The organism is Poseidonocella sp. HB161398, assembly GCF_005870025.1.
Lineage (GTDB): Bacteria > Pseudomonadota > Alphaproteobacteria > Rhodobacterales > Rhodobacteraceae > Mangrovicoccus.
Map to the genome: position 1 here is coordinate 1 of NZ_VATA01000008.1, position 57,106 is coordinate 57,106.

The window sequence follows — 57,106 nt, forward strand, 5'->3', positions numbered from 1 at the left end:
AGCCGGACACCGCCGGAGCCCGGGCACGCAACGAGATCCTGCGGGCGTCAAAGCACTTGGGCCGGGCGCTCTGGCGGAACTGGAGCGGGTACCACCGGCGCAGCAGGGTGGAACCGAAAATGAACTGCGTGAAGCTGCTCGGGCAGCGGCTGATGTCGCGGGACTTCGACCGCCAGGTGGCGGAGGTCCAGATCCGGGTCATTCGCGGCTGCGCTCGGACCAGTGGCGTTTGCCGCTCATTCGTGAACCACTGCTCGGCTCTCGGAAGAGCTGAAATCGAAGTCGTTGCCTGAAGCCGGAGAGGAAAGGGGATCCTCATCCTGTCGTTCGATTAGCGCAACAAGGCCGACCCAGACCGAACTGACGTCATGCCGGAAAGCGCTTGACCGAATTCGACCCGCTGCCGAAGTCCAGGGCCTACGTCGCGATAACGGAGAAGGCGGGGTCGAGGCCCAGTGACTGAACTTGGGACTTTATCTCGTCCAAGTAAAGCCCATTTGAAATCATCACGAGGGAGGGAGAGAGCGACTTCAGATCGTCTGGGGAAAGAACGGGCAAACCCACGCCCGGCGCGAAAAGACCGTGCTTTCGAGGGTTCAGATCCACAAGCGCCTTGATGTTCTGCGCATCATCTCTGACGGCATTGCAGAAAGTGATGCCCTTCGAACCGGCCCCCCAGACGACGACATTTCCCGTCATATGGGAAACCTGCTCCCGAAAATCCTTCAGAAAGCCTTCCGCCTTGTCCGAAAAGGCAGAGGCATCGGTCAGCGTCGAGATGTCGAGACTTTCGGCGGCCGGTTTCGAAATGGCGTCGGGGCGCGCTTCGATCATCAGGAACTGGTCGCCATAGCTCGTCTGCACGTCGAGCGGCCGGAAGCCTGACAGCCGGAAGGCGGTGGCGATGGAGGTCGCGCTCCAATAGCCGAAATGCTCGTAGATGACGTCCCACATCGAGGTCGTTTTCAGCATCCATGCGGCATTGGGAACTTCGAAATAGATCGGCACGTCGCGTTCGCCGATCGTTTCCCGCAGGGACGACAGGAATTCTGCCGGGCTGTCGATATGCTCGAGAACATGGCGGCAGATGATGGCGTCGAAGGGGCGGTTCAGGTGGTCGGGGCCGAAATATTCGGGGACGATCTCGACGCCCGGAGTCTCGAGGAAACGCGAGGTCTTTCCGCGCATCGACGGGTCGAACCCGACCGCGCTGGCAACGCCCTTTTCCGCGAGCAGCGACAGCATATGGCCGTCGCCGCAGCCGATTTCGACGACATGCTTTCCCTTGAGGTCGAACTTGCCGACCAGGGAGGCCGCCAGGGTCTCCGCGAAGTCCTGGAAGCTCGGCGAGAAATGGAGCGCGTTTTCGTAGCCCGGCGCATATTCCATGCGCGCAGGGTCGAAAGCGCGGTTCCAGATATAGGTGCAGCTCTTGCAGACCACGAGGTCGATATCGCCCGAAGGCGCGGATTTCGCGCTTTCGAGATCGGGCCAGAGCTGGTTGCAGACGACCGGCATGTCCCGCAGATGGAAAACGGGCGCTATCTCTGCCGATTTGCAAACCGGGCAAGTCTCATGATCGGCCATAATCACACCGCCACAACTTCCGCTTCGACATCGATCTGCTGAAGCGTGTTCTTGATTTCAGTCAGGTAGATCGGGTTCATCACGATCACCGTGTCGACCCCTGCGGTCTTCAGCCCTTCGGGCCCGATCACGCGATGGCCGGTGCCCGGCAGGTATTTCCCCTGCTTGTGCGGGTTGATGTCGACCACATGGGCCACTTCCTCGCCGACATTGTTCGTCGTCAGGAAGGACACGCCTTTCGATCCGCCGCCCCAGATCGCCACGGTTTTCCCGTCGGCATGGCGCTGCTTGACGAAATCGGTCCAGTACTGCCGGGTCGCGGCGATCTGTTCCGGGAAGGTCTCCGCCAGGTCTCGCAGCTTCGACAGGTCGTCTTCCGCATCCAGCGGCGGATTGCCCTGCGCGGGTTCCGCATACTGGATGATGTATTGCGAGTCGTAAGCCAGGTAGAGATTGGTGACATCCATTCCGGATTTCCGGAACAGGCGGGCATGGCTTCCCAGGGTGAAATAGGAGCAATGCTCGTAGTAGATGTCCCAGAAAGCGCCTTCGGAAAGGACGCGGTTCACGTCCGGCGTCTCGAAGAAGATGCCGACATCGGTCCCGTCGATCACCTCGGAAATATCCGCCATGAAGCTGCCGACATCCGGGACATGTTCCAGCGTGTGGCGGCAGACGACGAAATCGGGATGGATGCCGATGGTCTTGGGCGTGAAGTACTCTTTCTGGAAGGAGAGCTTGGCGGCATCCGCATCGGGAAGCCGTTCGGGAATGAATCCCGGATCGACGCCGAGGCCGGTCGTGCCGGTTCTCGACACCAGCTCCTTCAGGAACTCGCCCTTGCCGCAGCCGATCTCCAGCGTCGTCTTGCCGGAGAGGTCGTAGGTGTTCGCGATTTCCTCGACGAGCCCCTTGGCGAAGCCGCTGAACGTGTCCGAGAAATGCTGGCTCTCTTCCGTGGTGGAGGCGTAGTCCACCAGGTCGAGATCGAACAGGCTGTTGAAGACGAAACCGCAATCGTGACAGAATTCCAGCTTCAGCTCGGCACGGGGGAAGGCGAGCGCCTCCTCCCGCGTGTCGAGCAGAATGCAACTTTGCACCGGAATGGCGCTCAGATGGTAGATTTCCTTCAGATGGGTCCCGCCGCAGGCCGGGCAGGTTTTCTCTGATCGCTGCATGCTACCGACTCACGCCTCGACGATTTCCAGGTCGGGAATGGGCACGACGAATTTCCCGCCGGCAGACAGGAAGCCCTTCTGCTGGCTGATGATCTCGTCGCGGAAATTCCACGGCAGGATGACGACATAGTCCGGCTTGTCCGCCATCAGGCGGTCCGGCGTGTCGATCGGAACGCGGACGCCCGGCATGAACTTGCCCTGCTTGTGGACGTTCTTGTCGACCGCGTATTCGATCGTCCGCGCGTTGAGCTCGAGGAAGTTGAGCATGATCGTGCCCTTGGCGGCGGCGCCATAGGCCGCGATCCGCTTGCCCTCGGATTTGAGCCCGCCGATCAGCTCGCGCGCGCGCGACCGGAAGGCCTGAACGCGAGCGCCGAAGGTGGTGTAGTACTCGTAGGTATCGAGGCCGAGCTCGGCCTCTTCCGCCAGCGCGGCGTCTACGGCGGCGCTGGGGTTCGGGGTCTTCTCGAAGAAGAGCCGCAGCGAGCCGCCATGGATCGCGACATGGCGCATGTCATTCAGATAGAGCCCGTGCCGCTCGAAGAGCGCCTTCGCGGAGCGGACCGAGAAGTAGCACAGATGCTCGTGATAGATCGTGTCGAACTCGATGTAGTCGATCAGGTCGCGGACATAGGGGAATTCCACGACGACCATGCCCTCATCGGACAGGAGCGTGGCCATCCCGGCAACCAGGTCGTTCTGGTCGGCGACATGGGCGACGACGTTGTTGGCGATGATCACGTCGGCGCGCTTGCCCTCGGCGCGCAGGCGTTCGGCCACGCGGGTGCCGAAGAAATCGATGACCGTGTCGATGCCCTTCTCGATCGCGGCGCTGGCCGGCTGCTTCGCCGGGTCGACGCCGAGAACCGGGATGCCCTTCTCCTTGAAGTTCTGCAGCATGTAGCCGTCATTCGACGCGATCTCGACGACGAGGTTGTCCCCGCCGAGCTCCCGGCGCTCGATCAGCTCGAGCGCGTTGCTGCGGCTGTGCTTCAGCAGGTCGTCCGAGAAGGAGGAGAAATACAGGTAGTCATCCCCGAACATCTCTTCCGGCGGGCGCGTTTCCAGCAGCTGGACCAGCGTGCAATGCGGGCAGTAGCCGAGGCGCAGCGGCACTAGGGTCTCCTGCGACGCCAGCTTGGTCTGGTCGAGCAGCCCGTCCGAGCGCGGCATCAGGCCGAGATCGAGGATCGGCTGCAGGCCCTTGTGCTTGCAGGAGATGCATTCGACCTCGCCGGCATCCGCGGTGAAGGCTTCGGAGAAATCGGCCGCCGAGCCGCCGGGGCGGGCGGCTTCGCCCGCTTCGGTGTGCTTCAGCGTCTCGTCGATCAGCCCGTCGGCGATCAGCTTCTTGATATGGCCGATCCGCTGGTAGCGGGGACCTTCGAATTCCTCGAGGGTCAGCGACGCGGCGGTATAGGCCTCGTAGAGCGACTGCGCGCCCTTGCGGGCATCCCAGACCGGCTGGAAATGCGGCATGACCCGGCGGATCTTGTCGCAGTTCACCCGGTAGGAGCGCTTGTCGGGCCCGGCATTCTCGGCGAAGGTCACCTCGCAGCCCGGGACGACATCGGCGACGATCTCGGCCAACTCGCGGATCTGGTAGTTGTGCTCGGTCAGGCCGACATTGAAGGCCTCGTTGCGGATCAGCTCGACCGGCGTCTCCAGCGTGGCCATCATCGCCCGGCTGATATCCTCGATATGGGTGATCGGGCGCCAGGGGGTGCCGTCCGATTTCATGTGGATATTGCCGGTGGTCACGGCCCAGGCGACGAGGTTGTTCAGCACCAGGTCGAAGCGGATCCGCGGGCTGACGCCATAGGCGGTCGCGGAGCGCAGGAAGGTCGGGCAGAAGTTGTCATCCGCCAGTTCCGCCAGCGCCAGCTCGGATTTGACCTTGCTTTCGCCATAAGGCGTGACCGGGTTAAAGGCGCCGGTCTCGTCGATCATGTCCGGGCCCGAGGCGCCGTAGTTGGAGCAGGACGAGGACATCACGAAGCGCGACACGCCGCCGGCCTTGGCGGCCTGCGCCACGCGCATCGTGCCTTCGTAGTTGATGTCGTAGGTCGTCTGCGGGCGGAAGTCGCCGAGCGGGTCGTTCGAGAGCGCCGCGAGGTGGATCACCGCGTCGATGCCGAGGAAATCCGCCGCCGTCACGTCCCGGATGTCCTTGCGGATCATCGGGATGTCGGGAACCTTTCCGCCCGGCTCGAAGGTGCATCTCTCGTAGAGATCGCTGTCGATGCCGCGGACGACATGGCCCGCTGCCTGAAGCATCGGGGTCAGGATAGTGCCGATATAGCCGAGATGGCCCGTTACGAGAACACGCAATTCACTTCTCCCAAATAGCCCAGGGGCGATCGCCCGAATCCCACAGTTTCTGCAGCGTATGCTTGTCGCGCAGGGTGTCCATGGCGGCCCAGAAGCCCTCATGGCGGTAGGCCATCAGCTGGCCGTCGCGCGCAAGGTTCTCCAGCGGCGCATGCTCGAACATGACCATGTCGCCCTCGATGTAGTCGAAGACCTGCGGCTCGAGCACGAAGAACGCCCCGTTGATCCAGCCTTCCGCGGTCTGCGGCTTCTCCTCGAAGGCGACGACCTGGTCGCCCTCGAAGCGCATGTGGCCGTAGCGCGCCGGCGGGCGCACCGCGGTGATCGTCGCCAGCTTGCCATGCGACTTGTGGAAGGCGATCAGCTTGTGCAGGTCGATATCCGACACGCCGTCGCCCCAGGTCAGCATGAAGGTGCCGTCGCCGAGGAAGGGCTTCAGCCGCTTCACGCGGCCGCCGGTCAGGGTCTCGTCGCCGGTCTCGATCAGGTCGACCTTCCAGGGCGCGTGGTCCTGCTCATGGCGCATGACGGGGCTGTCATTGTCCATGTCGACGGTGATGTTGCCGGCCAGCGTGCCGTATTCGACGAAGTACCGCTTGATGTAGTCGCCCTTGTAGCCGAGGGCGACGGCGAAGTCGTTGAAGCCGTAGTGCGAATAGATGTTCATGATATGCCAGAGGATGGGCTTCCCTCCGATTTCCACCATCGGCTTGGGCCGGATGATGGTCTCCTCGGCAAGCCGGGTTCCCTTGCCGCCAGCAAGAATTGCCGTCTTCATAATCATGCACTCCGTTCTCGACTTTTTGCCTGTCGTGCGCTGGTTGCGCTAAAAAATTTCACGAACATATGGCGTATTAATACATGGATTCGGGACGAGTCTGGCAGGTTTTTCTACGCCACCAGGCTGTCTGTGAAAATGAAATCGCTCGCGAGCGAGATGTCGTAGGCGCCGTTCAGAAGGCCGATCAGTTCATCCTCTTCGCCTGCCAGTCCGGCGCGCCAGATCGCGGTGCCGGCCGTCAGTTCGGCCTCGTCGACGGTCAGGAAGTAATCGGAGGCGGAACCATGGAGCTGGACCAGATCCGTGCCCGATTCAAAGTCGTAGACGAAGCCGTAGTCGCCCAGGCCGGCATCGGCGCTGTCGCCATCGTCGTAGTAGGTGCCGTTCTCGTCGCCGAAGACGAAGACATCCGCGCCGTTGCCGCCGACGAAGACGTCGATCTCGCCCTGGCCGGGATTGGCGCTGCCGGCATCCGCGCCGACCAGGACGTCATCCCCGTCCTCGCCCTGCAGGATGTCGTCGCCGGTGATCTCGGTCACGCTGAGATCGCCGAAGGTGACGTCGTAGTAATGCGCGTTGAGGTAGAGGCCGCCGGTCGCCGGCGCCTCGTCCAGCGAGAAGGTCTCGACCGCCTGGATGGTCCAGTCTACCGGCTCCGCGGTGCCGACCTCCCAGACCTTCAGGCTGTACATGCGGTCGTAGATCCCCACCTGCTCGACGCGCACGGTGAAGTTGTAGCTCGTGCCCTCGTCGAGCGAGAAATTGGCCGCGCCCAGCACTTCGGTGAAGCTGTGGTAGCTGTGGCTCTCGAACTTGTCCTCGAAGGTGAAGGCCGCGCCGGGTTCCCAGCCGGAATGCGGCTGGAAACCGCTGACCGGATCGTCGGTATGGCCGTTCCACAGCATGCCGATGCCGAAGGCGCCGCCGTCGCGCCCGTTCGGATCCTCGTTCTGGAGGTCGTGCATCGTGATGGTGATGTTCAGCTCGTAGTTGTCCCAGGTCGAGTCGCCCAGCACCAGCAGCCGGTCATAGCCCAGCTGCGTCGGCCGCGCACCTTCGTCAGTGACTTCCCACTGGCCGTCGGCCACCTGCACGACGTCCTGGATATTGGTCACGGTCGACCAGTCGATCGCGTAGTTGACGCCGTAGTCGCTGCCCGACTCGTACTCGATGATGACGTCCTGGGTGTAGACGACGCCGTTCTCCATCACCGCGGTGATGGTGATCACGTCATCGGCGCTCGACCCGTCGAGCTCGCTATAGGCGAGGTCGATGTTGAAGTCGCCCTCGTCCTGCAGGCGCCGTGTATCCGCGCCGACCGACAGCGCGCGCGCCGCGCCGCCATTCAGGCTGTAGCTGAGCGTCGCGACCGGGCCGCCGATATTGCCCAGCACGTTGATCCATTTCTGGGCCTCGCCGGGGCTGCCGAAGGTCTGGGTCGTGCCGTACCAGACATCCAGCGTGTAGCCGACGGTGATCTCGACATTCGCGGTATCTTCAAACTCGCCGTCGCTGACCGTGTAGGCGAAGCTGTCGAGGCCGGTATAGTCGGTCTCGGGCGTGTAGGTCAGCGTGCCGTCGCCATTGTCGACCAGCGTGCCATGGAGCGGCTGGGTGAAGCCGCTGATGGTCAGCGGATCGCTTTCGAAATCGACGTCATTGGCCAGCAGGTCGCTCGCGGCGATGATGATCAGCGGCTCGTTTTCCGGCGCGGCCAGTTCGTCGTCGGCCGCGATCGGCGGGTCATTGACCACCGTGATGTTGCCGTCCTCGTCCACGATCGGATCGACCGAGGTCTCGAACCAGTCGATCTTCGAGACGAAGCCCGGGATCTCGCCATTCCGCTCGGCACTGCCGGCGAAGACGCCGACCTGGGTCGCATCGAGGTCGCTGGTGATCGAGATCGCCTCGGTCCAGGTTTCGCCATCCGCGGAGTAGAGGAAGGTGTAGGTCTGGCCGTCCTTGACGATCCGCAGGTAGCTGACCTCGCCGGTCAGCACGACTTCGCGGTAGGGGAAGCCGCGGACGGTCCCGTTGACGTCGCCGACCAGCAGCTCGAGCTTGCCGGTCGTGTAGGCCAGGTCGAAGCGGAACCAGCGGGTGTCGCTCTCCAGGACCAGAAGCCCGTGCTCCTGGTAGGTGGCGTAGGGCTCGTTGAGCATGTGGATGGCAATGTCGAAATTGCCCTCGCCGACATCCTGCAGCACCCGCGGCGTGGTCATCGCCCGGTAGGCATCCACGGCGACGCCCTCCGGAGAGGTGATCTCCAGCCAGGAGTCGGTGCCGTCGGTCTGGATCGAGGCCGAGCCCGCCGTGCCCGCGAAGGTCCAGTCGTCCTCCAGCACGCCGGAGGAGAAGTCGTCCGAGGCCAGGATCGCATCGCCGATCGGCACGTCGACGCCGATCGAGACCGTGGCGGTATCCGTCGTCTCGCCGTCCGAGATCGTGTAGGTGAAGCTGTCCGCCCCGGTATAGCCAGTCGTCGGCGTGTAGGTCAGCGTGCCGTCGCCATTGTCGGCCAGCGTGCCGTGGCCCGGCTGCGTGAACGACACGAAGGCGAGCGCCACGCCCTCGGGGTCGCTGTCATTCGCCAGCAGGTCGCTGTCGATATCGATGACCAGCGCCGTGTCGGCCTCGGTCACGAGGGTGTCGGCGGCCGCCTCCGGCGACAGGTTCGGCGCGACGAAGCCGTCATCCTCGGCAGTGATCGGATCGCCCGAGACCTCGAACCAGTCGACCTGGGCGGTATAGCCCACGGCGGCGCCGGTATTGCTGGCGAAGAGTCCGGCGCTGGTGACCTCGAGCGCCCGGGTCGTACTGCCCGCAGTGGTCCAGCTGGTGCCGTCGGTCGAGTATTCGAAGACCCACAGATCGCCCGTCCGCGTCAGCCGCAGATAGGGCGCGCTGCCGCCCGCGATCTCGACGCGGAAGAGCGAGCTCGAATTCCCGTTCACGGTGACGGCGGCGAAGGCGTAGAGCTTCGTGCCGTCCGAATAAGTGTCGAAGCGCAGCCAGTTATTCGCGTCTTCCTCGATCAGGAAGCCCTGGCCCTGGTACTTGTCCTCGGGCGTGGTCAGGAAGCGCGCGCTCAGCTGGAAGTCCTCGTCGGCCACGTCCTGCATGGCGCGGGCGGCGTTGTTGGTGCCCCAGATGTCGTGATTGCCGTCGGGCGTCACCAGTTCCAGGAAGGCGTCGGTCGCATCCGCGCTGACGCCGCCCGAGATGCCGCTCGGGCCTTCGATCGTCCAGACCGAGCTGTCGAGCGCGGCGACATTGAAATCGTCCGAGACCAGCGTGCCGGTCCCGGTCCCGGGATCCGGATCGGTCACGGTGCCGGTGACGGTCAGCGCGACCGTGGCGGTATCCGTGCTCTCGCCGTCGGTGATCGTGTAGGTGAAGCTGTCCGCGCCGGAATAGCCAGTCGTCGGCGTGTAGGTCAGCGTGCCGTCGCCATTGTCGACCACCGTGCCATGGTCCGGCTGCGTGAAGGAGACGAAGGTGATCAAGTCGCCCTCGGGATCGCTGTCATTCGCCATCAGGTCGCTGTCTATGTCGATGACCAGCGCCGTGTCCTCGTCCGTGGCAAGGCTGTCGGCCACCGCGTCCGGCGCCTGGTTCACGGCGACGAAATCGCCGTCTTCCCCGGTGATCGGATCGCCCGTCACCTCGAACCAGTCGACCTGGGCGGTATAGCCCACGGCGGCGCCGGTATTGCTGGCGAAGAGCCCGGCGCTGGTGACGGCGAGGGCCTTGGTCGTGCTGCCCGCGGTGGTCCAGCTGCTGCCGTCGGTGGAGTATTCGAAGACCCACAGATCGCCCGTCCGCGTCAGCTTCAGATAGGGCGCGCTGCCGCCGGCGATCTCGACGCGGAAGAGCTTGGTTGAATTGCCGTTCACCGTGACCGCCGCGAAGGCATAGAGCTTCGTGCCGTCGGAATAGGTGTCGAAGCGCAGCCAGTTATTCGCGTCTTCCTCGATCAGGAAGCCCTGGCCCTGGAACTTGTCCTCGGGCGTGGTCAGGAAGCGCGCGCTGAGCTGGAAGTCCTCGTCGGCCACATCCTGCATGGCGCGGGCGGCGTTGTTGGTGCCCCAGATATCGTGATTGCCGTCGGGCGTCACCAGCTCCAGGAAGGCGTCGGTCGCATCCGCGCTGACGCCGCCGGAAATCCCGCTCGGTCCTTCGATGGTCCAGACCGACGTGTCGAGCGTGGCCACGTTGAAATCGTCCGACACCATCGAGCCCGTGCCCGTCCCGGTCCCGGGATCCGGATCGGTCACGGTGCCGGTGACAGTCAGCGCGACCGTGGCGGTATCCGTGCTCTCGCCGTCCGAGATCGTGTAGGTGAAGCTGTCCGCGCCGGAATAGCCAGTCGTCGGCGTGTAGGTCAGCGTGCCGTCGCCATTATCGACCAGCGTGCCGTTGGCCGGCTGCGTGAAGGAGACGAAGGTGATCGCGTCGCCCTCGGGATCGCTGTCATTCGCCATCAGGTCGCTGTCGATGTTGATGACCAGCGCCGTGTCCTCGTCGGTGGCGAGGCTGTCGGCCACCGCATCCGGGGCGTCATTCACCACGACCAGGTCGCCGTCTTCCCCGGTGATCGGATCGCCCGTCACCTCGAACCAGTCGACCTGGGCGGTGTAGCCCACGGCCGCGCCGGTATTGCTGGCGAAGAGCCCGGCACTGGTGACGTCCAGCGACTGCGTCGTGCTGCCTGCCGTCGTCCAGCTGGTGCCGTCGGTCGAGTATTCGAAGACCCACAGGTCGCCCGTCCGCGTCAGCCGCAGATAGGGCGCCGTGCCTCCGGGGATCTCGACGCGGAAGAGCTTCGTGGAATTGCCGTCAACGGTGATCGCGGCATAGGCATAGAGCCGCGTGCCGTCCGAATAGGTATCGAAGCGCAGCCAGTTGTTCTCGTCTTCCTCGATGAGAAACCCCTGGCCCTGGTACTTGTCTTCGGGCGTGGTCAGGAAACGGGCGCTCAGCTGGAAATCCGTGTCGTCCATGTCCTGCATGGCGCGCGCGGCGTTATTCGTGTTCCAGATGTCGTAATTGCCGTCCGGCGTCGCGAGCTCCAGATAGGCGTCGCTATCATCTGCGCCGACCGTGACCGAGGTCCCGGCGGGGCCTTCTGCGCTCCAGACAGTTCCGTCGAGCGACGTGCCATTGAAATCGTCGGAGACGATCATTTCTCTCTCCTGAAAACTATGCGCCCGAGGCGGTCAAATAAAATAAACACTCTCACCCGCAGGCCAGGTGCCCATCTTCCCCGAAAACGGAAAGACGGAAACGCAACTGCCCGATCGGCATTTCCAAACGCTGCAATCCCGGAACGGTAGGATGTCCGGGACGGCAATGGCCTGGTCTGTCAAGCCAGTATATCTTGATGGGGGATTATGTTCGGCCCACACCCGGCTCCCCCGCCTCCTCGACTTAATACAGACTGACTTAAAAGCTGTCCATGTTACAAGAGCGAAATTTTGCCGGAGGTCGGGAACTCCATACATTCCACTTGCGGAATGGGGCTTTCTGTGCTTCTGGGGCGAGCAGTATTTCGCCTGAATGGACGAAAATCGTGCGGATGGCCACGCCCCGGATTCGGGCCGGATTTCAGCCACGGGCCGCCGAAAATGGCCGCACGAGACGGGTAAACGTAAATATTTCAATGCGCTAAGTTTTTGGCGACCTGTCGGATGGAAAGTGTTCTTCCCATGGATACCTTTACGATCGCAACAGTATCGTCCCGCAGCCGGGCGCAGGACGCGTCGCGGCGGGCCTCGCCGGGACGCCCTGCGCAGCGCTTGGCCGGTCCCGGTCTTTACTGCAACCCTAAAATCAATCCGGCGGCCTGGCTTGCGGCCATCTCTCCCGCGCCGCGGCGGCGGCAGAGGCGGAGAGGGGCCGCGCTGATTCTCGCCGTGGCGGCCTTCGCGATCGCCATCTTGGCGCTGCCCGAACGGGCATCTGCCCAAGACTCCGCCTCCGGTTCGGGCAGGGTCCTCTCCACCCGGGAGCTGGGATGGAAAGCCGGATCCGATGTCGGAGAAAAGCTTGCCGCGCTTCTCGCAAACGACCTGCAGCCCGGCGACACGTTGCGGGTGGAGAAAATATACCGGATCGATGCATCCGAATTGCAGCTTCTGCCGGGAATGACGGTTGAAGGCGTCAATGGCGGCGGGTTCGATGTCGTTTCCAGGCCCGGCGACAAAACCGCGCTTTTCATCGCTGCAGACGGGCTCACCGTGTCCAATCTGGTGATCCGGTCGTCCACCGCGCCGCAGACGGATTACCTTGGAACGAAGGCCCAGCCCGGCGAGCATTACTACCCCAAGAGGATATTCATCCTCTTCGGCCATGAGCGCGTTTCCTTCGTGAATTCCGAATTCCAGGGAAATGTCGACATGTTCATCGATGCCCGCAACAGCCCGGACATGACCGTCGAAAACAGCTTCTTCGAGGGCGCGAACTACCAGATCAGCCTCGAGGGCCGCAGCGACGGCGCGACCATCACCGGCAGCCATTTCCGCTACGCGGTCGGCGATGCCATCCGGACCGCGACCGATGGCGGCTACGGGCCGGGCGGCATCTCGGTCAGCAGCTGCTTCTTCGAGGACGCCAACCGCGACGGGATCGAGGCGACCGGCGGCTTCCGGGACGGGCGCATCACGGACTCGGTCTTCTTCGCCAACGGGATCGATCTGAAGGTCAGCCTGGAGGATGCCGCGGAGGACAGCCGGAAAGCGGGCATCGACGGCACCCGCATCGACGGCGTCCAGGTGATCGACGAGTCGAACGCGATCGTCATCTCGGTGCTCGACCGCCACGATATCCTGACCGCCGGCAATGCCGAGGCGCTGATGCCGCACGACATCCGCGTGGCGAATTCGATCATCGAGAGCACGACCGGCGACGAGATGCGCGCCTTCTTGATCCGCGACGGCTATGACATCCACTGGGAGAACATGACATTCCTTGGAAATATCAAGGAGTTGCGCGTTCTCAACGAAGAGGCGCCGGAGGGCTGGACCGCGCATGGGGTCGATGGCGCGGGGCTGGTGACCGGCACGCCGCGCTGTTCCTCGACCGAGGACCGCCGCCGCCGTCCCGGCGCCCGGCCGCAGGTGCCCTACGTGCTGCCGGATCCCGAGGCCTGCCCGCTGCGGCGCTGAGCGCGTCAGGCAGGGCCGGCCGGTCCCTGCTGCCTGGTCCGGGGGGCGCCGCATGGTCATGCCGCGGAAAGCTCGTTCAGCACCGTCCGGTAGGCGGTGATGACGAGCTTCTCGTCATAGAGGCTTTCCATCCGCGCCCGGCCCGCGCAGCCCATCGCCTGGCGGGCTTCCGGGGCGGCATCCGCGATCTGCAGCAGCGCGCGCGCCAGATCCCGGGCATCGCGCGAGGTGACGAGGTAGCCGGTCTTGCCGTCGGCCACGACATCGCGGCAGCCCGGCTCGCCGGTCGTGACCACCGGGCGCCCGCTGGCTGCGGCCTCCAGCAGCACCCGCGGCGTCCCCTCGCGATAGTAGCTGGGCAGCACCACGCAATCGGCCCCGGCGATCACCGGGCGGACATCCCGCGCCGTGCCCAGATAGCTGACCGCGCCCTCTTCCGTCCATTCGGCAAGCCGCGCCTCCGGCACCGCGGCATCGCCGGGCTTTTCCAGCGCGCCGAGGATGCGGAACTGCGCCTCGGGATAGCGCTCGCGGACGATCCGCGCCGCCTCCACGTATTCGCCGATGCCCTTCTCCCAGAGCAGCCGGGCGATCAGCAGGAAGACCGGCGCCTGCTGCGTGCCGGGCAGGGGGGTGACGGCGAAGCGGCCGAGATCGACGCCCGAGCCGGGCAGCAGCCGCGCCCGCTCCTCGGTCACGAGCCCCTCGCCGGTGAAGCGCGCCCGGTCCTCGGAATTCTGGAAGAACACCGCGCGGGCGCGGCCGAAGGCCAGCCGGTAGGCGCGCTGCGCCAGGATCGTCGTCGTGCTGCGCCCCGAGAAGACGGTGCCCAGCCCGGTGACATTGGGCAGGAAGGGAATGCCCATCGCCCGCGCCGCGATGCCGGAATAGAGGTTGTTCTTGATCGTGTAGCTCAGCACCGCGCCGGGGCGCACTTCGCGCAGGGTGCGCGCCACGGTCAGGAAGGTGGCGGCCTCTCGGTCCGGGCGGGTGCCGCGGCGGTCCATCGGCAGCTCGATCACCGTGCAGCCGGCCTCGCGCAGCGCGGGCGTGTAGTCGTCGACCGGGACCAGCGCGACCAGCTCGTGTCCGTCCTGCTTCAGCGCCGCGATCAGCCCGGCGCGGAAATTCGCGAGGGCAAAGGAGGTGTTGGCGGTCAGCAGGATCTTCATGTCCGCAGGGCTCCCAGACGGCGGAGGCCGGATTTGGCGGCGCTGCGCATGGCATTGGCCCGCGCCTCGGCGCGCAGCGACAGCGCGGCCTGCAAGTCGGCGAGCCGGTCGGGCCGCGGCCGGGGCGCGCCGGCCAGCGAGGCGAAGAGATCGCTCCATTCCGCCGCGCCGGCCTCGGGGCCGTACTGGCGCTCGACATGGGCGCGCGCGGCGGCGCCCAGCCGCTCGCGCAGCGCCGGGTCTCCGCAGAGCGCGCGCAGCGCGGCGTGCCACGCGCCCGGCTGGGCCAGCAGCCCGGTGCGGCCATCCTCGATCGCGTCCGAGAAGGCGATGCTCGGCGAGGCGATGGTCGGCACGGCGAAGGCCGCGGCCTCGAGGTATTTCAGCTCGCTGCGCGCCCCGGCGAAATCCGAGCCGAGATCGAGCGGCGCGAGGTTGATGTCGACCTGGCCAAGCAGCGAGACGAACTCGGCATAGGGCCGGAAGGGCTCGACCCGGACGCGGTCGCCGAATTCCGCGAAGGCCGGATCGATGGCGATCTTGCCCGCGACCATCAGCCGGGTCTGCGGCAGCTCGCGCAGGATCTGCCGCAGCGCCGGCGCGATCATGGCGAAATCCGCGTCGTGATGCGCCGAGCCACTGAAATAGCCGATCGTGATCGCGCCGTCCGCGGCGGCGCTGCGCGGTGCCAGCCGCCCGGCATCTAGCACCGGGCGGGAGAGCTTGTTGCGCAGGATGCGCGTGTCCGGATGCAGGGGCGCGATCCGCGCCTGAAGCGCCCCGCCCGAGACGCTGACCGCGTCGGCAAGCTGCAGCGCCGCGACGATGGCGGGCGACAGTTCGGTCCCGGCGGGGCCGTCGAGGATGAGGTCGTCGATATCGTAGACCACCGGCGTCTGCCGCGACCGGGCGAGGGCGACGACGCGCGTCAGGATCGGGCTCATCCGCACCCGGTGGAGCACCAGCAGCCGGCAGCGCGCGGCGGGCGCGTCGAGCAGCTGCGCGGTGGCGGCGCTCAGCCCGGCCTGCCGCAGGAAGGCGGCCGGCTGGGCGCAGCGGATTTCCGTCGTGCCGTGGCCCAGCATCGGCCGGAAGGACAGGAACTGCACGTCCACGCTCATCTCCCGGCCCTCCGCCGGCGCTGCTCAGGACCGGGCATCGCGATAGACCTCCCGCATCTGGCGCGCGGCCTCTGCCCAGGTGAAGCGGGCGGCGTGGGCGCGTCCCTCCGCGGCCATCTTCGCCAGGGTCTCCTCCGAGCTGCAGACCTCGACGATGGCGGCGGCCATGGCCTCGGGATCGGTGGCATCGACCAGCCGCCCGGCGGTGCCGACCACTTCGGGCAGGGCGCTGGCATCGGAGGCGACGACCGGCGTGCCGCTGGCCATGGCCTCGAGCACCGGCAGTCCGAACCCCTCGTAGAGCGACGGATGCACATAGAGCGCCGCGGCGTCATAGAGCGCGCGCAGCGCGTCGTCGCTGACGAAGCCCGGCAGGTGGACGCGGCGGCGCAGCTCCTCGTCCTCCATCTCGCGGCGGAAGTCCGGGCTGTCCCAGCCGGGCCCGCCGACCAGCACGAGGTGGTGGGGGATGTCGCGGATCGCGTGGCGCATCGCCCGGGCCAGCCCCTGGAAGTTCTTGCGCGGGCTGATCTGCCCGGCCGAGAGGATGAAGGGCGTGCCCGGCGGCGGCAGGTCGAGCCCGGTCAGCGTCTCGGGATCGGCGGGGGCGAAGAAGCGCGGCGAGACGCCTTCGAGCACCACGCGCAGGCGGTCCTCCACCCCGGGCCCGGCGCGCTCGCGCACTTCGCGCGCGGTCGATTCCGAGACGCAGACGATGGTGTGCGCCTGCTCGACCGCCTGGGCGAGGCTGCGCTCCATCACCCAGGGGCGGGTGTTGCGGAAGAACTCCGGATGGGTCAGCGGCCCGAGATCGTGCACGGTGACGACCAGCGGCCGCCGGGTGGCGACCGGATAGCCCAGCGAAACCGCATGGACGATGTCGATCCCGCCGCCGAGGCAGGTCTCGATCGAGGGGCGGTTGAGGAAGGTCCAGGCCAGCTTCGTGCCCTGGCGGCCGAGCCCGGTCATCCGCAGCCCGGTCTCGCGCTGGCGCTCCTCCAGCGCGGCGGAGGGCAGCGAGGACCAGCCCGCGACCGGCACGATCCGGTCGTCTTCCGGGCCGCCGTCGCTCTGCAGTGCGTCGAAGAGGTCGCGCGCGTAGCGGGCGAGCCCGTGGCCGTGGCTGTCTGCGAACTGGTTGGCGAAATAGGCGACGGTCATGCGGCTCCGGCCTCTGTGTAGCGTTCGATCAGGGCGCGGACCTTGCTGCGCCAGTCATGGCGCGCGGCGAAGCCGAGGGCGCGGGCCCTGGCCTCCTGCGGGTCCGCGGCGGCGAAGGCGGTGATCGCCGCGCCGGCCTCTTCGGGCGTGTCGACGATCTCCACCGGGGGGGCGAGCGTGGCGAATTCGTCATGCCGGGTGGAGACGATGGCCAGCCCCGCGGCGGCGTATTCGTAGAGCTTCAGCGGGTTCTGCCCGCGATAGACATCGGCCTTGGCGCGGTCGTAGAGCATCAGCCCGATATCGGCCGCGCAGAGATAGGCCGGGATGCTGGGCGGCGGGCGCGATCCGATCAGCTTCACCGTCTGCGGATGCGCCGCGGCCAGGCGCTCCGCCCAGGGCGCGGAGGGGCCGATCAGCAGGAGGCTGCCGCCGGCGGCCTCGAAGGCGCGGGCGGCGGCCGCGAAGAGCTCGGGATCGCCCTTCGACAGAACGCCGGTCCAGATGCCGCGCGGATGCGCCAGGCCGGCGATCTCGGGCGGCGCCCCGGCGGCGACCTGGTAGCGCTCGGTCTCCACGCCCTGGCCGAGCACCGAGACCCTGGCGGGCGGCACGCCCAGCTCGCCGGTGAGGTAGTCCTTCAGCGCCTGGCCGATGACGAAGATGTCGTCGGCCACGGCATAGTCGCGCCGCTCCAGCCGCTTGACCGCCTCGCCGCGGAAGGCCGGGTAGTAGTCGATCACATGGAAGACCAGCCGCGCGGCGGGGAAGGCCGCGCGCAGCGCCGGCGCGCTGCCGGGCACGGTGGTCCAGACCACGTCGGGTGCGCCCCGGCCCGCCGCGCTGACCGAGCGGCGGATCGAGGGCAGGCAGAGCCGGTAGCGCAGATCCGAGGCCGCCGGACCGTCGAGCGGCGGGATGTCCCGCACCGGCACCGGCGTCGCGGGGGTGACGATCCGCACGCCGTCCTCGATGCGCGGGCTGTCCTGCCAGGCGCCGAGATAGCCCTTGCCGCGCAGGAGATGCACGGGATCCAGCGGGCTCTGCAGATAGGTGACGTCCCAGCCCTCCGACGCCCAGAGCCGCGACAGCAGCTTGGTCGAGCACTGGATGTCCGAGGCCCAGAGCGTGGGCCGGTGGAAGAGGATATGGGGGCGGTCTGCGGTCACAGCGGGTCCTTCCCGTCCTTGTGCCAGGCGCGGGCCAGCTCGGCTTCGAAGAGGTCGCGCGAGATGGCGTTCTGGCGGTCCCAGACCAGCGCCCGGGCACGGAATTCGGCAGTGGCGGAATGCAGTGCCGAGATCAGCCCCGGCGTGCCGTCGAGGAAGCCGCGCTGCAGCAGGTAGCGCTTGAGGAACTCGCGCGCGGTGCGGAACAGGATCTGGCTGCCGCTGACCTCGGTGCCTGCGTCCTCGATCCCGTCGGCAGTCATCGCGGTATAGCCCGCGCTCTTGGCCAGCCGCTCGGCGAAGCTCTCCTCGTTGAGATGGATCATCATCCCCTCGAGCTGGCCGGTCTTCGCCGCGCCGCCCTCGATCTCGCAGGCCTCGTGGATCCGCCCGGTGAAGCGGTGGTGCCCGCGCCGCGCCAGCTGCGGACGGTTCCAGGAATCCCAGCCGCCATGGCGCATCGGCCGGTGCAGGAAATGGTTCAGCCGCCGGTAGCGGAAGCCGTTCATCGCCGTGCCGGGCAGGGTGGCGAAGATCTCGGCCAGAAGCTCCGGCGAGAGCCGCTCGTCGCAGTCGACATGCAGCAGCCAGTCCGCGCTTGCGGCGTCGATCCCGGCATTGCGCTGCCCGGCGAAGCCCTCGGTCTCGGACATCGGCCGTTCGATGAAGCGCACCCCGGGCCCCGCCGCTTCGGCGATCTCGCGGCTGCGGTCGGTCGAGCCGCTGTCGATGATGACGATCTCGTCGGCCCAGTCCGCCGCATTGGCGAAGAGTCCGGGCAGGTTGGCCTCCTCGTTGCGGCTGATCGCGACGACGCCCAGGGTGATGTCGGTTCCGGGGATCATCGCCGCCTCACCGGCCGTTCCGGAAGGCTGCGCGGGCGCGCAGCATCATCGGCTGCAGGAACCGGTCGCGGCGGCGGTTCAGCCAGATCCGCAGGCGGCGGCGCAGGTCGGGGGCGGGCGCGGCGCGCCCGGCGCTGGCGCTGCGCGGCAGGTCGAGCTCTGCGGCGCCATAGCCGAACTGCATGGCGATCTGCCGGACCGACGCGTCGAGCCCCAGCCGGTACTCGCTGTCGCGGACCCATTTCTCGGTCGAGCCTCCGCGCGTTCCCGAGCCCGCGGCGGGGTCCGGCGCGAGCCCGAGGAAGCGGGCGACACCGGCGAAGCTCTCCACCGGATCGGGCAGCAGATCCTCGTAGCGCAGGCGCAGGTAGCTGCCCGCGGGCAGCATCGCCTCGAGCGCCAGCAGGTTGCGGCAGCCATTGGCCCAGGCGAATTGGCGGCTCGCCGGATCGGTGCCGAAGAGCTTCGAGGCGGAATACATCACCCCGTGCGGATTGCGCACCAGCCCGATGATCTTCACCTCGAAGCGGGTCCGCTCCATCCATTCCAGAAGCAGGCTCAGCGCCGCCCAATGGGCGAGGAGCTGCGGCGACTTCTCGAAGAAGACCGGGCGGGCGAGCGCCTCGCAGATCGCCTCCCAGCCGCCGAAGACCAGCGCCTCGTTTTCCTCGGGGGGGACGTAGCCCGGGGCGCAGTGCTCCAGCAGGTCGATCATGTAGGCGCGGGTGTTGCGGCGGCTGCCATAGCCCTCGTAGGGCTTGCCGCCGGCAAAGAGCGCGCCGGGGCGCTCGAGCAGCACGGCCGCCATCAGCCACCAGTGGGTTTCCAGGTAGGTATGCGGCGAATAGGGCACCGTCTGCACCGATCCATGCCGGCACAGCTCGTCCTGGAACATGGTGGAACCCGACCGCTTATCCGATAGCAGGATGACGACTTGAGACATGGTACACCGGAAGATTGCGAGTGGGACGGCGGACGGGCGCGCGGAAATGCTCCAGCCCGGAGGCGAGGCCGATGACGAGGAAGAACAGCATCGCCCCGCGCGGCGTGGAGACTGCCGCATGGCCGAAGGCGATCCAGGGCACGAGCGCCAGGGCCGAGACGAAGAGCACCTGGGCCATCATGCTGTGGACCTTCCTGTCGCGTGACAGGGCGGGGCCGGCGAGCCGCAGCAGCAGGCGGACCAGCAGCGCGATATAGAGCACCGCCGCCACCATTCCGTAGGCGTAGTAGGAAATCGCGAAGAGCGCGTGGGTGGCCTGGCCGCGCATCTGCACCTCGCCCGGCACATAGGCGAAGCGCACCGTGATCCCCTCGCCGAAGAGGGCGAAGGCGGGATGCTCGATGACATGCTCGAAGGGCTGGGAATAGGCCAGGAAGCGCTCGCTCTCGCGCTCGTCCTGCATCGGGGCGTCGAACATCGCCTCGGTGCGGTTGACCAGCCGGTCGAAGAAGAAGAGCTGCGAGCCGACCCCGACCACCGCCACCAGCGCGACGCCGAGCACGACCGGGACGAGGATCCCCCGCCGCACCCGCCTGAGGCCCAGCACCAGCGCCGCGGCCACGATCAGGATGCTGCCCAGGATCGGGCCGCGCGAATAGCTCATCAGCACGCCCATCGGCGCCAGCAGGCAGCCGAGCATGGCGAGGTTGCGCCACATGCCTGTCAGCCGCCAGGGCCAGAGCCAGGCCATGGCCACGATCGGCCAGCAGACATTGATGAAGGTCGCGCCGAGGATCGACACGCCGACCAGGGTGCGGCCGCGCACGCCGCTCTCCCCGGCATTGGCGTAGTCGTCGACGACCTCGTTCGTCGCGGGCTCCAGGATGGAATGCGAGAAGACCAGGTCCATCACCGGCTCGCGGGTCTGCGGCAGCGAGGTCAGGATCATCAGCGAGGCGGTGACGATCGTGCCCAGCACCACCGCGCGCAGCACGACGGCGACATCGGCGACATTGCGCACCATCTGGCTGGCGATGAAGAACACGCTGAAGGCCAGGCAGGTCCGGATGATGATGTAGCCGCTTTCCAGATAGGTCCCGAAGCGGGCCATGCCGATCATCTCGCTGACCAGCGCCAGGATCAGGATGACCTGGATCGTGCCCGCGAAGGGGCGGCGGCCATGCGGCAGGGGCGGCAGCTTCTGCGCGTGGAAGAGCAGCAGCACGATCAGCCCGTCGATGAAGTAGAAGGGCACCGGGCCGATCTTGACGTTCATCTTCGGCACCGCGATCAGCACGAAGACGAAGATCGCGAAAAGCCCGATGCCGGGGGTGGGACGTCCGGGACTAGGCTGCATCGGCGGGCGACTCCCCCAGTTTGCGGTAGAGATGCAGATGGTCGGAGACGAAGCGGGCGAAATCGTAGCGGCCGGCGCGCTCGAAGCCCGCGCGGCCCAGTTCGGCGCGCAGCTGGCGGTCGCCGAGAAGCCGCGACAGCGCGCGGCCGACATCCTCCGGATCGGCCGGGTCGACCAGCAGCGCGGCCTCGCCATCGGGGCCCGCCACCTCGCGCAGCCCGGGCACATCGGCGGCGATAACCGGCAGCCCGGCATTCATCGCCTCGGCCGCGGCTAGGCCGAACCCCTCCCATTTCGACGGCATCAGGAAGATGTCCGCCTCGGCGAGCAGCGCGGGGACATCCGCGACATGGCCGGCGAAGGTCGTGCGGTCTCCGAGGCCGAGCGCGTCTGCCTGGCGCTCCAGCGCGGCGCGCTCCGGCCCGTCTCCGGCGACGACATAGCGGAAGGGCACGTCGCCCAGGCCCGCCAGCGCCTCGAGCGCCACCGGATAGTTCTTTTGCTCGGCCAGCCGCCCGACCGAGAGGATCACCGGCGCCGCGGTCTCGGGCCGCTCGGGCGGCGCGCCGAAGGCCAGGTGGCAGCCGTTCTCGATCACCACCGTCCGGTCGGCCAGCCAGGGCCGGGCGCGGGACAGCTCCTCCGCCACGCCGACGCTGATCGTCACGATCCGCTCGAAGGGACGGTAGACCTGGTCGTCGATCACCCCGCCCAGGGGATGGGCGCGGCGGCGGTTCGATGAATTGTGCTCGGTGAAGACCAGCCGCCCGGGCATCCGGCCGAGCCGCGCCAGAGCGGCGACATGGGCGATGGCGGGGAAGAGATGCACATGCACGATGTCCCCCGGCGCGATCTCTCTTGCATAGGCGCCGAGCCGCAGCAGCGCGCGCGGATCATAGGGGCTGGCGAAGCCGAAGGAGGTCGCGCCCTCGAGTCCGCCGGTGTCGCAGGCCTCCAGCGCGACCAGCCGGGCATCGACGCCGCGCGCGCGCAGCGCCACATGCAGCCCGCGGGCCAGGCGCTCCGCCCCGCCGCGGTCCATGCCGAAGCTGTTGACGATCTGGTGCACGCGCGGCGCGGTGCCGGGGGCCGGGCGCGGCGCCGCCGGGGCGGGCGTCTGCTTCAGCAGCCGGTCCGACATGCTGCGCAGCATCCGCCGCTGGCGCGCCGGGATCAGCCGGGCCAGCGGGCGCGGGCGGAAGAGCGGATCGGTCTCGAAGCGCGACCAGGGCCGCGGCGTCCAGGCGGGCGGGGCGTCTGCCATCACCTCGCCGAAGAGCGCGACATAGGCGGCGCGGCAGGCTTCGACCGAGAACTCGGCGCGGGCCGAGGCGGCGACGGCGCGGCTCATCTGCGCGGTGCGGGCCCGGTCCCCTGCCAGCGCGACGATCGAGGCGGCGAAGCCGTCGACATCGCCGACCGGCGACAAGAGGCCGGTCTCGCCGTCCTTCAGCAGGAAATCGGTGATCCCGGGCAGGCACCAGGAGACCGGCACCGCACCGGCCATCATCGCCTCGAGCAGCGCGTTCGGGCAGCCCTCGAAATGCGAGGGGAAGAGGAAGCAGTCGACGCCTTCCAGGAAGCCCGGGATCTCGTCCGGCGTCAGCGTCCCGGTGAAGCGCACCCGGCCGTCTTCGATATGCGCGGCCATGGCGCTGCGCAGCTCGGGCTCGTGCTTGCCCTTGCCCGCGATCGACAGCCGGTAGGCGATGCCCGCCGCGTCCAGCCGCTCCAGCACGGGCGGCAGATGCAGCACGCCCTTCTGGCCATGCTCCAGCCGCCCGAGGAAGCCCAGCTCCAGCCGTGCGCCCCGGCCGCGTTCCGCGCGGGCCGCCGCCTCGAAGCGCTCGGGCGAGGCGCCGTTCGGGATCAGCGCGATCCGCGCCGGGTCGGCGCCGTAATCGGCGATCAGGTCGTCGCGCAGCCGCGGCACCAGGGCCACGACCTTCGCCAGCCGCTCGCGCCCCATCATCGTCAGCCGGTAGCCCTCGTCGAAGCCGTTGGCGCAGCGCGCCATGGCGCGGATGCGCCCGGGCAGATGCGGCAGCGCCGAGAGGATCGCGGGCGAGTTGACGCCGAAGACGATGTCGATCTCCTCGGCCTCGCACCAGTCGGCGAATGCCCTGGCCTGCGCCTTCAGGCTGTCGCTTCTGGCGGCCAAGAGCACGCAGCCCTCGTCGGCGAAGCTGTCTTCCCAGAGCGCGGCCTGGGCCGGTCCGGCGGCGACGCAGCGCAGGTCGATGCCATGGGGCAGCAGCGCCGGGCGCATGTTGCGGTAGAAGGTGAAGGTGCCGCCGTCCTTGGGGACGGAGCCGAAGGCCACTCGGATCATGGGGCTGCCTCAGCGAGCTGGGCCGGGCGGAGCGGCGCGGCCGTCTCCTGCCCGAGGATGAGGCCGCGCAGCCGCGCGGCGAGGCTGTCGGCGCCGTAGAGCCGCTCGACGCGCGCCCGTCCGGCCTGCCCGAGCCGCCGGGCGAGCTCGGGATCGGCGGTGACGCGGCGGATATTGGCGGCCATGGCGGGAATGTCGTGCTCGGGCGACAGGAAGCCGGTCTCGCCCTCGATGACGGTCTCGGAAAAGCCGTTATGGTCGGTGCAGATGACCGGCAGGCCCGAGGCCATCGCCTCGAGCAGCGAGATGCCCTGGCTTTCCTGGTCGCCGCTTTCGGCGGTCACGGAATGCTGCAGGAAGAGCCCGGCCCCGGCCAGCCGCGCCTTGACCTCCTCATGGGTGCAGGCGCCCAGCATGGTCACCGCGCCGCCCAGGCCGAGCTCGGCGATCACCGCGTCGCAGCGGCCCCGCTGGCCGCCGTCGCCGATGACCTCGAGCCGCAGGTTCGGACGGCTCCGGCGGGCTTCGGCGAAGGCGCGGATGGTCAGGTCGGGCCGCTTCTTCGCGGTCAGCCGGCCGACGGCGATGGCCAGATCCGGATCCTTCGCGCCATCGGCGCAGAAGCCCTCCAGCTCGATGCCGCAGGGGATGACCGAGATCTTGGCGGCCGGGAAGCCCAGATCGCGCAGGATGCCGGCGAAATGCTCGGAGCCGCAGATCACCCCCGCCGCCTCGGCCGCGAGCAGCCGGTAGCAGGCGCGGATGTCGCGCCGCTTGGGCAGGACGGTGGCGTCGTAGCCGTGGAAATTGACGAAAAGCGGCAGCCCGGCCCGGCGGCAGACCATGCGCAGCGCCGCGCCTGTGGTGCCGAACTCGGCCAGGACCGCCTCGACGCCATGGGCGCGCAGGAACTCGGCCAGGCGGCGCTCCTCGGCGAGGCTCAGCGCCGCGCCATAGCCGGTGCGCCAGCGCCGCGCGAGGCTGAGCGCCTTGCCCGCGGCCCCGCCGGGACCGCGCCGGACGCAGAAGAGCGGCAGGTCGAGCGCGGTGGCCTCGGGGCAGTCAAGGCCGATGGCGACGGTGCGCCCGGGCGCGATCAGCCGCATGTGCTGGCGGATATAGGTCTCGGCCACGGCCATCGGATTGCTGGTTGCGACTGCGAGCGTCATGGCCGGGCCTCTGCTGCGGCCGCGGTCGCGGCCAGCCGCTGGTAGAGCTCGGCGCAGAGCGCGGCCACTTCGGGCGAGAGATAGCCGGGCCGGGCGACGCGGGGATTGCGCCGCTCGGTGCGGGTCGGAAAGCGCAGGAGCGGCGCGCCGGTGCCGGTCATCCGCGCCAGCGCGGCCATGCTTTCCGCGGGGCGGGCCAGCAGCGTCTGGTAGTCCAGCAGCCGGATCCGCGGATCGGCATCGATGCCGCAATCGAAGAAGGCGTCGTTGCGGGCGTGCCAGTAGAGCGCGTAGAGATCGCGCAGCCGCGCCTCGCTGCCCGGCGCGGCGCTGCTCAGCGCCTCGGCGCGGTCATGCAGGTCGCTCCAGAGTGTCTCCAATTCCCACACCCCGTCGGCCCCGGTCTCGACCCGGCGCGAGATCTGCTCGAAATTGCCCGGCCATTTGCGCAGCATCGAGGCGACCACCTCGTCGGCGCGGCGGAACACCCAGACGGCGCGCGAGCCCGGCACGGCGTCGAGGATCTCGATGGCGCGGTGCGAGGCCAGCAGCGATCGGGCAACGGCATAGCTGCCCTTGGCGGCGTCGAGACGGCGGCGCAGCTCGGGCAGGGGCGTCCAGACCGTCTTCGACGGGTCGATCGAGAGCGGGCTGAACTCGCCGAAGACGACCGTGCGGGGATCGGCGCGGAACAGCCGCTCCAGATGGGTGGTGCCGCTGCGCTGCGCGCCGAAGATGAACAGCGTCCGCGAGGGATGCGACCCCGCCAGGCGGTGCAGCGTGCGCTTGCCGCCCTCGAAGGCGTCGAAGGCCCGCGCCGAGGCGCGGTACGTCAGCGAGGCCTTCACGCGGGCGAAGGTCAGGCGCTTGCCGGGGGCGGTCGCGATATCCATGCTCATGGTGTGCCTCGCCGTTTCCCGGGCTCAGTGGCGTCCGTTGACTGCCAGGGGCAGCACTTCGGCCTGCGATGCGACATCCGCATAGGTGCCGACCTTCACCACTTCGCCCGCTTCGAGCGTGATGAGGGCGTCGCAGTTGCGGACGGTGGACAGGCGGTGGGCGACCATGATGAGGGTCCGCGATCCCGCCAGTTTCGAGATTTCCTCCATGACCAGCGACTCCGTGCTGTTGTCGAGCGCGCTCGTGGCCTCGTCGAAGGCGATCACCTGCGGCTCGGTATAGAGCGCCCGGGCGATGCTGATCCGTTGGCGCTGGCCGCCGGAGAGGCGCACGCCGCGCTCGCCGACCAGCGTCTCGTAGCCCTCGCTCAGCTCGTTGGAGATGAAGCCGTCGATCTGCGCCATGCGGGCCGCCTCGCGGACGCGGTCGAAGTCGCGCTCGGAAGGCGGCGCGCCGAAGGCGATGTTCTGGGCGATGCTGGCGTCGCTGAGGAAGATGTCCTGCGGCACGTAGCCGACATTGGCCCGCCAGGCGCGGATCTTGGCGTGGTCGAGCGGCTGGCCGTCGACCAGGAACTCGCCCTTGCTCGGCTCGATCAGCCCCAGCAGCATGTCCATCAGCGTGGTCTTGCCCGCGCCGGTTGGCCCGATGATGCCGACGGAGGAGCCGGCCGGGATCGTCAGGTTGATGTCCTTCAGCCCCGGCGTGTCGGTGCCCGGATAGTAGTAGGTGACGTTGCGCAGCTCGATGCTCTGCTGGAAGCGCAGCGGCTCGATCCGGCCCCTGGGCAGCTCGGGCAGGCCCTCGACGCCGTCGAGATCCTCGAGCAACGCGTCGAGCGCGGCCTTGCCGACCTTCAGCGAGACGACCGACAGATAGCCGTTCTGCAGCGCGGGCATCATCCGGTAGCCGGCCAGCACGAAGAGGCCCAGCGTCGGCAGCGCGTCGGTCATCGAGCTCGAGCCGACGCCGCCGCTGCGGCCGAGGAGGCTCAGCACCAGCAGGATCGTCCCGCCGATGGCGATGACCTCGACCACGTAGCGCGGCGACTGGCGCAGCAGCCGGGACTTGGCGGCATTGGTCGCCATGGTCAGCGAGGGCTCTTCATAGCTCTCGATCAGCGAGCGCTCGCGGTTCAGGAGCCGCACCTGCTTGCCGCCGGCCAGCGCCTCCCAGGCGATCCGGTAGCGGTTGCGGTTGGAGTCGACCAGCGTCTTGCCGATCCGCGCGGCGAGGCCGCGGATGACCCAGAAGAGCGCGACATAGAGCCCGCCGAGCACCGCCATGACGAGGATCGTCACGATCGGATCGACCACCAGCAGCATGCCGACGAGGAACAGCAGCGTGACCGCGGCGACGGTGGCGTCCGACAGCGGCTTGTAGACCTCGACGATGATCCGCGGCACCTCGGAGAGCATGTTCGTCACCAGCGTGCTGCTGTGGCGGCTGAGCATGAATTCGTAGGGGCGGCGCAGGTAGCTGTTGAGCAGCCGGCTCGAGATGCTGTGCGCGCGCAGCTCCAGCCAGTAGTTCACGGTGTAGACCGTCGCGATCTTCAGCGCGGCCGTGGCGATCAGGATCGCGATGAAGGCGACGCCGATGAAGACCACGAAGCCGTTCGGACCGCTGAACCCGCCGGCATTGTAGGCCCAGGCGAGGTACTTGTTCGTCGTGATGATCTCCGGGTTGCCGAGAATATTCAGGAACGGGAAGATCAGGGCCACGCCCACCATGTCCGCGAAAGCGCGCAGGCAGATCAGCGGCAGCAGGAGAAGCGCCGATCTGCGCTCCTCGGGAGTGAGAAGGCGGACGGCCTTGCTGACATTGTTCATGGCTGCCTCTCCGGGAAACCGGGCCAGCCGTCGCGCGTGCATGGAAGGCTGTCCTGTGCCGCAAGATGGGCCAATGGTCTTCCTCCTGCTCGATGCAGCCGGCGTTGCGTGGTCCTGCCGCGCCGGGACTGGCGTAGAAAATAAAGGGTCTTGCGCGGAACCGGGTCCAGGACCGCGCGACTATGAGAGCGGCCGGAAAGGGCCGTGTTCCGGGTGTCGGAGCTGGCCGCCGGTTTCCCGGCGGCCTGGTCGCTCAGCGTGCGCCGTAGAACGAGAAGATGACGCCGATGGTCTGGAGCATGATGCTCAGATCGAGGCGCATTCCCATGTTGTCGACATAGTAGCGGTCGAGCGTGTTCTTGGTGCGCACCATCTCGATGCTGTCGGTATATCCCTGCTTCACCTGGGCGTAGCCGGTGATGCCGGGACGGACGTTGCCGCGCACTTCGTATCCGGGAATCTCGCGGCGGAACTGCCGGTCGAATTCCAGGATCTCCGGACGCGGTCCGACGATGCTCATATGGCCGAGCAGCACGTTGATGATCTGGGGCACCTCGTCCATGCGGGTCTGGCGCATCCATTTCCCGAGCGGGGTGATGCGCGACTGCTCGAGCGGATCGTTGGGGCCGCGGGCTTGCTGGGCCGGCCTCATCGTCCGGAACTTCACCATGACGAAAGGACGGCCGTCCTTCCCCGCGCGTTCCTGGAAAAAGAACAGCGGTCCGGCGTTCCAAAAAACGTTCAGAATCATGAAGATAACGCAAAGCATGACAAATGTCGGCAATGCGGCAATCGAGAAGATGATGTCCACGACGCGCTTCAATGTCGCGTAATGGGATGTGTTGTACCGGATGAACCCGTAGGGCCGCCCATCGCCTTCGCGAGGTGAGTAAGCGACATCATGCAATTCATCGGCTATTGCGCATCCGGAATGGTCAGACACGGCTACAATTTTTTCGCTGTCTACTCGTTTCAATGCAGGGCCTCACTGAAGCAAGATTAAATCGGTACGCCGACAAGAAGAACGCAAAAAACACTTGAATTCAGCATTGCACCCGGTTGCCAAACAGCAAAGGCCACGCAACCCTGAATTGTTCTGCTGTCGAATCAAACATATTAACAAGAAAAAGCTAGTAAAGTTTCGACATGAAGTAAATACCTATCCGATGTTAATTCTAAATTAGTATATGCTTAATCGAAATTTTTAGGTGCGGATAGTCATTTTATTCCCACCTCACGCCAATTTTTTCTGCAAAATGATGATGTGGTCGGTGTTTCAGTGCCCGAATCCCACAAGGACATGCGGCAGATTGCTAATATGTGCACTTCCCTCGGAGGGAATTACTTCAAGGTTCACGTATCTACCCCTTGGAATTGCTGCGATTGCACATAGGCATCAGAGGCGCCGGATTCGCAAGCATTTGTATAAAACTGCAGCAATCGGTAAAGGCCGGTATTTCATACCGCATGGTTTTCGTGGTCGGGATTTCCAGCCCTCTCACGGAAAGTTTCATTAGCATATTTATTATCGATCCGGGGGATTGAGGTAAAACTCCACGTTTTCATGCCGCTTCCGCCGGAATTTCATAGTTGTTGCGAAATTAATTTTCTTCTTCAGTAAATGTCCGCTGCACAAGCCTGCACGGCATGCAATGATTTCATGCGGCGCCGGGGGCTGAATCGCGCCCGCCGCAAATTTGTTCCACAGGCTTTCCGGACGCCGTTCCGGCATCTTTTCAAACCCGAAGGACCCGTCGATTCCCCGTTCTCGGGACCCGCCGGAGCCTGGTCTTCCGACAAGCTGGGTGCCCTGTTCCGGGGCTGTTTGCAAGGCGCCTTCCGGCTATCGGCGGGGGCATTCGGATTAGGAGGCCGGGTTTCCGTGCGGATCCTGCCCGCGGAGCCGCCGTCCCAGCCGCTTCGCCCCCAGGATGGCTTCCCATTCCCAGCGGCCCAGCCGGTCGTGCCGCGCCTTGAACAGCCGCCGGCGGTGCAGGATCGCGCCCTGCAGGGTCATCTCGCAGCCGGGGATCAGCGATTTTCCCAGCAGATGGCGCGACATGCGATCCTGCAATTCGCAGCACAGGCGCAGCCGCGGCGTGCGGCAGATGTCGCGTATCCACTCCCAGTCGAGCGGCGCCGCCGGATTGCCGGCCAGATCCGCCAGCTCCAGCAGGTAGCGCAGCTCCAGGAAGCCGCTGATCACGCCGCGGTCATGCAGCATGTCATGCAGAAGGTTGATCACGAAATGCAGGCTGGCATCGGGCAGGGCGAGCTCGGCGTCGCCGAGCCGCACGGTCTGCCAGCGGGCGCTGCGCGTCCCGGGCGGCACCCACCGCTCGATATTGGCGGGCATGCGGGTGTGCAGGTCGACCGCGCCCACGCTGTCGTCGCGGAAGAAGCTGCCGACGGAATGCTCCCAGATGCTGCCCTCGATCAGCTCGTAGCCCAGATCGCCAAGCAGGGCCGAAACCTCGGCGCCGCGGCTCTCGTCGACCATCAGGTCGAGATCGGAGAGCATGCGGGGGCTGTCCCCGGGCCGGGCCTGCCGGGCGAGCACCGCCGCGCCCTTGAAGACGCGCGGCACGATCCCCTCGGCATTGAGCCGCGCCGTGATCTCGGCGAGCTGGCTTAGCAGGCGGCGGTTCCGCTCGTTATTCGCGTCGTCGATCTCCTCCAGGTAGTCCAGGACCTCCTGGTCGAACCCGTCGGTCCGCGGCGCGGCCTTCAGGCTGCGATAGAGCCAGGGGCCCGCGAAGTGGATATTGGCGATCGAAATCACCGCCAGCCAGTCGGCATCTGCGGGGGGATCGCCGCGCAGGCAGCGGCCGAGCTGGTCGAGCGGCGTCTCCTGCCGGGCGGGCGCGGTGAAGGACATGCGCAGTGACATCAGCCGGGCTCTTTCCCCGTTTCGCAGGCGCGGCGCGCGAGCTCGATTGCCTCTTCCAGGCTGTCATAGGTCATGCGGAAGAACCGGGCGCCGCCGATGCAGGCGGTCAGGGCCGTGAAGGCCCGGGTCGACAGCCGCTCGTCCTCGGACCAGGCGCCTTCGAGCAGGGCGGCCATCGCGGCTTCGACGCCGAGCGGCTCCAGCCCGGCCGGGCGGCTGCTGCTGCGGTCGAGGCACAGGACGGTGCGGACCGGGCGGCGCGGCGGCTCGGGCTCCGCCGAGAGCGGAAGGTAGCGGACGATCTTGTCGTCGGGGCGCAGGAAGGCCGGTTTCTCCTCCAGCTCGGGGCAAAGCGGGGCGAGCAGCGGCCAGGACCCGTCCTTGACGGTGGCCGGGAAGGGCAGGGCGCTGGCGCGGCCATCTGCATGGAGCGCGGCGATGTCGTCGCCTTCGAGGCCGAAGCCGGACCGGCCGAGCGCGACCGAGAGGGTCGACTTGCCCGCGCCCGGCATGCCGACGAGCAGCAGCGCATCGCCTCCGGTCTCGAGAAGCGCGGTGTGCAGCGCGATGCCGTCGAGGCTTTCGAGCGCCAGGTCGGTCAGCAGGATCTTCAGCTCGGGCCCGATCTGCTCCCAGCTGCACCAGCCGGTCTCCTCGCCATTGAGCGCCACGCCGATGCGCGACTCCTCCTCGCGGATGACCAGCTGCAGCTCGCAGGGGACGGGGGCGGTCTCGAGATGGGCCAGCATGCCGCGGACCAGGGCCTGCGCCCGCGGGCCGTCGAAATTCAGGCAGACCTGCAGCGCGCCGACGCGCAGGAACATCCGCCCGGCAATCGCCGGGATCGCCTCATCGCTGCCGATCGGAACCAGCACGCCTGCATCGAGAAGATCCGAGACGATCTGCACGGCATCCAGCCCTTCGGCCGCGGCGGCCTTGTCGAGCGCGTCCATCGACATGCCCTCTCGCAGCTGCTCCCACAGCCCGGCCGCGAAGGGATCGGCGCGGAACAGCAGCTGCCGCTCGGGCACGAAAAGGAGGGGAATGCCGTCGACGGTCCGGAGACAGGTTCCGGGCGCGGAGTGGACATGCGTCGCCCTTGCAGGCGACAGGCTGGCGGAGTCGGACTCTGGCGCGGTTTCCAAGTTCAATTTAATCTTCAAATTCTATGGTGGGCCGGAAGAGGGCCGATCTAAAATAGGAAGCCGGGGAATCTCTCCCCCGGCTTGCCGAAATCATGACGCAGGAAGGTCTCTCATGCCCCTGCCAGTTCCGACCGGTCTCAGCGGATCTTCTTCTTCTTCTTCATCTTGCGTTTCTTCTTCTTGCCGCCGCCAGAACGTACAACGGCGCCGGCTTCAAGAGACGTGGAGAGAAGGATGGTCACAGCGGGCGGTGTCGCTGCTGCAAACCGGCCTGCTTGGCCGAGAAAGCGGCGGCGGTCCGGAGAAGTAGGCGCATCGACCGAGTGTTGAGGATGTTCCATACAGTTCGCCTTTGATAAGATTCTTGATCAAACAAGTTACATCGTACCTAAAGCTTTTTAGCTTTTCAAGCATCTCGGCGGATAGGCGGGGGTCTGGATGACAGATTAATGCACTATTGTTTCGACGGGAATACCGCTCTCGCAAAGGTTGTGCCCGCGACCGCGCCGCAGGCGGCCCGGCATCAGCTTCCGGGCAGGAGCCGGGCGATTTCCGAGCGGGTCCGGCTGACCGTGCGCCGCGCCAGAAGATGGGCGGAGGCCTGCAGCCGGTCGCCCAGGGCCAGCCCGTCGAGCGCCCAGATGCCGCGCATGTATTCCCGCGACAGGCGCCGTTTCGGCCGCCGGTCGACCCGTGCTTCGGGGTCGAACCACGCGGTCACCTCGGTCGGGGTCCGGTTGGCGCGGCGGGAGTTCTTGTCATGGAAGCGGCGGTAGAATTCCGGCTCTCCTTCGAGCCGCAGCACCTTGCCGAGAAGCGCGCATTCCGCCAGCAGGACGTAGTCCGAGCTGATGAAGCTGCCGATCAGCCGCGTGCGCAGCAGCGCGTCGCGCCGGAATACGCCGAAGACCGAGGTCACGAGCCCCAGATTGTCCAGCGTCTCGCGGAACCGCGCCCCGGCCCGGGCATCGGTCAGGTGCAGGAACGGGCTGTCGGTCTCCAGCTCGTTGCGGTCGCCGTCGACGAAGCGGAAATTCGGATAGACCAGCACCGCCGAGGACCCGTGGGTCTCGAAGCCGCGGATGCAGGTCGACAGGAAGCCCGGCCCGAGGATGTCGTCATGCGCGAGCCAGTTGAAATAGGTCCCGGCGGAGCAGTGGAAGACGTAGTTGTAGTTCTTCGCCGCGCCGATATTGCGCGGATGGCGCACCAGCCGGATGCGGCTGTCCTTCTCGGCATAGCTGCGGCAGATCTCGTAGGTGCTGTCGGTCGAGGCATTGTCGGCGATGACCAGCTCGAAGTCGCCGAAATCCTGCGCCAGGACGGACTCGATCGCGTCCGATATGTACTTTTCTCCGTTATAGACCGGCATGCCGATGCTGGCGACGGGCTGCTGGGACGATGTCATGGACGGACCTCGGTCTGTGGGGCGGATGTTCTGCGGGTCGAGGACGGGGGAAGGCGCGGTCACCGGATCACCTTGGCTGCGGCGCGGGCAGGCCGGGGAAGTCGTGCCGCATCTTCGCGTCAAGCACCGGGCTGCCCTTCGCCCGGGCGAGGATCTTGGCGATGATGGTGCTGGCGCGCTTCCGAAGGTTGCTGCCGCGCAGCCGCGTCTTGGCCGGGGCGCCCTGGCGTTCCGTCGCGAACTTGTCGCGGATGCTGTCGGTATGGCCGCGCACGTAGATCGCGGCCGGGAAGGGGATGTAGCGGTAGCTCCAGCCGGCCTCGGCAAAGACCTTCTCGGCGGGCTTGGGATGCGCTTCGCGGGTCATGACGTGGCGCTCCACCTCGCGGTCCGAGGCGATCCCCTCGAAATCGGAGGCGCGGAAGGGGAAGATCATCGACGAGCCGGAGGCCAGGTGGAACGGCTTGATCCGGCGCAGCCGCGGGCTGCCCATCGTGTAGCGGTAGCCCTTGTTGATGATGAAGGCGTCCGCCTCGCTGCCGTGGTCGCGGACATAGGCCACGAGGTCGCGGTGCAGCAGGTCGTCGGCATCGACCACCATCGCGCGCTCGGGCGCCAGGGCGCGGGCATGCAGGAGGCCGTGCAGCACCTTGCGCTGCTTGTCGCCGCGGCCCTTCCAGGCGTCGTAGCTGCCTTCGATGCGGATATCCGTCTCGAGGCAGGTCAGGTTGCGGTAGCGGCCCGGCAGATCCGGACGGTCGGTGCAGACAAGAACCGCGTGGTAGTCGTCGCAGCTCTGCGCCTCGAGCGAGTTCAGCGTCGCGTCGAGCAGGCGGCAGGACTGGGCCCAGTCCTTCGAATGCGCCTTGGACTTGAAGGGGATGATGAACGTGAGCTTCATGGCCATGGATGCGTGTTCGGCCAGGGCGCGCGCGGGAAGGCGCGCCCCGGGAGCAGGATGATGCGGACGCCTCAGCGGTAGTAGGCGGCGTAGCTCCTCCGGTAGAGGAATTCGTTGTCCGAATACTGCGCGGCCTTGCGCTGCGACACGCGGGTGAAGGCGCAGCCGGCAATCGCGACGCCCATCGAGCGCACTTCGCGCAGGCCTTCCACCACGGCATTCCTCTGCGTGCTGTTCCAGCGGACCAGATAGACGACCTTGTCGACATGGCGCGCCATCAGCCTGGCATCGGTGACCGCCAGGGCCGGGGGCGTGTCGAGCAGGACCAGGTCGTAATCCTGGCGCAGCTCGGCGATCAGGTCGGCGAAGCGCGGCATTGCCAGCAGGTCGGCCGGGCTTTCCAGAACGCGCTCGGAGGGATGGACCGCGAGGTAGTGCAGCCCGCTGCGCGGCTCGGTCCGGACGGCCTCGTCCAGGGTGCAGTCGCCGCGCAGGAGCGACAGCAGGCCGACCTTGGGATGCTCGGGGCTGTCCTTCGACAGCGAGGCGTAGAGCTTCGCATTGCCGTTGTCGCGCAGGTCGCAGCTCAGCACGATGGTCCGGCGTCCGGCCTGCTGGCTGGAGATGCCGACGAGCAGCGTGGTCGAGGACTTGCCCTCGCCCGGCACCGAGGAGGTGAACATCACCACCTCCGGCGTGTTGCCCGGATCGGAATAGAGCATGCTGGTGCGCAGGTTGCGGATGCACTCGCCGAAGAGCCCGCGGGGCTGGCGGCTGAAGCGGGCGGCCAGGTCGCGGGCGTTGAGCAGGCGGCCGGATTGCGGCACCGCGCCGATCACCGGCAGGCCGGTGGCGCGCGACAGCTCGCCCGTCGTCCGGAAGGCGTTGGTGGCCTTCTCGAGGATCAGCACCAGGAACAGGCCGATCGCACCGCCGGCGATGCCCGCGATCATCAGCGCGCGCATGCTGCGGCTGCGGTCGGGGCGCGACGGCGCCTCGGCACGCGACAGGAAGCGCGCATCGGCCGATTGCAGGCGGGCCTGCTCGGTGATTTCCTTCAGGCGGTCGACGAAGCTCTGGTAGAGCGTCTGGTTCGCCTGCACCTCGCGGGCCAGCCGCTCGGTCTGCATTGCATCGACGGACTGCTCGATCGCCACGACCTCGAGATCGCGGATCATGCCCTCCATCTCGTCCTCGCGGCGCTGCAGCGAGGAGACCTCGAAGTCCAGCGCCTCGACGATATAGCCGGCCTCTTCGCGGATGCCCTCGTGGATGCGCTGCATCACGGCGGCATTCACGGCCTTGGCCGGGGTGGAGGCCTTGCCGGTGATGGCGGATTCCTGGGCGTCCGCCTCCTTCAGCTCCAGCTCCCGGCGGCGGAAGTCCTGGATCAGGGCGGAGTCGCGGAATTCCGAGACGCTCCACAGATCCTCGTCGCTGGCCAGCGCTTCGGAGGCGCGCTTGTGCCGCGCCTGGGCGGCCACCAGCTGCAGGCGGATGCCCACCAGTTCCTCGTTGAGCGCGTTCAGCTGGATGCTGGTCATCTCGGCGCTCTGGGGCTGGCGCTCGTAGAGGTCGAGCCGCGCCTTCTCCAGCGCCGTCTCCGACGCCTGGAGCTGTTCGCGCAGCCCGGTGATGCGGGTGTTCATCAGGTCGATGACCGCGGTCACGTCCTGGTTCTTCAGCTCCTGCTGGAAGGAGATGTATTCCTCGCCGACGATATTCGCGACCTTCGCGGCATAGGCAGGATCGGCGCCGGAATAGTCGACCTCGATCACCCGCGAGCCGGAGATCTGGCCGATATCGAGATGGTTCCGCAGCGTCGCCAGCGCGTCGCTATGGGCCTGGGCCGCGATCTCTTCCGCGCTTGGCTGGGCCGCTTCCAGTTCGTCGACCTCCGCCGAGGAGAGCGGGATCTGGTAGGTGGCGCCGCGCGCCTCGAGGAAGCGGTTGACCGCCTCGACGCGTCCGGCCCCCCAGGCCTCGATGCGTGCCAGCACGGAGCCGTCTTCGGCATCGCCGTCCGCGGCGTCCTCAGCTGCAGCGGGGGCGGCGGGCGCTTCCTCGTCCTCGAGCCGCCCGACGACGCGTTCGAGCAGGGTGGTCGAGTTGATGATCTGCAGCTGGTTGGCAAGCGTGGCATTGCTGTCCTGATCGGCCAGCACGTCGGCAAGATCGACGAGCTGCAGCCGTTCGGGTTCGAACAGAAGGCTGGCAGTCGCCATGTAGACCGGCGTCTGTCGGCTGACATTATAGGCGCCGATGGCCAAGCCGGCGGCGCCGCACAGAATCAGGATCCACTTGCGGCGCCACAGCGTCGAGACGAGCCAGCGCAGGTCGATGGTGGAGTCGGACTGATTCTCGGGCACTTCGAATGGGTCGAAATGCGTGGGTTCTCCGCGGAGAACTGGCTTTTGGCTATGCGTGTTCAAAACCGCGATGCTCACTCACAAAGGTTTCTAAACCAACGAGTTCCTGGCGACGCTTGTACTAAATAAGTCAAAGAATCCTCCCGAGAAGCTCTATAAAAAGCAAGGAACTTTTAGTTTACCATTAAAAGATATCGGTGCCCGGTGGGCCTATCAGATTAAAGCATTATTCACAACTTGCTGCAGATCGCAATGCTGCACCGCAATGATGCCGGAATATTTAGCATCGGCAGAGACTGGACGAAAAATACCGAAAGTCCGCTGGCAGAATCGAAGAAAACAGAAAAGCCTGTATCACAATAGGTTAATGTAAGATACACACTAAAGTAGCAATAACGAAATGTGTCGGAACCCTTCAAAACCGCTAGAAATTTTACGTAACATGTACATCTTCAGATTGTCATTTTGTGGTTGATCGTTAATCATACGTTAATAGATTACCACAAAGCTGCGTTACAGGTGGCGCGACCAGGAGTTCGAGATGTCATTGCCGGTTCTGGTGATTGGGACGTTCGCGGGATGGGTGTTCACCTTTGCTCTCTGGCTGATATACCCGTTCAGCTTCGTGCACAGCCTGATCGTCGGCACGGCAGCCGGCACCGCCCTGGCACTGGCCGTGCTGCTTCTTTTCCAGTTCTACAAGGCGATGGGCTCGGGCGGCGGGCATTCCGGCGCGCATCCGCTGTCCCATGACAAGGCCGATACCTACCGCAGCAACGCCAGCGGCGCGGAGTAGCGCCGGGACCCGCTCCCGCCCCGGCGGAGGCGCCCGCCTTCCGCTTGAGATTGCGCGGATGTCAGAGAATCATCCTCTCCGCGAAACGCCCGCCGCAACGCCGCGCGCCCTCCTGAGCCCTGCATCCACTCAGCGCCCCAGACGGGCGAGGGCGGTTTCCATCCGCGCATAGACCTCCGCGGGACCGGTGCAGCCGGCCAGCCATAGGCAGTTGTCGGGCTTGCCGGTCTGGCGCAGCCAGTCGACGACGGTCATGCCGGTGGTCAGCTCGCCCGCGCATTCGACATCCACCGGGCAGAGCCTGCCAGTGAAGAGCTCCGGCCAGATCAGCGCGGCGACCGCCACGGCGTCGTGCAGCGGCCGCGAGGCCGTGCCGTGCTTGGCATTGCCGTAGCGCTCGAAGAATTCCATCATTCCCGAACAGGCCTGCATCACCGGCTGCGGATGCGCGGCCAGCATCTGGGACCAGCCGACCGGCGCGGCGCAGGCATGCGTGCAGTCGAGCGGCACGGCGGTGATCGGGATGCCCGAGCCCAGCGTGATCCGCGCGGCCTCCGGGTCGACGAGGATGTTGTACTCGGCCGCCGGGGTCATGTTGCCACCCTCGAAATAGCCGCCGCCCATGAAGACCACGCGGGCGATATTCGCCGCGATCTCCGGCGCGCGGCGCAGCGCCATGGCGAAATTGGTCTGCGGGCCCAGCAGGATCATCGTCACCGGCTCGGGATGTGCCAGCACGGTCTCGATGATGAAGTCGACGCCATGGCCCGGCGCGGGGCCGTCGGCGGCCTCCGCCCAGTCCCAGCCGTCGATGCCGGTCTCGCCATGGATCTCGGGCACCGGGCGCGGCGCGCGCATCAGCGGCCGGGCGCAGCCGGCATGGACGGGCAGGGTGCCATGGCCCGCCAGCTCGACGATGCGCCGCGCGTTGTCCGTGGTCTGGGGCAGGCCCATATTGCCCGCCACCGTCGTCAGGCCCAGCACCTCGAGCTCGGGCGCGGCAAGGGCGAGCAGGATCGCGAAGGCGTCGTCCTGGCCGGGATCGGTGTCGATGATCACGGGAATGGCGGGCATGGCGGATCCTTCTCTGTGCAGGTGCCGCCCGTTTATGCGGCACTGCCGCGCGAGTGCGAGAAATTTCGCAGCAGAAATGCAGGTTCTGCCGGAATCCGGCCGGACGCCTCGGCTTTGGGCTTCGCTTTTGCCGCTCTGCCTGTTCCGTATACAAAATACAGAAATCAGGAGGCGCGCGATGAAGGGCGAGTTCGACAATATCCCCGTGGTGGATCTCTCGGGTCTGGCCGGGGGTGCGGCGCCGGAGGCGCGGGCAGCGACGGTCGCGGCGCTGAAGGAGGCGCTGATGACCTCGGGCTTCGCCTATCTCGCGGGCCATGGCGTGCCCGAGGATCTGGTGGAGCGGATGCGGCAGATGAACATGGCCTTCCATGACCTGCCGCTCGAGGAGAAGATGAAGCTGAAGATCAACGGCTTCCACCGCGGCTACATGCCGATGTCGACCTCGACCATCGTCACTTCCTCGGTGGCCAAGGTGACGAAGCCGAACCAGTCCGAGAGCCTGATGATCATGCACGAGGTCCCCGAGGACGCGCCCTATGCCGGCGAGCCGATCCAGGGGCCGAACCAGTTCCCCGCGGATCTGCCCGAGCTGAAGGAGACCGCGCAGGCCTACATGGCGGCGATGACCGGGCTGGGGCAGCGGATCGCGGGCGGCATCGCCGAGGCGCTCGGCCTGCCGGTCGACTGGTTCGACAGGCATTTCGTCAACCCGACGCTCTTCCTGCGGCTCCTGCACTATCCCGAGCAGCCCGACGAGGAGCAGCTCTTCGGCTCCGCGCCGCATACCGATTACGGCTTCGTCACGCTGCTGAAGCAGGACGATGTCGGCGGGCTCGAAGTGCGCAACAAGAACGGCGACTGGATCCCGGCCCCGCCGATCCCCGGCACCTTCGTCATGAACGTGGGCGACATCCTGTCGAAATGGTCGAACGGCCGCCTCGTCTCCACCCCGCACCGGGTGAAGAACCTGTCGAAGCGCGACCGCTATTCCCAGCCCTTCTTCTACGATCCGTCGATGTCGGCGCTGGTCGAGTGCCCCGCCGAGATGCTGGCCGAGGGCGAGGTCGCGCAGATGGAGCCGGTGCTCTATGGCGACTACCTGATGGAGCGGCTCAACAAGAACTACGATTACCGGAAGAAGGCCTCCTGACGACCTCAGGGAACGAAGAAGAGTACCAACAGGGAAAGGGATACCGGCAATGACCGAAATGAACCGCCGCACCATGCTGCAGGCGCTGGTGGCGCTCGGCGGCGCCTCCGTGCTGAACGTGCCCGCCGTCCATGCCCAGGCGCAGGACCTGGTCATCACGACCTATGGCGGCTCCTGGGAGAAGTTCTGGCGCGACATCCTCGTGCCGGGCTTCACCGAGGAGACCGGGATCGCGCCGCAGCTCGATATCGGGCTGGGCCGGGTCTACACCACCAACATGCGCGCCGCGGGTCCGGAGAATCCGCCCTATGGCTGCCTGATGACCAACGAGATCTACGCCACCGTGCTGCGCGACGAGGGCTTCTTCGAGAAGCTCGATCTCGACCTGGTGCCGAATTACGCCGATCTCTACCCGGTGGCGACCAAGGCCTCGGACGGCTGGGCGGCGGTCGGGCTGATCTCGCCGATCGGCATCGGCTACCGCACCGACATGGTCTCCGAGGCGCCGACCTCCTGGAAGGACCTGTGGGAGAACGAGGAGCTGATCGGCCAGCTCGGCCTCTACAACATCAAGAACTCGGCCGGGAAGATGTTCCTGATGCTGGCCTCGATGATCTACGGCTCGGGCATCCGCGACGTGGAGACCGGCTTCGCCAAGCTCGCCGAGCTGGGCCCGGTCTACCAGACCGACTTCAACATGAGCACCGCCATGGCCACCGGCGAGATCGCCGTCGCGCCCTTCGATTTCGGCGAGATCGCGCGGCTGCGGAACCAGGGCCTGCCGGTCGACTGCATCATCCCCGAAGAGGGGCTGATGATGTGGGACCAGACCTTCAATATCTGCGCCAACACGCCGGCCCGCGAAGAGGCCTACAAGTATCTCGACTTCGTCCTCGGCCCGAAGGGGCAGGAGCTCCTGATGAAGGAATTCCTGGTCTCGCCGGTCAACAGGACCGTCACCGTGCCCGAGGAGCTCAAGCGCGACGTTCCCGTCTCGGGCGAGGCCATGACGCAGTTCATTGACTGGGACTGGGATTTCATGAACGAGAATGCCGAGGAATTCGCCCGCCGCTGGAACGAGATCTTCGGCGCCTGACGCCCCTGCCCAAGCCGCCCCGCGCCTGACGCGCGGGGCCAGCCAGAAAGACCCCCTCTCCCCATGACCGAAGTCTCCCTTCTCTCGCTGGTCAAATCCTATGGCGGCGCGCCGGCGCTGCGCGGCATCTCGCTCAATGTCGGGCATGGCCAGTTCGTCTCGCTCCTCGGCCCGTCGGGCTGCGGCAAGTCGACGACGCTGCGCTGCATCGCCGGCTTCGAGGAGGTGACGGACGGCCGGATCCTCTTCGACGGCAAGGACATCTCGCGCAAGCTCCCCGAGAAGCGCGACATCGGCATGGTCTTCCAGTCCTACGCGCTCTTCCCGCATCTGACCGTGGCGCAGAACCTCGCCTTCGGGCTGGAGATGCGGAAGGTGCCGAAAGCGCAGATCGCGGAGCGCGTGGCGAAGACGCTCGATCTGGTGCAGCTGACGCCCTATGCCGGGCGCTACCCCAAGGCGCTCTCGGGCGGGCAGCAGCAGCGGGTGGCTCTGGGGCGCGCGCTGGTGATCGAGCCCGCGATCCTGCTCCTCGACGAGCCGCTGGCCAATCTCGACGCGAAGCTGCGCGACGAGATGCGCGGCTTCATCCGCGACCTGCAGAAGCGCGTCGGCATCACCACGATCTACGTCACCCATGACCAGAACGAGGCGATGACCATGTCGGACCTCGTCGTGGTGATGTTCGACGGCGACATCGCCCAGGCGGGCACGCCGGAGGAGATCTACAACACCCCAGCGACCGAACAGGTGGCGCGCTTCGTCGGCAACGCCAATATCCTCGACCTGCCCGTGGCCGCCTCCGGCGCGGGCATGGCGGAGGTCACGCTGCCGGGCGGCGCGGCGCTTTCCGTTCCGGCCCCGGCGACGCCCGGGGCCCGTCTCGGCATCATGGCCCGGCCCGAGCAGATCGCGCTGGCCGATGCCGGCCAGGGCCATCTGCAGGGCCGCGTGACGCGCAGGCTCTTCGGCGGCGGCTATATCGACTACGAGATCGCCACCGATTGCGGGGTGCTTGCCGTCCAGACCCCGGCCAATGTGCTGGCCGGGGAAGGCGCGGCGGTCGGGCTGGTGCTCGACCCGGCGCGGCTCTGGCCGGTGGCGCGGGACGCCGCCGCATGAGCCGCCGCCGTCCGCTCCTGCTGATCGCCCCGGCCGCGGGGCTGATCTTCTTCTTCGTGATGCTGCCCTATATCAACGTGCTGGTGATGAGCCTGCGGATGCCGGGCGCCGACGGCAAGCCCTACGGCCCGGGCTTCGGGATGGAGGCCTATGCCCAGTTCTTCGCCGAGAACTACTATCTCTCGGCGCTGCCGCATACGCTGTGGCTGGGCATCGTCACCACCGCCGTCTGCCTGGTCCTGGGCTATCCGCTGGCGCTGCATATCGCGACCGCCTCGCGGCGCTGGCGCGGGCTGCTCTACGGCATCGTGCTCTCGCCCCTGCTCGTGGGCATCGTGATCCGCAGCTACGGCTGGACGATCCTCCTTGGCAATACTGGCGTCATCAACAAGACGCTGAAGGATCTGGGGATCATCACCCGGCCGCTGAAGCTGATGTACAACGATTTCGGCGTCGTGCTGGCGCTGGCGCATGTCTTCCTGCCCTTCATGGTGCTGCCGCTTCTCGCCTCTTTGCAGGGCATCGACCCGGCGATCGGCCAGGCGGCGCGCAGCTTGGGCGCCTCGCGCCTGACCGTCTTCCGCCGCGTGACCTTCCCGGTCTCGATGCCGGGGGTCCAGTCGGGCTGCATCCTCGTTTTCGTGCTGGCGATCTCCTCCTATGTGACGCCGGCGCTGATCGGCGGCATGCGGGTCAAGACCACCACGATCCTCGTCGTCGACGCGCTGATCGACCAGTTCCTCTGGCCCTTCGGCTCCGCCATGGCGCTGGTCCTCGCGGTCAGCGCCGGGCTGATCGTCATCGCCTTCGCCATGCTCACCCGGATGAAGTGGAAGTAACATGCGCCTCGCCGAAGCCCTGCTCGCGCTCTTCCGGGTGCTGGTCTACATCTTCCTGCTCGCGCCCATCGCCGTCGTGGTGCTGGCCTCGTTCAATGCCGGGAACTTCCTGACCTTTCCGCCGCAGGGGCTCAGCCTCCGCTGGTTCGTCACCTTCCTGCAGAACGACGTCTTCATGGACGCGATCGTCTATTCCGCCGTGCTCGCCGCGCTGGCGACCGCGGTCTCGCTGGTGATCGGCACGATGGCGGCGCTCTACTACGTTCGCCATGCCGGGAAGGAGGCCGAGACGGTGCGCGTCCTGCTGCTGCTGCCGCTGATCCTGCCCGAGATCCTGACGGCCATCGCGCTGCTTTTCTTCTTCTACGAGATCGGCATCGGGCTCGAGCACAAGATCGCGCTCTTCACCGGCCATGTGCTGATGACGCTGCCCTTCGTCTTCCTCAACGTGACCACCTCGCTGCAGGGGCGCGACGAGGCCTGCGAGCTGGCGGCGCGCTCGCTGGGCGCCTCGCGGATGACCGCCTTCCGCCGCATCACCCTGCCGCTGATCGCGCCGGGGCTGGCGACCGGCGGGGTCTTTGCCTTCATCATCAGCTTCGATACATTCGGGATCTCCTTCATCCTCAAGGGAACCGGCTCCGCGCCGCTGCCGATCCAGCTCTATGACTATCTGCGCTTCAACTTCACGCCCGAGGCCGCGGCGGTCTCGACGGTCTCGATCGTCTTCACGCTTGTCGCCGTGGTGGCGGCGGACCGGCTCTTCGGCCGGAAGGCCTGAGCGATGACCGGCGAGAGGATCGGCATGCTGCCCTTGCGTTCCATCGGGGCGCAGATTGCCGAGCAGCTCGAGGCGGCAATCATCCGCGAGGAATTCGCCCCGGGCGAGAAACTGCGCGAAGAGGCGATCTGCGCGCGGTTCGGCGTCTCCCGCTCGCCCCTGCGCGAGGCGCTGCAGCTGCTCGAGCCCGGCGGGCTGGTGGAACGCCGCCCGCGGCTCGGCGCGCGGGTGACGGAGATCTCGGTGGAGCGGCTCGACGAGCTGACCCAGTGCCGGGTGCCCCTGGAATCCACCGCCGCGGGGCTGGCTGCAGCGCAGCCCGACCATGCGGAGATCGCCGGTCGGCTGGCGGCCGAGGTCGCGGCGATGGATGCCGCGCAGGGCCATCTCGACGCGTTCGAGGCGAATGTCCGGCTGACCGGGCTGATGCATGGCGCCTGCGGCAACCCGATGCTGATGCGGCTGCTGGCGCAGGTCGACAAGCAGGCGCTGCGCTACCGTTTCCGCGCCTACCGGATGGATCCCGGGATGCTGCCGCAGATGAGCGCCGAGAACCGGCTGATGGTCGAGGCGATCCGCGCCGGCGACAGCGCCCGCGCCGAGGCGGTCACCGCCGAACTGGTCCGCCGCGCCTGGTCCGCGACCCGCGCGGTTCTGCTCTCGGGCGAGGGCTGACGCACCGGGGCCGGCTGCGCCGCGGAGGCCGGCGCCGAGGATCAGCCGATGGCGGCCGCTACTGCGCCGCGTCGCGGATCAGGTAGCTGCAGCGCCGCGCGCCGCTGACGATATGGTCCTTGCGCTCGACGACCGTCCCGGGGCCCAGAACGGTTTCGAAGACCGCTTTTTCGGCGCGGCAGAAGCCTTGGCAGGCCCGCGCCGCGGCGCAGATCGGGCAGTGGTTCTCGATCAGCTCCAGCGCACCGTCCGGCGCCTCCTCGACCGTCGCCATGTAGCCCTCGGCGCTGCGCAGTTCGGCCAGCTTCCGCACCCGTGCCGCCAGGCTGCCGCCTTCGGGCATCGCGGCGCGGTACTGCGCCAGCGTCGCCGCTTCCCGCGCGGCGATGATCTGCTCCAGCGCCTGCGGTCCTAGCATCTCCGAGACGCTGCGCAGGATGTCGACCGTCAGCGCGGCATGGGTGTCGGGAAAGCGCGCCTGGCCCTTTTCCGTCAGGTGCCAGTAGACCGCCGGACGGCCGCGCCCGGCGCTGCGGCGCTCCTCGGCGACCAGCCCCTCGCCCTGCAGCTTCAGGAGCTGCTGGCGCGCGGCCTCGCCGGTGATGCCCTGGCGGCGCCCGATCTCGGCAGAGGTCAGGGCGCCGTGCATCTTCAGCGTCATCAGGAGACGTTCGGAGGGCAGGCGCACGCTCCGCGTTTCCTGCCCGGGGCTGTCGCTTGGCATGGTTGCTCCGGCGCTTTTCAAAGGGTCCGCTTGATTAAATAGCCGCAGCAGCAGCGACAGGCAAGCGGACCCGTGCCGGAGCCTTCAGCCCATCTCGCTCTTGCGCGGCAGGAGCACGGTCAGGAGCCCCAGCACCGGCAGGACGGCGCAGAGATTGAAGACGAAGACGATGCCGCTTGCATCGGCCAGCAGCCCCAGCGCCGCCGCCGCGATCCCGGCCACGCCGAAGGCCGCGCCATAGAACAGCCCGGCCGCCGTGCCGACGCGATGCGGCAGCAGCTCCTGCGCGAAGACGATGATCGCGGGCAGGGCCGAGGCCAGGATCACCCCGATCACGGCCGACAGCACCCCGGTCCAGAACAGCGAGGCATGCGGCAGCAGCAGCGTGAAGGGCAGCACGCCGAGGATCGAGATCCAGATCACCGTGCGCCGTCCGATCCGGTCGCCCAGCGGTCCGCCGATCACCGTGCCGAAGGCCACCGCGGCGAGGAACAGGAACAGCATGCGCTGCGCCGCCCCCGTCTCCAGCCCGAAGCGGTCGATCAGGAAGAAGGTGTAGTAGCTCGACATCGAGGCCATGTAGACCTGCTTGGAGAAGAGGAGCGCCAGAAGCACGCCGAGCGCCAGGCGCAGCCGCGCCGGGGGCAGGGCCGGGCCCGCGGCCGCCTTGCGGCGCCGCGCGGCGAGATGCTCGCGCGCATGCCAGCGGCTGACCTGCACCAGGATTGCCATCGCCAGAAGCGCTGCGACCGCGAACCAGGCGACGGAGCCGCGTCCCATGGGCAGCACCACCGCGGCGGCCAGGAGCGGGCCGAGCGCCGTGCCGAAATTGCCGCCGACCTGGAAGACCGACTGGGCCATCCCGAAGCGCCGGCCGGCCGCGGCGCGCGCGACCCGCGAGGCCTCCGGGTGGAAGACCGAGGAGCCGATGCCGATCAGCCCCGCCCCCATGACGAGAAGCCCGTAGCCCGGCGCAGCGGCCAGCACGAGAAGACCCGCCATCGTGGCGAACATGCCCAGCGGCAGCGCCCAGGGGAAGGGACGGCGGTCGGTCACCATGCCGACGACCGGCTGCAGGAGCGACGCCGTCAGCTGGAAGACGAAGGTCAGGAGCCCGATCTGCCAGAAGGCCAGCGCGAATTCCGCCTTCAGCATCGGATAGAGCGCGGCCAGAAGCGACTGCATCATGTCGTTGAGCAGGTGGCAGCAGGCGATCGCGCCGAGGATCGCGTAGGTGGTGCGCGCCGGATCGGTCTCGCGCATGTCTAGGGTGGCATCGGTCATGGGGTCGTCCTTTCGTCCCCCCTGCCTATTGCGCTGGACGGCGTCTGTCCTTCGTGGTTTGGTCAGGAAGTTTCGCGATCGGGCCAGAATCCGGATCGCGCCTGCGGGAGGAGGCAGGATGGAGGTCCAGGCGCAGTCGCTGCTGTTCAACCGGATCGCGCGGGTCGAGGCGACCGCGGCGCCGCTGGTGGCGCTGGCCTCGGACTATCCGGCGGCGACCAGCGTCGCGCCGCACAGCCATCCGCGCGACCAGCTCCTGCATGCGCTCTCGGGCGTGGTCCATGTCCGCACGGCGCAGGGCAGCTGGGTGGTGCCGCCCGATTGCGCGCTCTGGATCCCGGCGGGCTGCGTTCATGCGGTGGAGATGGCCGGGCCGGTGCAGATGCGCTCGGCCTATCTGCGGCCGGGCGCGGCGGGCCAGGCGGCGGACCGGCCGAGGGTGCTGGCGATGAACGACCTGGCGCGGGCGCTGATCGTCGAGCTGGGCCGGATCGCCGAGGCCGAGGCGCCCGATCCCCGGGCCGAGATGCTGGCCGGGCTGCTGATCGCCGAAATCTCGCGGCTGGAGGAGCAGCCGCTGGCGCTGCCCCTGCCGCAGGATCCGCGGCTGCTCAGGCTCTGCCGGGCGTTTCTCGAGGCGCCCTCGGCGCGGCTGTCGCTCAAGGACTGGGCGGCCAGGGCGGCGATGAGCCGGCGCAGCCTGACGCGGCGCTTCCGGGCCGAGACCGGGCTTTCGCCCGAGGGCTGGCGGCAGCAGGCCTGCGTGCTCTGCGCGCTGCCGCGGCTGGTGGCGGGCATGCCGGTGACGTCGATCGCGCTGGATCTGGGCTATGACAGCCCGGCCGCCTTCGCCACGATGTTCCGCCGCCATCTGGGCCAGAGCCCGCGCGACTGGCGCCGCGAGACCCGCCTCTAGCGCCGTCTCAGGCCGGGCGGCCGCCGGTCTTCAGCCAGTGCAGCACCATCTTGCGCATCCCCTGCATGGCGCGGGCATAGTTGAAATTGGGGAACATCACGTTGCGGAACAGCGCCCCGTCGAGGAAGGTCGAGATCAGCGTGGCGGTATCGGCGGGGTTGGCATCGGCAAAGACGCCCTCGGCGATGCCGCGCTGGATCGCGTCCTTCAGGATCTCGGCCTCGTGCTCGTAGAAGGCGCGGATCGCCCGGTCGGCGACCGGCGTGCGCTTGCCCGTGGCGGCATAGTCGAGGCTGATCCGCGCGACCTTCTGCAGGGCGACGAACTGGCGGATATGCAGCTCGATCCAGCTGGAGATCACCTCCTCCGGCGCGCCCGCGCGCTTCAGGTTGCCGTCGAAATGCGAGAAGGCCTCGGCGACAACGCGGGCGATCGTCTTCATGAAGAGATCCTCCTTGTTGTCGAAATAGTAGTAGAAATGCGAGGGGTTGAAGCCCGAGGCCTCGGCGATGTCCTTGATCCGCACCGAGGAATAGGAATGCTCGGCAAAAAGGTCGAGGGCCGCGCGGCACATCAGGTCGGGCGGCGAGCCCGGCTCGGGATGGTAGCCGTGATCGAACTGCGCGGTTTCGGTCGCCAGCGCCTTCTTGCGGGCCATTCGCTGTCCTCCTTGCGGGCCGCAGGTCAGCCCTGAATGTACCAGGTGGTGGTTCCGCCGCCATCCACGACGAGATCCTGCCCGGTAACATATTCCGCTGTGGCAAGATAGAGCACCGCATCCGCGACCTCCCGGGGCGCTGCGGCGCGCGGCAGGGGCAGCCGGTCGACCTCTTCGGCAAGCGCCGGTTCCCTCTCGCGCCAGCCGCTTTCGGGATCGCGCACCGGGCCGGGGCAGACGGCGTTGACGCGGATGCCGAAGGGCGCCCATTCCACCGCCATCTGCCGCCCCGCCGCCAGCACGGCGGATTTCGACGGGCCGTAGGCGCCGTTGCCGGGATAGCAGCGCAGCGCCGAGGCGCCGGCGATGGCGACGATGGCGCCGCCGCCCTGGTCCTTCATCTGCCGCGCCGCCTCGGTGGCGAAATGGAAGAAGCCGCGGGTCTGGATGGCGAAGACCCGGTCCCAGTCCTCGGTCGAGAGGTCGAGCAGGTGCCCCGGCGCCGAGACCCCGGCATTGTTGACCGCCAGATCGAGCCGTCCGAATTCCGCGATCGCGGCGGCCACGGCGGCGGCCATGCTGGGCCGGTCGGCCAGATCCATCTGCACCGGCAGCGCGCCGCCCAGCTCGTCGGCCAGCGCGGCGGCGCCTGCCGCGTCGCGTCCGTAGCCGAGCGCCAGGCGGGCCCCGGCCCCGGCAAGCCTGCGGGCGATGGCGGCGCCGATCGGGCTCGTCGCGCCGCTGAGCAGCGCGACCTTGCCCGCGAGCGGCCGTGTCGGATCGGTCATCTTTCTGTCTCCGTCTCATGGGCGGCGATGCTCTCGCCGCAGAGGAAGCCCCAGGCCAGGTTCGGCCCGAGCGTGGTGCCGGACCCGGCGGCGCGGGTGCCGACCGGATTGGCCATGGCGAGCCCGGCGGCAAAGAGCCCGCGCAACGGCCGGCCATCGGGGCAGAGCACCCGCCCGCCGGCATCGGTCATGGGCCCGCCCTTGGTGCCGAGGAAGGTCAGGTTGAAGGGCAGGGCGTGAAAGGGCCCGTGCGCCACCGGGGCGAGGCGGCGGACACCGTCTGCCCGGCCGGTGAAGGGATCGAGATGGCGGCCGAATTCCGGATCCGCGCCCGCCCGCGCGGCGGCGTTGAAGCCCTCCGCGGTGGCCGCCAGTGTGCGGGGGTCGAGGCCGATCTGCGCAGCGAGCGCCCCGAGGCTCTCGGCGCTCCGGCGGAAGCCGCGCCCATGGCGGGTCAGGAACCAGCGGAAGACCGGGCTCTGCGCCAGCGTCCGCTGGTCCAGGATCAGCCAGGCGGGCAGGTGCCGGGCGGTGCCGTCCGCGCCGCGCTCCGCCAGCACCTCGCCGAGGTTGAAGATGTACTCGTTGACGAAGCGGCGGCCATGGCGGTCGACGAGGAAGGCGCCGGGCTCGCGGTGGTGGAAGGTGCCGACCGGCAGCGGCTGGCCGCCGAGCCGCGCGGGCAGGGCGGGGGCGATATTGGCCTGGTCCATCCGCGCCATCGCCGCGCCCGCGGCCTCGGCCATGCGCTGGCCGTCGCCCAGATTGCCCGGGGCGGAGGCGATCAGGTCGAGCGGTCCGGCGAAGTGCGCGGCGCGGCGGGGCGCGTCGCGCTCGAACCCGCCGGTGGCGATGACGACATGGCGGGCGGGCAGGGTGACGGTGCCGCCGGGCGTCTCGGCGGTGACGCCCTCGATGCCGTCGGCGCCGAGGACCAGATCCCGCGCGCGGCAGCCGGTGCGGATCTCGCCGCCCTGCGCGAGGAAGGCAGCGGCGAGGCCGGAGACCAGCGCCGTGCCCTGCGCGCGCCGTCCCGTGGCAACGCGCCAGGCGAGCTGCGGCAGGCGGGCGGCGACGGCGCCGGCGGGGCGGTGCCAGGGGTCGAGCGCGCGGGTCTCCTGGTAGGTGAAGACATGCGGCACATGCGGCGGCTGCAGCCCCGGCGCGCGGAGCTTCGGCAGCGGCAGGGTCGAGACCATCCGGCCGCGCCCCTTGCCGCCCGGCAGCTCCGGATAGGGATCGCTGTCATCGGACAGCGCGAAGCGCAGCGCGGTCGCCTCCCCGAGGAAGCGCAGCATCCGCGGCGCCGCCTCCGCCATGGCGCGCCAGCGCGGCGCCTCGGTCTCCGCCCAGCCGGGCGGGGCGGCGGCGGCAAGATAGGCCGCGGCATCCTCCGGGCTGTCGGCGATCCCGGCTGCGGCGGCCAGGTGGTTGCCCGGCACCCAGATCCCCGCGCCCGACATCGCGGTGGTGCCGCCGATGACCGGGCGCGCCTCCAGCACGGTGACGCAGAGCCCGGCGGCCCGGGCGCGCAGCGCCGCCGCCAGCCCGGCCCCGCCGGAGCCGAGCACGATCACCCGCGCAGACGTCACGAGAAGCCGATCACCGGGCGCGGGCGGTAGGGTTCCTCGAGCCAGGCGATCTCCTCGGCCGAAAGCGCCAGATCCAGCGCCGCGGCGGCGTCGTCGAGCTGCTCGGGCCTGGTCGCGCCCATCACCGGCGCGACGACCGGGTCCTTCTGCCAGAGCCAGGCCATGGCGATCTGGGCGGGCTTGACGCCCCGCCGCGCGGCCAGATCGACCACGCGGCCGACGATCACCGGTTCCTCCGCTACCTCGGCAGCATAGAGCGCGGGCGTGTAGCCGTCCTGCGCCGAGCGGGCCGAGCCCTCGCCCCAGGGCCGGGCGAGGCGGCCGCGCGCCAGCGGGCTCCAGGGCAGGACGCCGATCCCGGCATCGCGGCAGGCGGGCAGCATCTCGCGCTCTTCCTCGCGGTAGAGCAGGTTCAGGTGGTTCTGCATGGCGACGAAACGCGCCCAGCCATTGGCCTTCTGCATCTCCACTGCCTTGGCGAGCTGCCAGGCGAACATCGAGGACGCCCCGAGATAGCGCGCCTTGCCGGCCTTCACCACGTCATGCAGCGCCTCCAGCGTCTCCTCGACCGGCGTGCCGTAATCCCAGCGGTGGATCATGTAGATGTCGACATGGTCGGTGCCGAGCCTGCGCAGCGTCCCGTCGATCTGGTCCATGATCGCCTTGCGCGACAGCCCCGCGCCGTTCGGGCCGGGCCGCATGCGGTTGAAGACCTTGGACAGGATCACCACCTCGTCGCGCGGCACCTGCGCGATCACCTGGCGGCCGAGAACCTCCTCGCTCTGGCCCGCGGAATAGCCGTTGGCCGTGTCGAAGAAATTGATCCCGAGATCCAGCGCCTTGCGGTAGAAGGGCCGGCTCGCCGCCTCGTCGAAGAGCCAGCCGTGCTTCTGGTCCGGCCCGGTGACGGTGTAGCTCATGCAGCCGAGGCAGATGCGCGAGACTTCGAGGCCGGTGCGGCCGAGCTTTGCGTAGTCCATCAGACCGCCTCCCCGATATGGTCGCGGATGTAGTCTGCCAGCTGCCAGACCGGCTTCTCCAGATGGCTCAGCCGCCCGGGCTGCGCCAGGCGCGAGGCCGCGCCGATCTGCTGGAGCGTGTTGACGCCCACATCCTCGCCCGCGATCACCGCGCCGTTCTCCTTGGCCCTGGCCATCATGTCCTGGAACTCCGGCAGTTCTGCGGCCTCGCGGCGCACGAGATGCAGCCGCACCCACCAGGTGTCATTGGCGCCGCGCGGCAGGATCGAGGTCCAGCGCACCGCGTCGACCGAGGTGCCGATCAGGTTCATCGGGAAGACATGGTAGAGGTTGCCGGTGCGGATCTGCTCTTCGGACCAGCCGTCGAAGGGCGGCAGGCCGGATTGCAGGTTGGTCTCGGTCGGCAGGTCGGGGCGCAGCGGATGGCGCAGCGTGACGAAGGCCTGGTCGGGATCGGCCATGTCCTCGCCCCAGCTCAGCCGGCCGGGATTGTGCGGCTCCAGCGTCTTCGCATGGGCGCCGATATGGTGGTAGCACTCCATGAAGGTCTCCACCGCGATCTTCCAGTTGAACGGGCAGTGGAACTGGGTCTCGTAGCCGACGACCAGCTCGTCGACGGGGATGTTCGACCATTCCTCGATCATCCCGGCCATCTTCGGCGCCAGGGGCTCGGCATCGCCCGAGAAATTGATGTAGATGGTGCCCAGCACGATCTCGGAGCGGACCTCGGGCAGCTTCATCTTCTTCGGGTCGAAATTCCGCGCCTGCTCCATGAAGGGGGCGGCGCGCAGGTTGCCCTCCAGGTCGTAGCCCCAGCGGTGGAACGGGCAGGAGAACATCTTGGCATTGCCCGCGCCCTCGACGACTGGCGCCCAGCGGTGCAGGCAGACGCGCGACAGGACGCGGATCCGGTCCTTGCCGCGGACGACGACCAGCGGCTCGCCCATCACCTCGATCGAGACATAGTCGCCGACTTCCGGCACCTGCGCGACATGGGCGACGGCCAGCCAGCCGGGGCGGAAGATGCGCTCGCATTCGAGCTGGAAGAACTCTTCCGAGGTGTAGGCGGCAGGCGGCAGGGTCTCGCTGTCTGCCAGGGTCTGTCCGCGTCCGGCATGGATGGCGCGCAGGATCTCGGGCAGCGCCGGGGCGGCCATGCTGCCGATGGAGGCGTGATCGGTCATCTGGGGTCCTCGTTTCACGATAGGTCCGGGCCGGGGGCCGCGGCTGGGCGCGGCGCCGTTGCGGCGCGGGCGGCCCTGGCAGGCGGCGGGTTTCCGGTCCGGGGCATCCGGGGGGCGGCCATCAGGTGCCGCGCGGGCTGTGGCCGCGGTTGTAGTGGCGCTCGATCCGGGCCTGGAGCGCGGAGAGCACGCTGGTCGCGACCAGGTACCAGGCGCAGGCGACGAGCAGCAGCGGGATGGTCTGGAAGGTGCGCGAATAGATCGTCTGCACCGAATAGAGCAGGTCCCAGAGCGCGACGATCGAGACGATCGAGGTGTTCTTCAGCATGCCGATCGTCTGGTTGCCGGTCGGCGGCACGATGAAGCGCATCGCCTGGGGCAGGATGATCAGCCGCATGGTCTTGCCCGGGCCGAGCCCCATCGCCGCGGCGGCCTCGCGCTGGCCGCGGCCGACGCTTTCGAGCCCTGCGCGGACGATCTCGGCCATGTAGGCGCCCTCGTTCAGCCCCAGCCCGAGGATCGCCGCCGTGTAGGGGGTGATCAGGTCGTTGAAGGAGCCCTCGAAGAAGGTGATGCCGGTGAAGGGGATGCCGATCCCGTAGCGCGGATAGAGCGCGGCGAGGTTGTACCACAGGATCAGCTGCACCAGCACCGGCGTGCCGCGGAAGATCCACAGATAGCCCGCCGAGAAGGCGCGCAGCGGCAGCAGCGGCGAGACCCGCATGATCGCCAGCGCGATGCCCAGCACCACGCCGATTGCCATCGTCACCACCGTCAGCCACAGCGTGGTGGCGAAGCCGCGCAGCACCACCGGGTCGAAGAGGTAGCGGCCGAAGACGTCCCACTGGAACCGCTCGTTGGTGGCGACATCCTGCAGCACGGCCAGCGCCAGGAACGCGAAGGCGATCCAGGCCAGCAGCTGGCGGCGGGGCAGGTGCCGCTTGCCCTCGGGCTTGGGCGGCGCCTTCTCGGGCAGCAGCGCATGGCGGACAAAGGCGGTCTGGCTCGTCATTGCGGGTCTCGGTCCAGGAAAAGCGGCCCGCCCCGGGCAGGGGCGGGCGGAAGGGGTCAGTCGCGCGGATTGGTGGTCGTCATGTTGATTCCGAACTCGTCGAGCGCGGCATGCGGGATGTCCCATTTCTCGAAGATCGCGTCATAGGTGCCGTTCTCGTCCAGCACCTTCAGCGAAGCGAGCAGCGCCTCGGCCAGCTCGGTATTTTCATGCGCCACGATCGCGCCGAGATAGTTCTGCTTCTCCAGCGGGTTGGCGATGGTCGCCACTTCCACGGGGTTGTTCGCGCGGATTTCCTCGACCGCGCTGGCCGCGCTCAGCGTGAAATCGATGCGCCCCGCGAACAGCGCCAGCAGCACGGCGGATTGCTGCGGGTACTGGCCGATCTCCAGCGGCTCCAGGTCCTGCTCCTCGCACCAGGCCGAGAGCTGCTCCAGCTTGGAGACGAAATCGGTGCCGGTCTGCCCGGCCGAGGTCAGCCCGCAGAGCGAGGCCGGATCGCCCTCGGTGATCGCCTCGTTGTCGGCGAGGAAGTAGAAGGCATTGCCGTAGTCGAGGCTGGTATTGACGAAGGTGACCACCTCCTCGCGCTCGACGCGGTCGGTGATGCATTCCATGGCCATGTCGTAGCGGCCGCCCTCGACCCCGGGGATCAGCCCGCCGAAATCGATCGAGACCGGCGCGATGTCGGTGCCCAGCACCTGCGCCATGGCGTTCCACAGGTCGACCTCGAAGCCGACCATGGTGGTCCCGTCCTCGTCGAAGGACTGGCAGGGCGGATAGTTGGCGTCGGTCGCCAGGTCGATCTTGCCCTTCTCCTTGACGGAGGCGGGCAGCATCTCGTGCAGCTCGGGCACCGCCTCCTGGGCGGGGATGTCCTGGGCCAGGGCGGGCAGGGCGGCGGCAAGGGTCAGGCCGAGGCCCGCGAAAGTGGCTGCCTTGGTCAGTCTGAGGGAATTCATGTCAGTCTTCTCCATGCTGGACGGGGTGCCACGCCGGGGCGTGTGCGGTCTTTTTTTGAATTGTGGTTCAAGTCATGGCGGCGAGCGGTTTTGCCGGGCAAGGCTTCCGCGAGGAGGCCCCGACGGAAACTGCGCGCATTCCCGATCTGCCCAATCCGTGAGCGGTTTGATGCGCCGAATTTGCGAAAATTGCGCGAAGTTTGACGAATTCGTGGCATATTCGCCAAGCTTATGGGTTTCACCGATTATTTTATGACGATATGAGCCGATTCTGCCGCCCGACCGGCGCGGCCCGCTCCGGCGGGATTTGCCCAATTTTCGATCTTTTGCGCCGAACCCTCGCAATCTCCACGATATTTCAGAGATATAGCGGTGCTCCGCGCGCCGTGTTGCCGTCCAGGAGACCGCGATTTTCAAGTTTTGGTTTGAATAGAAGTTCAAATCATCTCATGAATGCCGGAAACGGCGCCCGGCAAGGCGCCCCCTCACCGACAAGGAGAAGCTGCATGACACTGGACGAGGCCATTGCCCGTTTCGAAGCCGAGCGGGAGAAGATCTGGTTCGAATCGCCGAAGGACATCGAGGCGCTCGGCCGCGGCGAGGTTCCGCGCGGCACCGGCGCCCGCGGCCAGTACCTGTCGACGATCATCTTCGCCGAGGGCGAGGCGCGCACCTTCGCCGACGAGATGCTCTGGGGCATCATCCGGGTCTGCGAGGACACCGAGGCCGACCTGAAGACCCTGCAGGCGCTGATCGACCAGATCATCGGCTACAAGGCGTCCTTCTTCGACTTCGTCTCGATCCCCTCCGCGGCCGAGATGACCCGGCTCTATGTCGACGCCTCGAAGCTCTGCGAGACCACCGACGACCTCAACCGCCTGACCCAGGCCGCGCTCGGCTATGCCAACCGGCTGCACATGTGGGTCGACTACATCCTGCCCTGGGGGCTCGGGAACGCCTTCCCCCGCAAGAAACCTGCCACTGCCTGAGCCCGAGGACGACCCATGCACCTGATCCTGAGCATCGACGACAAAGACATCTGCAAGATCGAAGTCTGGGAGGACAAGGTTCCCCAGCTCTGCGAGCAGTTCCGCCAGAAGCTGCCGATGACCTCCATGCTGCAGCACGGCAAGCTGCTCGGCGACCTGATCTTCTTCACCATGCCGATCGTCGCCCCATGGGAGAACAAGTACCTGACCGAAGAGGTCGGGGCCGAGCGCAAGGCGAAATACGGCAGCCCCGCGGGCGGCGTCTGCTTCTACTCGCCGCGCCAGCAGTTCTGCGTCGTCTATGGCGACGAGGCCTCCGACGAGCCGCTGCCGATCTCGTATATCGGCGAAGTGGTCGAGGGCTCGCTGGAGCTGAAGGTCGCCGGGCTGGAGACCTGGTTCGACCAGAGCCGCCGCGTCACCCTGCGCATCGCCGCCTGATCCGGACGCGAAGGAGAGCCGCAATGGCAGAACTTACCGACGACGCGCTGAGCGAGCTGCAGGCCGCGCTGGAGGCCAAGGGCATCCGCTACCTGATGGGCGCCTATGTCGACATCCACGGCGTCCAGAAGGGCAAGGTCGTGCCGGTCGGCCACCTGAAGCACATGGCCCACGGCTCCGAGCGCTACACCGGCTATGCGCTCGACGGGCTGGGCCAGGCGCCTTCGGATGACGAGATCACCTCGGTCCCGGATTTCGGCCACATCATCCAGCTGCCCTGGGAGCCCAAGGTCGCCTGGATGCCGGCCGACAACCACTTCCAGGGCGCGCCCTATCCGCTGTCGACGCGCAACGTGCTGAAATCCGTGCTGGCCGAGGCGGAGGCGATGGGCTTCGGCTTCAATCTCGGGATCGAGGCGGAGATCTTCCTGCTGAGGAAGGAGGCCGACGGCACGCTCTCGGTGCCGACCGAGAACGACACGCTGGTCAAGCCCTGCTACGACCTGCGCAGCTTCATGGACAATTTCGGCTGGCTCGACCGCATGGCCGGGACCATCGACGCCCTCGGCTGGGATCTCTACTCCTTCGACCACGAGGACGCGAACGGCCAGTTCGAATTCGACTTCCGCTTCGCCGACGCGCTGACCATGGCGGACCGCTTCACCTTCTTCCGGATGATGGCCAAGCACTATGCCGAGGAAGAGGGGCTGATCGCCACCACCATGCCCAAGCCCTTCGCCGACAAGACCGGCAATGGCGCGCATTTCAACATGTCGCTCTTCGATCTGGAGACCGGCGCCAATGTCTTCGCCTGCGATCCCGCCGACGATCCGCGCGGGCTGGGCCTGACCGAGACGGGCTACCATTTCATCGGCGGCATCCTGCGCCATGGCCGCGCGCTCTGCGCGACCTTCGCGCCGACGGTCAACAGCTACAAGCGGCTCGTGCGCCAGGGCGCGATGGCCGGCTTCAGCTGGGCGCCGGTCTTCAACTCCTACGGCTCGAACAACCGCACCAACTCGGTGCGCATCCCGCAGGGCGGCGGCCGCTGCGAGAGCCGCAATGCCGATGGCGCGGTGAACCCCTATCTCGCCGCGGCGATGGCGCTGGCCGCCGGGCTCGAGGGCGTGCGCGAGAAGATCGACCCGGGCAGCCCGAACGAGGACAACCTCTACGAGCTGACCGACGCCGAGCGCGCCGAGCGCGGCATCGACTTCCTGCCGCAGAACCTGCTGGAGGCGGTCGCGGCCTTCGATGCCGATCCGCTGACGGAGAAGGTGCTGGGCGCGGAGCTGAAGGCGGAATTCGTGCGCTACAAGACAGACGAGTGGAACGAGTACCATCTCGCCGTCTCCGCCTGGGAGACCGCGCGCTACAGCCACATGTTCTGATGCTGCCGCCGCTCGAGCGACTGGAGCTGGGCGATCTCCCGCTTTCGGGCGGGGGCGTCCTGCCCGGCGCGGTGCTGACCTACCGCGTCTGGGGGCGGCCCGCGGGGTCCGGCGGCGCGGTGCTGGTCCCCAGCCACTATACCGGCACCTCCGCCTCGCCCGCGGGGATGATCGGGCCGGGCCGCGCGCTCGACCCGGAGCGGCTCTGCATCATCGCCGCCGACATGTTCGGCAACGGCAATGCGAGCTCGCCCAGCCATCGCTCCGGCCCGGCGGCGCGGCTGGCCTTTCCGCGGGTGTCGATCGCCGACAACGTGGCGGCCCAGGCGCGGCTTCTCTCCCATCTCGGCATCGCCCGGCTGCGGCTGGTCTATGGCTGGTCGATGGGCGCGATCCAGGCCTGGCACTGGGCGGCGCTGCATCCCGATCAAGTCGACGCGATCCTGCCGGTCTGCGGCGCCACCGGCTGCTGGCCCCTGAACGGGGTCTTCCTCGACGGGCTCAGGACGGTCCTGCGCGCCGATCCGGCTTTCCGCGAGGGCCTGGCGCGGCCCGAGGCTGCGCTGCGCGCCTTCGCCCGGGTCTATGCCGGCTGGGCCTATTCGGACGCCTTCTGGCGCGACCGGCTCTGGCAGGGGCTGGGCTTCGCCTCTGCGGAGGCGCTGCTCCAGTGGTGGGAGGAGGACCATCTGGCCTGGGACGCGCTCGATCTGGCGGCGGTGCTGGAGACCTGGGCCGCGGCCGACCCGGCCGCGCTGGCACCGCACCTTCCGGGCATCCGCGCCCGCGTGATCGCCATGCCCTGCGATACCGACCGCTATTTCACCCTGGCCGAGAACCGGCTGGAGACGGCGGCCCTGCCCGGAGCGGAGCTGCGCCCGCTGCGCTCGGA

At 67.6% G+C, this 57,106-nt stretch carries 46 protein-coding genes and 1 pseudogene (1 of these 47 cut by a window edge); 14 read left to right on the plus strand and 33 right to left on the minus strand.

Annotation, left to right across the window (positions count from 1 at the left end; all coding sequences use genetic code 11):
* Positions 1-293 (plus strand): annotated as a pseudogene (locus tag FGX59_RS08430) (hypothetical protein); the annotation flags it as partial.
* Between the two features lie 124 nt (positions 294-417).
* Here the strand turns inward: FGX59_RS08430 and FGX59_RS08435 are convergent.
* The 5 genes from FGX59_RS08435 to FGX59_RS08455 form a co-directional block, all read right to left on the minus strand.
* Entirely contained in the window at positions 418-1,587 is a 1,170-nt protein-coding gene (locus FGX59_RS08435) for a class I SAM-dependent methyltransferase (protein ID WP_138466089.1), read from the minus strand.
* Positions 1,588-1,589: 2 nt separating this feature from the next.
* On the minus strand, positions 1,590-2,765 hold the full coding sequence (locus FGX59_RS08440) for a class I SAM-dependent methyltransferase (protein ID WP_138466090.1): 1,176 nt from the start codon (positions 2,763-2,765) through the stop codon (positions 1,590-1,592).
* Between the two features lie 9 nt (positions 2,766-2,774).
* Positions 2,775-5,096, minus strand: a complete 2,322-nt coding sequence (locus FGX59_RS08445) for an NAD-dependent epimerase/dehydratase family protein (protein WP_138466091.1) — start codon at positions 5,094-5,096, stop codon at positions 2,775-2,777.
* 1 nt (position 5,097) lies between these two features.
* A complete protein-coding gene (gene rfbF / locus FGX59_RS08450; protein ID WP_138466092.1) occupies positions 5,098-5,874 on the minus strand; it encodes a glucose-1-phosphate cytidylyltransferase in 777 nt (258 codons plus the stop codon).
* Between the two features lie 113 nt (positions 5,875-5,987).
* Positions 5,988-11,063, minus strand: coding sequence for a cadherin-like domain-containing protein (locus FGX59_RS08455; protein ID WP_138466093.1), 5,076 nt, complete (start codon positions 11,061-11,063; stop codon positions 5,988-5,990).
* Positions 11,064-11,585: 522 nt separating this feature from the next.
* On the opposite strand from FGX59_RS08455, the gene FGX59_RS08460 reads away from it, so the two are divergent.
* The gene (locus FGX59_RS08460; protein ID WP_171060567.1) at positions 11,586-13,043 is read left to right on the plus strand and encodes a right-handed parallel beta-helix repeat-containing protein; all 1,458 of its coding nucleotides are present in this window, start codon (positions 11,586-11,588) and stop codon (positions 13,041-13,043) included.
* Between the two features lie 56 nt (positions 13,044-13,099).
* Here the strand turns inward: FGX59_RS08460 and FGX59_RS08465 are convergent, their stop codons facing one another.
* The 18 genes from FGX59_RS08465 to FGX59_RS08550 form a co-directional block, all read right to left on the minus strand.
* A complete protein-coding gene (locus FGX59_RS08465) occupies positions 13,100-14,215 on the minus strand; it encodes a glycosyltransferase family 4 protein (protein WP_138466095.1) in 1,116 nt (371 codons plus the stop codon).
* Positions 14,212-15,336 (minus strand): glycosyltransferase family 4 protein, encoded by a 1,125-nt coding sequence (locus tag FGX59_RS08470; RefSeq protein WP_138466096.1) that lies wholly within the window; start codon positions 15,334-15,336, stop codon positions 14,212-14,214. Before FGX59_RS08470 ends, FGX59_RS08465 begins: the two co-directional genes overlap by 4 nt.
* Before the next feature lie 24 nt (positions 15,337-15,360).
* Positions 15,361-16,497 (minus strand): glycosyltransferase family 1 protein, encoded by a 1,137-nt coding sequence (locus FGX59_RS08475; protein ID WP_138466097.1) that lies wholly within the window; start codon positions 16,495-16,497, stop codon positions 15,361-15,363.
* Positions 16,494-17,666: a glycosyltransferase gene (locus tag FGX59_RS08480; RefSeq protein WP_138466098.1), complete on the minus strand. Its 1,173-nt coding sequence runs from the start codon at positions 17,664-17,666 to the stop codon at positions 16,494-16,496. The genes FGX59_RS08475 and FGX59_RS08480 overlap by 4 nt, the downstream gene beginning before the upstream one ends.
* A complete protein-coding gene (locus tag FGX59_RS08485; protein WP_138466099.1) occupies positions 17,663-18,511 on the minus strand; it encodes a glycosyltransferase family 2 protein in 849 nt (282 codons plus the stop codon). The genes FGX59_RS08480 and FGX59_RS08485 overlap by 4 nt, the downstream gene beginning before the upstream one ends.
* A 7-nt stretch (positions 18,512-18,518) precedes the next feature.
* Positions 18,519-19,406, minus strand: a complete 888-nt coding sequence (locus tag FGX59_RS08490) for a sulfotransferase (RefSeq protein ID WP_171060568.1) — start codon at positions 19,404-19,406, stop codon at positions 18,519-18,521.
* Positions 19,407-19,422: 16 nt separating this feature from the next.
* The gene (locus FGX59_RS08495; protein ID WP_171060569.1) at positions 19,423-20,811 is read right to left on the minus strand and encodes an O-antigen ligase family protein; all 1,389 of its coding nucleotides are present in this window, start codon (positions 20,809-20,811) and stop codon (positions 19,423-19,425) included.
* A complete protein-coding gene (locus FGX59_RS08500) occupies positions 20,801-23,143 on the minus strand; it encodes a glycosyltransferase (protein WP_138466102.1) in 2,343 nt (780 codons plus the stop codon). The genes FGX59_RS08495 and FGX59_RS08500 overlap by 11 nt, the downstream gene beginning before the upstream one ends.
* Complete coding sequence (locus FGX59_RS08505; protein ID WP_138466103.1) at positions 23,140-24,312, minus strand: glycosyltransferase family 4 protein; 1,173 nt, start codon at positions 24,310-24,312, stop codon at positions 23,140-23,142. Before FGX59_RS08505 ends, FGX59_RS08500 begins: the two co-directional genes overlap by 4 nt.
* Entirely contained in the window at positions 24,309-25,211 is a 903-nt protein-coding gene (locus FGX59_RS08510; RefSeq protein WP_138466104.1) for a sulfotransferase, read from the minus strand. The genes FGX59_RS08505 and FGX59_RS08510 overlap by 4 nt, the downstream gene beginning before the upstream one ends.
* Positions 25,212-25,235: 24 nt before the next feature.
* Complete coding sequence (locus tag FGX59_RS08515; RefSeq protein ID WP_171060570.1) at positions 25,236-27,044, minus strand: ABC transporter ATP-binding protein; 1,809 nt, start codon at positions 27,042-27,044, stop codon at positions 25,236-25,238.
* Positions 27,045-27,297: 253 nt separating this feature from the next.
* A complete protein-coding gene (locus FGX59_RS08520; RefSeq protein ID WP_171060571.1) occupies positions 27,298-27,855 on the minus strand; it encodes a sugar transferase in 558 nt (185 codons plus the stop codon).
* A gap of 1,053 nt (positions 27,856-28,908) precedes the next feature.
* Positions 28,909-29,934 carry a nucleotidyltransferase family protein gene (locus tag FGX59_RS08525; RefSeq protein ID WP_138466107.1) on the minus strand — a complete coding sequence of 342 codons (1,026 nt, stop codon included), beginning with the start codon at positions 29,932-29,934 and terminating at the stop codon, positions 28,909-28,911.
* On the minus strand, positions 29,934-31,085 hold the full coding sequence (locus tag FGX59_RS08530; RefSeq protein WP_138466108.1) for a hypothetical protein: 1,152 nt from the start codon (positions 31,083-31,085) through the stop codon (positions 29,934-29,936). Before FGX59_RS08530 ends, FGX59_RS08525 begins: the two co-directional genes overlap by 1 nt.
* A gap of 131 nt (positions 31,086-31,216) precedes the next feature.
* On the minus strand, positions 31,217-31,420 hold the full coding sequence (locus FGX59_RS08535; protein ID WP_138466109.1) for a hypothetical protein: 204 nt from the start codon (positions 31,418-31,420) through the stop codon (positions 31,217-31,219).
* A 182-nt stretch (positions 31,421-31,602) separates the two neighbouring features.
* Entirely contained in the window at positions 31,603-32,487 is an 885-nt protein-coding gene (locus FGX59_RS08540) for a glycosyltransferase family 2 protein (protein WP_138466110.1), read from the minus strand.
* A 67-nt stretch (positions 32,488-32,554) separates the two neighbouring features.
* Complete coding sequence (locus tag FGX59_RS08545; protein ID WP_138466111.1) at positions 32,555-33,394, minus strand: hypothetical protein; 840 nt, start codon at positions 33,392-33,394, stop codon at positions 32,555-32,557.
* Between the two features lie 65 nt (positions 33,395-33,459).
* Positions 33,460-35,757, minus strand: coding sequence for a Wzz/FepE/Etk N-terminal domain-containing protein (locus FGX59_RS08550; RefSeq protein WP_171060572.1), 2,298 nt, complete (start codon positions 35,755-35,757; stop codon positions 33,460-33,462).
* Between the two features lie 541 nt (positions 35,758-36,298).
* On the opposite strand from FGX59_RS08550, the gene FGX59_RS08555 reads away from it, so the two are divergent.
* The gene (locus FGX59_RS08555) at positions 36,299-36,553 is read left to right on the plus strand and encodes a hypothetical protein (protein WP_138466113.1); all 255 of its coding nucleotides are present in this window, start codon (positions 36,299-36,301) and stop codon (positions 36,551-36,553) included.
* A 129-nt stretch (positions 36,554-36,682) separates the two neighbouring features.
* Here the strand turns inward: FGX59_RS08555 and FGX59_RS08560 are convergent, their stop codons facing one another.
* Entirely contained in the window at positions 36,683-37,627 is a 945-nt protein-coding gene (locus tag FGX59_RS08560; RefSeq protein ID WP_138466114.1) for a nucleoside hydrolase, read from the minus strand.
* Between the two features lie 178 nt (positions 37,628-37,805).
* On the opposite strand from FGX59_RS08560, the gene FGX59_RS08565 reads away from it, so the two are divergent.
* The 6 genes from FGX59_RS08565 (at position 37,806) to FGX59_RS08590 (ending at position 43,293) form a co-directional block, all read left to right on the plus strand.
* Entirely contained in the window at positions 37,806-38,780 is a 975-nt protein-coding gene (locus FGX59_RS08565; RefSeq protein ID WP_138466115.1) for an isopenicillin N synthase family oxygenase, read from the plus strand.
* Between the two features lie 49 nt (positions 38,781-38,829).
* Positions 38,830-39,876 carry an extracellular solute-binding protein gene (locus tag FGX59_RS08570; RefSeq protein WP_138466116.1) on the plus strand — a complete coding sequence of 349 codons (1,047 nt, stop codon included), beginning with the start codon at positions 38,830-38,832 and terminating at the stop codon, positions 39,874-39,876.
* 63 nt (positions 39,877-39,939) lie between these two features.
* The gene (locus FGX59_RS08575; protein ID WP_138466117.1) at positions 39,940-40,998 is read left to right on the plus strand and encodes an ABC transporter ATP-binding protein; all 1,059 of its coding nucleotides are present in this window, start codon (positions 39,940-39,942) and stop codon (positions 40,996-40,998) included.
* Positions 40,995-41,837 (plus strand): ABC transporter permease, encoded by an 843-nt coding sequence (locus FGX59_RS08580; RefSeq protein WP_138466118.1) that lies wholly within the window; start codon positions 40,995-40,997, stop codon positions 41,835-41,837. The genes FGX59_RS08575 and FGX59_RS08580 overlap by 4 nt, the downstream gene beginning before the upstream one ends.
* A gap of 1 nt (position 41,838) precedes the next feature.
* Positions 41,839-42,618 (plus strand): ABC transporter permease, encoded by a 780-nt coding sequence (locus FGX59_RS08585; RefSeq protein ID WP_138466119.1) that lies wholly within the window; start codon positions 41,839-41,841, stop codon positions 42,616-42,618.
* Positions 42,619-42,621: 3 nt separating this feature from the next.
* Positions 42,622-43,293, plus strand: coding sequence for a GntR family transcriptional regulator (locus tag FGX59_RS08590; protein WP_138466120.1), 672 nt, complete (start codon positions 42,622-42,624; stop codon positions 43,291-43,293).
* A gap of 58 nt (positions 43,294-43,351) precedes the next feature.
* Here FGX59_RS08590 and FGX59_RS08595 read toward each other — a convergent pair whose 3' ends face one another.
* Both FGX59_RS08595 and FGX59_RS08600 read right to left on the minus strand, forming a co-directional pair.
* Complete coding sequence (locus tag FGX59_RS08595; protein WP_240722330.1) at positions 43,352-44,017, minus strand: transcriptional regulator; 666 nt, start codon at positions 44,015-44,017, stop codon at positions 43,352-43,354.
* A gap of 84 nt (positions 44,018-44,101) precedes the next feature.
* The gene (locus FGX59_RS08600; protein ID WP_138466121.1) at positions 44,102-45,301 is read right to left on the minus strand and encodes an MFS transporter; all 1,200 of its coding nucleotides are present in this window, start codon (positions 45,299-45,301) and stop codon (positions 44,102-44,104) included.
* Positions 45,302-45,419: 118 nt separating this feature from the next.
* Between FGX59_RS08600 and FGX59_RS08605 the strand changes: the two genes are divergently transcribed.
* Positions 45,420-46,217, plus strand: coding sequence for a helix-turn-helix domain-containing protein (locus FGX59_RS08605; protein WP_138466122.1), 798 nt, complete (start codon positions 45,420-45,422; stop codon positions 46,215-46,217).
* Positions 46,218-46,224: 7 nt separating this feature from the next.
* Here the strand turns inward: FGX59_RS08605 and FGX59_RS08610 are convergent, their stop codons facing one another.
* The 7 genes from FGX59_RS08610 to FGX59_RS08640 all read right to left on the minus strand — a co-directional run bounded on the left by FGX59_RS08610 (position 46,225) and on the right by FGX59_RS08640 (position 53,393).
* Positions 46,225-46,875, minus strand: a complete 651-nt coding sequence (locus FGX59_RS08610) for a TetR/AcrR family transcriptional regulator (protein ID WP_138466123.1) — start codon at positions 46,873-46,875, stop codon at positions 46,225-46,227.
* A gap of 26 nt (positions 46,876-46,901) precedes the next feature.
* Positions 46,902-47,663 (minus strand): SDR family NAD(P)-dependent oxidoreductase, encoded by a 762-nt coding sequence (locus FGX59_RS08615; RefSeq protein ID WP_138466124.1) that lies wholly within the window; start codon positions 47,661-47,663, stop codon positions 46,902-46,904.
* Entirely contained in the window at positions 47,660-49,255 is a 1,596-nt protein-coding gene (locus tag FGX59_RS08620; RefSeq protein WP_138466125.1) for an FAD-dependent oxidoreductase, read from the minus strand. The genes FGX59_RS08615 and FGX59_RS08620 overlap by 4 nt, the downstream gene beginning before the upstream one ends.
* Positions 49,252-50,235 (minus strand): aldo/keto reductase, encoded by a 984-nt coding sequence (locus tag FGX59_RS08625; protein ID WP_138466126.1) that lies wholly within the window; start codon positions 50,233-50,235, stop codon positions 49,252-49,254. The genes FGX59_RS08620 and FGX59_RS08625 overlap by 4 nt, the downstream gene beginning before the upstream one ends.
* Positions 50,235-51,419: an aromatic ring-hydroxylating dioxygenase subunit alpha gene (locus FGX59_RS08630; RefSeq protein ID WP_138466127.1), complete on the minus strand. Its 1,185-nt coding sequence runs from the start codon at positions 51,417-51,419 to the stop codon at positions 50,235-50,237. Before FGX59_RS08630 ends, FGX59_RS08625 begins: the two co-directional genes overlap by 1 nt.
* Positions 51,420-51,540: 121 nt before the next feature.
* A complete protein-coding gene (locus FGX59_RS08635) occupies positions 51,541-52,431 on the minus strand; it encodes an amino acid ABC transporter permease (protein ID WP_138466128.1) in 891 nt (296 codons plus the stop codon).
* A gap of 56 nt (positions 52,432-52,487) precedes the next feature.
* Complete coding sequence (locus FGX59_RS08640) at positions 52,488-53,393, minus strand: ABC transporter substrate-binding protein (protein ID WP_171060573.1); 906 nt, start codon at positions 53,391-53,393, stop codon at positions 52,488-52,490.
* A gap of 506 nt (positions 53,394-53,899) precedes the next feature.
* Here FGX59_RS08640 and FGX59_RS08645 point away from each other — a divergent pair.
* The 4 genes in view from FGX59_RS08645 to FGX59_RS08660 are tightly spaced (at most 23 nt apart) and all read left to right on the plus strand, a layout consistent with a single transcriptional unit that may run on beyond the window.
* A complete protein-coding gene (locus FGX59_RS08645; protein ID WP_138466130.1) occupies positions 53,900-54,382 on the plus strand; it encodes a hypothetical protein in 483 nt (160 codons plus the stop codon).
* 15 nt (positions 54,383-54,397) lie between these two features.
* Positions 54,398-54,823: a DUF3830 family protein gene (locus FGX59_RS08650; protein WP_138466131.1), complete on the plus strand. Its 426-nt coding sequence runs from the start codon at positions 54,398-54,400 to the stop codon at positions 54,821-54,823.
* Between the two features lie 23 nt (positions 54,824-54,846).
* Positions 54,847-56,214: a type III glutamate--ammonia ligase gene (gene glnT, locus FGX59_RS08655; RefSeq protein WP_138466132.1), complete on the plus strand. Its 1,368-nt coding sequence runs from the start codon at positions 54,847-54,849 to the stop codon at positions 56,212-56,214.
* Positions 56,214-57,106 carry the 5' portion of an alpha/beta fold hydrolase gene (locus FGX59_RS08660; protein WP_138466133.1) on the plus strand. The gene runs 97 nt beyond the window's last position, so 893 of the gene's 990 nt are visible here — the first part of the coding sequence; the start codon lies at positions 56,214-56,216; its stop codon lies off the right edge, out of view. The genes glnT and FGX59_RS08660 overlap by 1 nt, the downstream gene beginning before the upstream one ends.

What these genes read in the sequence shown, in the direction of transcription:
- FGX59_RS08435 (WP_138466089.1), bottom strand. Translation starts at nt 1,587, where the DNA reads ATGGCCGATCATGAGACTTGCCCGGTTTGCAAATCGGCAGAGATAGCG.
- FGX59_RS08440 (WP_138466090.1), bottom strand. Translation starts at nt 2,765, where the DNA reads ATGCAGCGATCAGAGAAAACCTGCCCGGCCTGCGGCGGGACCCATCTG.
- rfbF (WP_138466092.1), bottom strand. Translation starts at nt 5,874, where the DNA reads ATGAAGACGGCAATTCTTGCTGGCGGCAAGGGAACCCGGCTTGCCGAG.
- FGX59_RS08455 (WP_138466093.1), bottom strand. Translation starts at nt 11,063, where the DNA reads ATGATCGTCTCCGACGATTTCAATGGCACGTCGCTCGACGGAACTGTC.
- FGX59_RS08460 (WP_171060567.1), top strand. Translation starts at nt 11,586, where the DNA reads ATGGATACCTTTACGATCGCAACAGTATCGTCCCGCAGCCGGGCGCAG.
- FGX59_RS08465 (WP_138466095.1), bottom strand. Translation starts at nt 14,215, where the DNA reads ATGAAGATCCTGCTGACCGCCAACACCTCCTTTGCCCTCGCGAATTTC.
- FGX59_RS08470 (WP_138466096.1), bottom strand. Translation starts at nt 15,336, where the DNA reads ATGAGCGTGGACGTGCAGTTCCTGTCCTTCCGGCCGATGCTGGGCCAC.
- FGX59_RS08475 (WP_138466097.1), bottom strand. Translation starts at nt 16,497, where the DNA reads ATGACCGTCGCCTATTTCGCCAACCAGTTCGCAGACAGCCACGGCCAC.
- FGX59_RS08485 (WP_138466099.1), bottom strand. Translation starts at nt 18,511, where the DNA reads ATGATCCCCGGAACCGACATCACCCTGGGCGTCGTCGCGATCAGCCGC.
- FGX59_RS08490 (WP_171060568.1), bottom strand. Translation starts at nt 19,406, where the DNA reads ATGTTCCAGGACGAGCTGTGCCGGCATGGATCGGTGCAGACGGTGCCC.
- FGX59_RS08495 (WP_171060569.1), bottom strand. Translation starts at nt 20,811, where the DNA reads ATGCAGCCTAGTCCCGGACGTCCCACCCCCGGCATCGGGCTTTTCGCG.
- FGX59_RS08500 (WP_138466102.1), bottom strand. Translation starts at nt 23,143, where the DNA reads ATGATCCGAGTGGCCTTCGGCTCCGTCCCCAAGGACGGCGGCACCTTC.
- FGX59_RS08505 (WP_138466103.1), bottom strand. Translation starts at nt 24,312, where the DNA reads ATGACGCTCGCAGTCGCAACCAGCAATCCGATGGCCGTGGCCGAGACC.
- FGX59_RS08510 (WP_138466104.1), bottom strand. Translation starts at nt 25,211, where the DNA reads ATGAGCATGGATATCGCGACCGCCCCCGGCAAGCGCCTGACCTTCGCC.
- FGX59_RS08515 (WP_171060570.1), bottom strand. Translation starts at nt 27,044, where the DNA reads ATGAACAATGTCAGCAAGGCCGTCCGCCTTCTCACTCCCGAGGAGCGC.
- FGX59_RS08525 (WP_138466107.1), bottom strand. Translation starts at nt 29,934, where the DNA reads ATGTCACTGCGCATGTCCTTCACCGCGCCCGCCCGGCAGGAGACGCCG.
- FGX59_RS08535 (WP_138466109.1), bottom strand. Translation starts at nt 31,420, where the DNA reads ATGGAACATCCTCAACACTCGGTCGATGCGCCTACTTCTCCGGACCGC.
- FGX59_RS08540 (WP_138466110.1), bottom strand. Translation starts at nt 32,487, where the DNA reads ATGACATCGTCCCAGCAGCCCGTCGCCAGCATCGGCATGCCGGTCTAT.
- FGX59_RS08545 (WP_138466111.1), bottom strand. Translation starts at nt 33,394, where the DNA reads ATGGCCATGAAGCTCACGTTCATCATCCCCTTCAAGTCCAAGGCGCAT.
- FGX59_RS08555 (WP_138466113.1), top strand. Translation starts at nt 36,299, where the DNA reads ATGTCATTGCCGGTTCTGGTGATTGGGACGTTCGCGGGATGGGTGTTC.
- FGX59_RS08560 (WP_138466114.1), bottom strand. Translation starts at nt 37,627, where the DNA reads ATGCCCGCCATTCCCGTGATCATCGACACCGATCCCGGCCAGGACGAC.
- FGX59_RS08565 (WP_138466115.1), top strand. Translation starts at nt 37,806, where the DNA reads ATGAAGGGCGAGTTCGACAATATCCCCGTGGTGGATCTCTCGGGTCTG.
- FGX59_RS08570 (WP_138466116.1), top strand. Translation starts at nt 38,830, where the DNA reads ATGACCGAAATGAACCGCCGCACCATGCTGCAGGCGCTGGTGGCGCTC.
- FGX59_RS08575 (WP_138466117.1), top strand. Translation starts at nt 39,940, where the DNA reads ATGACCGAAGTCTCCCTTCTCTCGCTGGTCAAATCCTATGGCGGCGCG.
- FGX59_RS08580 (WP_138466118.1), top strand. Translation starts at nt 40,995, where the DNA reads ATGAGCCGCCGCCGTCCGCTCCTGCTGATCGCCCCGGCCGCGGGGCTG.
- FGX59_RS08585 (WP_138466119.1), top strand. Translation starts at nt 41,839, where the DNA reads ATGCGCCTCGCCGAAGCCCTGCTCGCGCTCTTCCGGGTGCTGGTCTAC.
- FGX59_RS08590 (WP_138466120.1), top strand. Translation starts at nt 42,622, where the DNA reads ATGACCGGCGAGAGGATCGGCATGCTGCCCTTGCGTTCCATCGGGGCG.
- FGX59_RS08595 (WP_240722330.1), bottom strand. Translation starts at nt 44,017, where the DNA reads ATGCCAAGCGACAGCCCCGGGCAGGAAACGCGGAGCGTGCGCCTGCCC.
- FGX59_RS08600 (WP_138466121.1), bottom strand. Translation starts at nt 45,301, where the DNA reads ATGACCGATGCCACCCTAGACATGCGCGAGACCGATCCGGCGCGCACC.
- FGX59_RS08605 (WP_138466122.1), top strand. Translation starts at nt 45,420, where the DNA reads ATGGAGGTCCAGGCGCAGTCGCTGCTGTTCAACCGGATCGCGCGGGTC.
- FGX59_RS08610 (WP_138466123.1), bottom strand. Translation starts at nt 46,875, where the DNA reads ATGGCCCGCAAGAAGGCGCTGGCGACCGAAACCGCGCAGTTCGATCAC.
- FGX59_RS08615 (WP_138466124.1), bottom strand. Translation starts at nt 47,663, where the DNA reads ATGACCGATCCGACACGGCCGCTCGCGGGCAAGGTCGCGCTGCTCAGC.
- FGX59_RS08625 (WP_138466126.1), bottom strand. Translation starts at nt 50,235, where the DNA reads ATGGACTACGCAAAGCTCGGCCGCACCGGCCTCGAAGTCTCGCGCATC.
- FGX59_RS08630 (WP_138466127.1), bottom strand. Translation starts at nt 51,419, where the DNA reads ATGACCGATCACGCCTCCATCGGCAGCATGGCCGCCCCGGCGCTGCCC.
- FGX59_RS08635 (WP_138466128.1), bottom strand. Translation starts at nt 52,431, where the DNA reads ATGACGAGCCAGACCGCCTTTGTCCGCCATGCGCTGCTGCCCGAGAAG.
- FGX59_RS08640 (WP_171060573.1), bottom strand. Translation starts at nt 53,393, where the DNA reads ATGAATTCCCTCAGACTGACCAAGGCAGCCACTTTCGCGGGCCTCGGC.
- FGX59_RS08645 (WP_138466130.1), top strand. Translation starts at nt 53,900, where the DNA reads ATGACACTGGACGAGGCCATTGCCCGTTTCGAAGCCGAGCGGGAGAAG.
- FGX59_RS08650 (WP_138466131.1), top strand. Translation starts at nt 54,398, where the DNA reads ATGCACCTGATCCTGAGCATCGACGACAAAGACATCTGCAAGATCGAA.
- glnT (WP_138466132.1), top strand. Translation starts at nt 54,847, where the DNA reads ATGGCAGAACTTACCGACGACGCGCTGAGCGAGCTGCAGGCCGCGCTG.